Genomic DNA, 41,105 nt, shown 5'->3' with positions numbered 1-41,105 from the left:
CTGGGAACGTAGCGATAGACCGCCGATGAGACGACGCCGAGGTCGCGGGCGATGGCCCGCAGTGACAGTCCGCCGGCGCCGTGGGTGCGCAGGTGCTCCCGGCCGAGCCGTGCGATCTCCGACTCCATGGCCGCGCGGTTGTCTGCGCGCGTCTTCCCGGTTTTCACATGGCCATTGTGTCAGATTCGAGAGCAGCGCTCTTGAATTTCGCTCGAGCAGCGCGCATACTCGTTTTCGAGAGCAGTGCTCTCGAAATCTGCGATCCTCATCGCGTCCACCGAGGAGTAACCATGGAACCCACATCGCATCACGTCGCGCCCGGTCGGTCCGACCGACTGTTCAACGCCGTCGTCCGCTGGCTCGCCGACCGCGGGGTCAACCTTGCCGGTGCACAGACTCTGACCGTCGTGGGGCGCACATCCGGTACGCCACAACGCATACCGGTCAACCCGATCAGCCTCGACGGAGGTGAGTACCTCGTCGCGGTGCGCGGCAACACCCAGTGGGTCCGTAACGCGAAAGCCGCGGGAACGGCACACCTGCGACGCGGTCGTCACGACCGGAGCGTCACGCTGGCCGAGGTCGCAGTCGCAGAACGTGCTCCGATCATCCGTGCATATCTGGATCGGTGGGGTTGGGAGGTCGGGCGATTCCTCCCCGACGGCATGACCACCGACCTGTCCGACGACCAACTGCGCACGCACGCCGCATCGATCCCTGTGTTCGCCGTCTCATGAGCCGTCGACGACGGCACAGCATCCGGCAATGGGCTTGATGCCGTGCCGGCAACAGGCTTGGTGCCGTGCCGGCAATGGGCTTGGTGCTGTGCCGGCAATGGGCTTGGTGCTGTGCCAGCAATAGGCTAGGTGCTGTGCCAGCAGTGTCCAACCCGTCGCCAGGCGAGGAACGCAGCACCCGATGGGTGATGCACCTGGACATGGACGCGTTCTTCGCCTCGGTCGAGCAGTTGACGCGGCCGACGCTCGCGGGGCGCCCGGTGCTCGTCGGTGGTACCGGCGGACGCGGGGTCGTGGCGGGAGCCAGCTACGCAGCGCGGCGGTTCGGAGCGCATTCGGCGATGCCCATGCATCAGGCGCGTCGTCTCGTCGGTGCGGGAGCCGTTGTCCTGCCACCGCGCGGGTCGCTCTACCGGGTGGTGAGCGGCAGGATCTTCGCCATTGTCCGCGAGGCGGTGCCGGTCATCGAAATGCTCTCGTTCGACGAGGCGTTCGCCGAACCGGCCGACCTCGTCGGCGCGAGTGCTGCCGACGCCGAGGCCTTCGCCGAAGAGATCCGCGCACGGATCGCGCAGAGCGTCGGCCTGGCGGCATCCGTCGGTTTCGGCAGCGGCAAACAGATCGCGAAGATCGCCTCCGGGATGGCCAAACCCGATGGGGTGATGGTGATTCCGCCCAGCAGAGAACTCGACTTCCTCCACGCACTGCCGGTACGCAAGCTGTGGGGGATAGGACCGGTATCGGGAGAGCGACTGGCGCGGCTGGGTATCGACACGATCGGAGATCTCGCCGCGATGTCGGACATCGAGGTCGCCTCGGTACTCGGTTCGGCCATCGGTCCTGCCCTGCACCAGCTCGCACGGGGATACGACGACCGACCGGTCACCGAACGTGCCGCGGCCAAACAGATCAGTGCGGAGTCGACCTTCGCGCGCGACATCGTCGACCTATCGGGGCTGCGGCCCGCGATCGACAGGTCGGCCGCCGACGCGCACCGCAGACTGCTCACCGACGGGCGCGGGGCACGCACCGTCGTCCTCAAACTCAAACGATCCGACATGTCGATCCTGACGCGTTCATCGACGCTTCCCGCAGCGACCACCGACCTCGACACCCTCACATCGATCGCGCAGCGACTCGCCCTCGATCCGCAGAGCGTCGGCCCCATTCGCCTCGTCGGAGTGGGCTTCTCGGGCCTGTCGGCCGTCGAGCAGTACGCGTTGTTCGGCGACCCGGATATGGGCCCGCCTGCCGAGACGGACCCGGTTCAGCGGATCGATTCACTCCCCGGCAGCGACCCCTTGGAGGGGACGGACCCCCAGGGAGCGACGACGCTCGATCCGACGGCGGAGGAGCAGTCGGGCTCAGGTACCGACGGGCTCGACTCGGTGCAGTCCGGCACGGGTCAGACGTCGACGGGATGGACCACCGGTGCCGACGTCATCCACCGGGAGTTCGGCCACGGATGGGTGCAGGGGAGCGGACACGGCGTGGTCACCGTGCGATTCGAGACGCGTGCAACCGGCCCGGGCATCGCGCGCACTTTCGCCGCCGCCGACACCTCGTTACGGCGCGGCGATCCGTTGGACAGTCTCGCCTGGCCCGATCCGAGCGACCGAGCGCACTGATCGACTGGGGCCACTGATCGACCGAGCGCACTGATCGACTGGGCACACCGATCGACTGGGGCCACCAATCGCCCGGGCGACCAGCCGACTGGGCGCCGACAGACCGAGCGGACCGACCGAGCGTATCGACGGCCCTCAGGCGGCGGCCGGATCGGTGCGACGGAAGAATTCGGCGACGTCGTCGGCGTCGTGGCCTGTCGACAACAGCGCGATGAGCGCCATCCGCGCCTGCGGGGCGCGCAGCCACTGGGAGACGACCGCGCCCGCGCGTTCGAGGTCGACCGCTCCGCCCCCGCCCCCGTAGGTGGGGACGACCGGCCCGTGCGGGACGCGCGTGGTGACGACCACGACGACCCCCGCGCGTCGTGCAGCGACGACCTCGGCGGTGATGTCGGGGTGGGTGTTGCCCGAGCCGGTCGCGGCCAACACGATGCCCGCGGCACGTTGCGCGACGGCCGCGGCGATGATGCCCGCGGCGACGCCGGGATACAGGGCGAACGTATCGACCCGGGCGAGTCGTTCGGGCAGCGGCCCGGAGATCAGTGGACGGCCGAGCGCCTCGTGCACCGTGTCGAAGGCCTCCGTCGCGGTCGTCGATGCCTTGAACGCGCCACGGACCCCGACGATGCGCCCTCCGAGCGCGAGCACGACACCGCGGCCACGGTTCGACGGAGTAGCGGCATAGTCGATGGCCGCCGCGATGTTGGCAGGCCCGTCGGCCTCGGGGGTGTCCGCGGGGAACTGGGCGCCGGTGAACACGATGGGCCGCGGGTCGTCGACGGTCACGTCGACGAGGAACGCCGTCTCCTCCATGGTGTCCGTGCCGTGCGTCACGACCACACCGTCGACGTCCGGGTCGGTCAGGGCTGCCGCCACGGCGCGCACCACCTGCGTCTGTTGGCTGACCGTGATGGCCGAGCTGTCGACGGACATCAGATCGACCGCGTCCACCGCGGGTGCGGCGACGAGCGACGTGTCGGCCAGGAGATCCGACGCCGACAGGACGGGAACCGCACCATGTTCTGTTCGGCGCGCGGCGACCGTGCCGCCGGTGGTGATCAGCACGATTCGGGAGTCGGTCATGGCAGACAGCGTCCCCGGAACCGATGTCGGACGTCAACCGTTTGACCCGTCGGCACTGCTCGCGCGTCGCACGGATCGCCGGCGACCGACCGATTCCCGAGGGTGTGGGTCGTTGGGCGGAGTCGATGTGTTTGGCATAGTGGTGTGAGCTTTTGGCCACGGGGGTGCTGGGGCGGCCGGTGACACGGCTTCCGCGGACCGCGCAGGACAGCGCGACTCCCCGCCGGGCACGCTCATCGTCGACGTTGAATGTGAGGAAGATCCTTGAAGTTCCCGAAGTTCGTAGGTGCCGCCATCATGGCTGCGGCAGTTGCCACATCCGTTGCGGCGTGTGGCAGCGACGATTCCGACGACGCCCCCACCGTTGCGACGACGACCAGCGCGGCCGTGACGTCCGAGGCCGGCGCGTCGGGCGCAGACGCGGGCGTCACCAACCCGAATGTCCGCCCGAGTGTCGCAACGCTGAACGCCATGCTGAACAAGGCACTCGATCCGAACGTCCCCAACTCGGAGAAGACCGAACTCGTCCAGGGATCCGAGAAGGACCCGCAGCTCTTCGACAAGCTGGTCCGGGCCCGTCAGGAGAACAAGGACGTCACCTATCAGATCTTCCCGCCGGTCATCCCGGCCGGACCGAACAAGGCGACGGTGAAGGTCCAGGTGAAGTTGCCCGACAACCCGCCGACCAAGCTCGACGCCCAGATCGTCTACGACGACGGACGGTGGAAGCTCGCCAGCGACTCGGTGTGCCCGATCCTCTCCGGCAACAACATCAAGAGCGCCATGTGCACCCAGTGACCTGACGACCGCGGCCGCACCGGCCCGTGGTCCCCACGTCATCACGAACGCCCCGTCCGACCGGACGGGGCGTTCGTGCGTGTGGGGTTCCTACTTCCAGGTGAACGAGAACCCGATCTTCTGCACCAGTGGCGTGGCGGGGTCTGCGCCCACGAGTTCACGGGCACCGGTATAGGTGCCGGAACCGCTGACCGGCAGGCCGCGCGTGGCGTCCGTGACGAGAGTGCCCGAGCCGGTGTAGGAATAGCGGGCGATCGTGAGCGTGGTGTCGGAACCGGGGATCGCGTACACCGAGTTGACCGGCGACTCGTCGGTCGTGAAATCGATCGTCACGCGATTGCCGTCCCATGCCCTCAGCGTCGCCGTGATCGTCTGGGTGAGCGTCGCCGCTGCGGTGATGGTTCGTTCGGTTCGCCAGGTCGCGCCGACGCCGATCGGCTCCGTGGGCAGTGGGATCGAGTTCTGGAACGTCTGGATCAGGGACTGTTCGACGGCGCTGCGGGCCTCGGAGCCCGACTCCTCGGTCGGGATCAACCGCAGCGACACCGGGGCGGCACCTGGGCCGAGGGCGAGGCCTGCCTGCGCTCCTTTCGCCGCGCGTAACTGGTCGTTCAACGTCGGGTCGGGCGAGGTGGGTGCGTTGAGCCGCATCTCGAGGTCGGTGTTGTCGGTGCAGTGGAACGTGGCCGTGATCGGGATGTCGACGGTCTGCTCGGTCGTGGTCTCGGTCGAGGCCACCGACGACGTCGTGGACAGCGTCGAATGCTGCGGCTGTGTCCGGTCCGGGGCTCCGCCCACGACGCGATGGGGTTGTGCCCCCGACGAGGTGACGGTGACCGCGGCGGGCGGGATGGGGATCAGGTTGGCGTCCTGTCGGCCGGAGGTCGACGTGGTGGTGCACCCGGAGTCCGCGCCCGACGACGGGCCGTCGGGCTCCGGGTCGCCGCCACATGCCGAGATCACGAGGCCGCACACCAGTGCGGTGGCGGCCGATCCGAGTGAGATCCGGAGGCGACCGGGACGGTGGGCAACGGTGGATCGACGGCTCGGATCGGACACGCCAGTCAGCGTATTGCACGTGTCAGGGATGATGGTGAGGTGGATGACGGACCCGACCCGAAGCGCAACCCGACCGACTCGGAGGAGACCAACGACATCGGCCACCGCGGAAAGCTGCAGACCTCTTCCGCTGTGCTCGGTGTACTCGCCGCGATCGCCCTGTGTGTGATCGCACTCGACGTGGCAACGAAATCGCTGGTCGTCGCGTTGTTGGACCCGGAGCGTCCCGTGCACGTCATCGGAGATGCCGTCACATTGCGTCTCGTGCGCAACAGTGGTGCGGCTTTCTCGATGGCGTCCGGCTACACCTGGGTGTTGACGCTGATCGCGCTCGCGGTCGTCGTCGTGATCATCCGGTTCAGCGGCAGGCTCCGGTCGGGATGGTGGGTGCTGGGTCTGGGGTTGGTGCTCGGCGGAGCCATCGGCAATCTGATCGACAGGATCTTCCGCGATCCGGCACCCCTGCGTGGTCACGTCGTCGACTTCATCTCGGTCGGCTGGTGGCCGGTGTTCAACGTCGCCGATTCGGCGGTTGTCTGCGGCGCGGTGTTGCTCGTCGTCTTGTCGCTGCTCGGATTCGACTACGACGGCTCGCGCTCGGGTTTCGCAGCCCGACGATCCGACACGGCGCACGACGAGCGCGATCGTGGTGCCGCCGACAGCGCCCCGTCGAGCCCGGAGGAACGTGATGCGTGAGTCGCGATCCATGCCTGTTCCCGACGGGATCGCGGGCATGCGCCTCGACGCGGGCGTGTCCCGCATCCTCGGGCTGTCCCGAACCGTCGTGGCGAACCTGGCCGACGCCGGCGATGTGACCGTCGACGGCGTCGCAGTCGGCAAGTCACACAAGCTCGCGGCAGGCAGTTGGCTCGACGTACTGCTGCCAGAACCCGACGAACCGTTGCGCGTCGAACCGACGCCCGTGGAGGACCTCACGGTCATCTACCACGACTCCGACATCATCGTGGTGGACAAACCGGTCGGGGTGGCGGCCCATCCGTCCCTTGGCTGGAGCGGCCCGACAGTCGTCGGCGCGCTGGACGCAGCCGGATTCAGGATCTCGACGTCGGGTGCCGCAGAACGGCAGGGCATCGTGTCGCGCCTGGACGTGGGGACATCTGGCTTGATGGTGGTCGCTGCGTCCGAGCACGGCTACACGCTGCTCAAGCGCGCGTTCCGTGATCGCGAGGTCGACAAGGGCTACCACGCGCTCGTCCAGGGACATCTCGATCCACCGACGGGAACCATCGACGCGGCCATCGGGCGACACCGCGGTGCCGACTGGAAGTTCGCGGTGACCGCCAACGGCAAGCCGAGCATCACCCACTACGACACTCTCGAGATGTTCGCGGCGGCCTCACTGCTCGACATCCATCTCGAGACAGGCAGGACGCACCAGATCCGCGTGCATTTCTCGGCCCTGCACCATCCCTGTTGCGGGGACATGACCTATGGCGCCGACCCGGTGTTGGCCGCGCGACTCGGCCTGGAGCGGCAGTGGTTGCACGCACGTTCGCTCGGGTTCAGTCACCCCGCCGACGGTCGGTGGGTGGAGTTCACGAGTCCGTATCCGGCCGACCTCCAGCACGCGCTCGACGTTCTACGCGAGACGTGAGAAACGGCGACACGCCGCCGACACGTCGGGATCCGCGCCTCATCTGTCACACCCTGGCGCGGCGTCGGGCTCCGTGTCAGAGCAGAGTCCTACAGTGGTTGGGATCGATCAAGACGCAGTGAACGCACACAGCGATCACAAGCACACAAGCACACACGACGTCGACACGTGACGTTCGTTCGAGGTGAGAGGCATCCGTGGCCGGTTCGTTTGTCCACCTGCACAACCACACCGAGTACTCGATGCTCGACGGTGCCGCCAAGGTGTCACCTCTGTTCGCGGAGGCCAAGCGGCTGGGGATGACCGCGATCGGTATGACCGACCACGGCAACATGTTCGGTGCCAGCGAGTTCTACAACACTGCGATCAAGAACGAGATCAAGCCGATCATCGGCATCGAGGCGTACATCGCCCCGGAGTCGCGGTTCAACACCAAGCGCATCCAGTGGGGTACCCGCGACCAGAAGGACGACGACGTCTCGGGTTCGGGCGCCTACACGCACATGACGATGGTGGCAGAGAACGCCACCGGGCTGCGCAATCTGTTCAAGCTCTCCTCGCTCGCATCCATCGAGGGACAGCTGGGCAAGTGGGCCCGCATGGATGCCGAGGTCATCGCCGAACACGCGGAAGGAATCATCGCGACCACCGGCTGCCCGTCGGGTGAGGTGCAGACCCGCCTGCGCCTCGGGCACGAGCGTGAGGCGCTCGAAGCCGCAGCCAAGTGGCAGGAGATCTTCGGCAAGGAGAATTTCTACCTCGAGTTGATGGAGCACGGTCTCGAGATCGAGCGTCGAGTCCGTGACGGATTGCTCGACATCGGCCGTCGACTCGGTATCAAGCCGATCGTCACCAACGACTGCCACTACGTGACCAAAGACCACGCCTCGAGCCACGAGGCGCTGCTGTGTGTGCAGACCGGAAAGACGCTCTCCGACCCGACCCGCTTCAAGTTCGACGGCGACGGCTACTACCTGAAGTCGGCCGACGAGATGCGCGCCCAATGGGATTCGATCGTTCCCGGCGCCTGTGACAACACTCTGGAGATCGGCGAGCGGGTGCAGTCCTACGCCGATGTCTTCACCCATCGCGACCGGATGCCGATCTTTCCCGTCCCGGAGGGAGAATCGCAGCAGACGTGGCTCCGTAAGGAGGTCGCCAAGGGCTTGTCCGAGCGGCGTTTCCCCGGCACCGAGGTGCCCGAGGACTACCAGCGACGGGCCAACTACGAACTCGACGTCATCATCCAGATGGGTTTCCCCGCGTACTTCCTCGTGGTCGGCGACCTCATCAAGCACGCACACGAGGTGGGGATCCGCGTCGGACCCGGTCGTGGTTCGGCCGCAGGCTCGTTGGTGGCGTGGGCGCTCGGGATCACCAACATCGACCCGATCCCGCACGGACTCCTGTTCGAGCGATTCCTCAACCCCGAGCGTGTGTCGATGCCCGATATCGACATCGACTTCGACGACCGCCGTCGCGGTGAGATGGTGCGCTACGCCACGGAACGATGGGGGAGCGACAAGGTCGCCCAGGTGATCACCTTCGGCACCATCAAGACGAAGGCCGCCATCAAGGACTCCGCGCGAGTCCAGTTCGGGCAGCCGGGGTTCGCCATCGCCGACCGGATCACCAAGGCGCTGCCCCCGCCGATCATGGCGAAGGACATCCCCGTCTGGGGCATCACCAACCCCGAGCACGAACGGTTCGGTGAGGCCACCGAGGTCCGCACACTGATCGAGACCGACCCCGACGTCAAGAAGATCTACGACACCGCTCTCGGGCTCGAGGGACTGATCCGCAATGCGGGCGTGCACGCCTGCGCGGTGATCATGTCGTCGGAGCCGCTGACCGACGCCATCCCGGTGTGGAAGCGCGCACAGGACGGCGCGATCATCACCGGATGGGATTACCCGTCGTGTGAGGCCATCGGCCTGTTGAAGATGGACTTCCTCGGTCTGCGCAACCTGACCGTCATCGGCGACGCGCTCGAGAACATCACCCTCAACCGCGGCATCGACCTGGACCTCGACACGCTGCCTCTCGAAGACGAGAAGACCTACGAGCTGCTCGCCAAGGGCGACACCCTCGGCGTGTTCCAGCTCGACGGCGCGGCCATGCGTGAACTGCTGAAGATGATGCAGCCCACCGGTTTCGAGGACATCGTCGCGGTGCTCGCGCTCTACCGACCCGGGCCGATGGGTGTCAACGCGCACACCGACTACGCCAAGCGCAAGAACGGCCTGCAGGACATCAAGCCGATCCACCCCGAACTCGAGGAACCGCTCAAGGAGATCCTCGCCGAGACCTACGGTCTGATCGTCTATCAAGAGCAGATCATGCAGATCGCGCAGAAGGTCGCCGGGTACTCCCTCGGACAGGCAGATCTGTTGCGTCGCGCAATGGGTAAGAAGAAGAAGGAGATCCTCGACGAGGCCTACGACGGTTTCGCCGAGGGGATGCGCAACAACGGGTTCTCCCAGGGCGCGATCACCGCGTTGTGGGACACGGTGCTCCCGTTCGCCGGCTACGCGTTCAACAAGTCGCACGCGGCGGGCTACGGTCTCGTCTCCTTCTGGACCGCCTACCTCAAGGCCAACTATCCGGCCGAGTACATGGCAGGTCTGCTCACCTCCGTCGGCGACGACAAGGACAAGGCGGCCATCTACCTCGCCGACTGCCGCAAACTCGGCATCACCGTCCTCCCACCCGACGTCAACGAGTCGCAGCACAACTTCGCCGCGGTCGGTGCCGACATCCGCTTCGGTCTCGCCGCGATCCGCAACGTCGGTTCTGGCGTGGTGTCCTCGATCCTCGCCGCGCGCGAGGAGAAGGGGAAGTTCACGAGCTTCTCCGACTACCTGAACAAGATCGACGTCACGGCCTGCAACAAAAAGGTCACCGAATCTTTGGTCAAGGCAGGCGCTTTCGACTCGCTCGACCATCCGCGCAAGGGACTGTTCCTGATCCACGTCGAGGCGGTCGAGTCGGTCATCGGCACCAAGAAGGCCGAGGCGATCGGTCAGTTCGACCTCTTCGGCGACGCCGGCGGAGCCGACGACACGATGGCCGAGGTGTTCGCGGTCAAGGTGCCCGATCAGGAGTGGGATTCCAAACACAAACTCGCACTCGAACGAGAGATGTTGGGACTCTACGTCTCCGGGCACCCGCTCAGCGGCGTCGAGCACGCAATCGCGGCCCAGACCGACACCTCGATCACGCAGCTGCTCGAGGGCAACATCTCCGACGGTGCGCAGATCACCATCGGCGGCATCATCTCGTCGGTGACGCGGAGGGTGAACAAGAAGGGTGAGCCGTGGGCGGCGGTCACGCTCGAGGACATGGTCGGTGGTGTCGAGGTCTACTTCTTCCCCCGGGCATTTCAGACCTACGGGATGGACATCGTCGCCGACAACATCGTCCTGGTGAAGGCACGGGTCAACATGCGTGACGATTCGATGATGATCAGCGCCAACGATCTCGCCGTTCCCGACCTCAACGCTGCCGGCGCGACGAAGCCGGTGGCGCTGACCCTGGCGGCGCGGGCGTGCACCCCTGATCGTGTTCAGGCTCTCAAACAGGTACTGACCCGACATCCGGGTCCGGCAGACGTACACGTGACCCTGGTCAGCGACGAACGCTCGACGGTGCTCAAGTTGACCGAGGCGTTGCGTGTGACACCGAGTTCGGCACTCATGGGGGACTTGAAGGCGCTGCTCGGACCGAGCTGCCTGAGCTGACCCGCGCGGGTACGCTCCATCAATGCCCGGCCACTTCATCGTGCACGGCGATGACGCCCTCACCGAGCGCATCAGCGACGAGCTCCGCAGCGCGGGGGCGATCATCGTGCCGCTGCACGACCCGGCCGAGCTCGCCCACCTCGACGTCGAGAATGCCGCCGCCGTGGTGTGTCCGGGTTCCGATGATGCGGTCAACCTGGAGATCGCTCTGCTCACCAGGCGCCTCAGCGGAACGGTGCGCGTGGTGGCCAACCTTTCGAACGCGGTGCTCCGCGACGCGGTGGCTCTCGGCAACGGTCCGGGTGCCGTCCTCGACGTCGCCGAACTCGCGGCACCGTCCGTGGTCGAGGCGTGCCTTGGTAGGACGACGCATCCGATTGCTGTCGCGGACAACGAGTTCGTGGTCTCCGGCGCATATGCACCACGGGCCGCGACCCTGCGCGAGCTCTACGGCGATCTCGCCCCCGTGGCAGTGTTGCGTGGCGAGAACAGTTCCGCGCCGGGCGAGGTCGTCCCGTCACCCGGCCGCGACCTCGACGTCGACGAGGGCGATTGGGTGACGATGATCGGCACACCCGGCCAGCTCGCCGAGCAGCACATCATCGTCGATCGCGACGCGCCGAGCGGGCGCCGCAGGCACCATCGACCGTTACCGCGGCGAGTTCTCGGCGGGCTCCGGGCTTTTCGCGACGACGTCAACCCCAACCTGTTCCGGGCTCTCGGGGTGTCGCTCGCCCTGCTGCTCGGGGCGACCGTGCTGTTGCGCTTCACCTATCACCGACCGGGCATGAGCTTCGTCGATGCCCTGTACTTCTCCACCGAGACGATCGCGACGGTCGGATATGGCGATTTCAGTTTCGTCGGGCAGCCGACCTGGTTGCGGCTGTTCTCCATAGCGCTGATGTTCGCCGGCATCACGACGACCGCCATCCTCATGGCGTTCATCGCCGATCTCCTGCTGTCGCAACGACTCTCGGCCTCAGCGGGCCGTCGTAGGGTTCGCGAGTTCTCCGGGCACGTCGTCGTGGTGGGACTCGGTTCGTTCGGCATCCGCGTGGCGAACGACCTCACGGCATTGGGATACGACGTCGCCGTGATCGAGCACAACGACGACAACCGCTACCTCGATGCGGCCGCGGAACTCGACATCCCGGTCGTCTTCGGCGACGCGACGTTGCGTCGAACACTCTCCGACGCCGGTATCGAACGAGCACGTGCAGTCGCGGTGCTGACCCACGACGACATGGTCAACATCGAGACCGGCATCATCCTGCGCGAACTGCTCGGCCGCCGGTGGACGCGCGCGGAGGGTAGACCCGGCGTGCCTGTGGTGATGCGTGTCTACGACCACGCGCTCGGTTCTGCTGTCGCCCATCGGTTCGGCTTTCAGAACGTCCGCTCGACCGTCGAGCTCGCCGCACCCTGGTTCATCGGCGCGGCACTGGGACTACAGGTGATCTCCACGTTCTCGGTGGGCCAGCGATCGTTCATGGTCGGCGGGCTGTTCATCCGTGAGCGAAGCGCGCTCGACGGCCTGGCCATGGAGGAACTACCGACGAGAACCCGCATCATCGCGATCGTGCGGGGTGGAACTACCATCGTTCACCCCCGACGCGACGATCGGCTGGCGGCCGACGACACGGTCTATCTCGTGGGCCCCTACCACGAACTCTTCGACACCCTGCGCGACGGCCGCTGACCTCGAACACAGAAGAAATACCTGGTCGAAGCACCCACGAATCCAAAGTTTCGGCCCCCCGAACATTTTCTCACCGATGTGTCTATACTCGTGTCATAGGTCGAGCGAATGAGGTGTCCGATGACAGTCCTGATCGAGTCCGACGGCTCCCAGCGAGGTCGGGGACGCGCGGCTGCTGACGCACACACGATCGAGATCGCCGGGGTCAACTGGCCCGTCCACAAGGTGTACGCGGTGGTGGCCGCCACCGTCGCGGCGCTCGTCGTCCTCCTCGTGACCCGGTCACCGGAGATCACCGCATGGTCGTCGGCCGCGACGGGCGTTGCGGTGTGGTTCGCCGCCGCGAGTCTGACACGCGGTCAGCGGCCGGGGAACGCAGCAACCGACCCGGCGGAGTAGCCGCTCGGGATCTCGTAGATCCGTCCGTCGAAGCCCGCGCGGTAGAGGTGTCCGGCCGAGAAACCACGGGCCGATCGGCCATACGACACCACGCTCGACAGCGGTAGCCCGCTCGTGAGCACGCAGTAGCGTCCCGGCGAGGTGATCCGCACGATTTGTCCGCTCGCATTGAACGGCACCACCGGACGATCCGCGGCGTCGAGTGTCAAGCCGTCCGGTGCCGCGAGAGCATCGCCGCCGCCGAGCGTGAGCAGACTCTGCACGACGCGCGGGTTGCTGGTCGAGATGCGGCTGACGCCTGGATTGGTGAACGTGCGCGACACGTACAGGAAGCCGTCGTCGCGGTCGAGGACCGCACCGTTGGCACTGGGTATCGAAGCCCAGCCCGGCGTCACGGTACCGGTGGGTGTGATCTTGCCGACCAGGTTTCCGAAGTCGTTGGTGGCGTACACATTCCCACGAGCGGACACGTCCATCCCGTCGGCTGCCGAGAGTCCGCTCACCCAGGGACGCAGCGCGAGAGTGTTGACGTCGAGGCGCGCGATCGCGCCTGGACGGATGGCGTCACCGAGAAGAACTCTGGGATCGGAGCCGTAACCGACCAGCAGTGTGCCGTCCGGCGTCCAGGCCAGGGCGCCCGCACCGCCGGAGGGCACCTTCGCAATCGGCACAGCGCCCGCGCCGGGTCGATCGAGGAGGAACACACGTCCGCTGACCAGGTCGGTGGTGTAGAGCCGGCCGCTCGCATCGACCGTCAACCCCTCCAACGCGGCCCCGGGTACCGTTCCGACGAGGCGTGCCGGTGCGGCGCCGCCCGCGCAGGCAGGCGCGGCGTCGGCTGGGCCGGAACCCACGCTGGTGGTCGCGATCACCGACGCGGCGGCGATGGCGCAGGCGGAGAGTGCGGTGGTCCTTCGAACGAGGTGTCGGAACATGCCGACCTCCTACGGTGTCTGACGTCGCATGAGTGTCCGATGCCGCCTCGATGCTGGACGACGGTACTGCCGACACTGCTGCTCGACCTGTTGCTCGAACGGGGTGCGACGAAATGGGGTTGGCGTCACTGATGCTACGTGCGTCGGGTCGCCCGACGAGGGATTTCGGGAGGTGAGACCATGGACTGCGTGAGTACGCAACACCTCGGAGTCGACAATTCGCACGCCACGTCGCAGGAGCAGGAGCTCTCCGCCGACGCGATCCAGGCGGCGGTCGAGCGGATTTCGCCCGCGGTGACACGCACCCCGCTGGAAGCGGTTCCGCGGATCTCCGCGGAGTACGGAACCAGGGTCCACGTCAAGCGTGAAGACCTGCAGACGGTTCGGTCCTACAAGATCCGTGGTGCCTACAACACCATGTCGCTGCTCTCCGACGACGAGCTCGCGGCAGGCGTCGTCGCCGCGAGTGCCGGCAACCACGCCCAGGGCGTCGCGTATGCCTGCCGAACGATGGGGGTTCCGGGACGCATCTACGTCCCGACCACGACACCCAAGCAGAAACGTGACCGTATTCGTTGGCACGGCGGTGATTTCGTCGAGCTCCTCGCGGTCGGCGACACCTACGACGCCGCCGCGGCCGCTGCGCAGGACGATGTGATGCGCACCGGTGCCGCCTGGATTCACGCCTTCGACGATCCGCGTACCGCAGCGGGACAGGGCACCAGCGCTGTCGAGATCGTCGAGCAACTCGGCAGAGTGCCCGACGTCGTCGTCCTCCCGGTCGGCGGGGGCGGTTGTCTCGCGGGCATCGCGACCTATCTCCGGTCGAGATCCGACGACGTCGCCATCATCGGCGTCGAACCACACGGCGCGGCGTCGCTGTCGGCGGCACTGGTGGCGGGCGGACCGGTCACGCTCGAGCAGATCGACCCCTTCGTCGACGGTGCCGCGGTCAAGCGCATCGGCGCACTCGGCCACCGGGTGCTCGCGTCGATGGGGGCGACCGTTGCCGATCATCCCGAGGTGCGCCGGCAGGTCGCGAAGCAAGGTGGATCGTCGCACGCACCGGTGCTCTCCGTCGACGATCCGCTCGTCGTGACCCCGGGTACCACGCACATCACGCACGTCGACGAGGGCGCAATCTGTTCGACGATGCTCGATCTCTATCAGAACGAGGGGATCATCGCCGAGCCTGCGGGTGCGCTGGCGGTCACCGGCCTGTCGCGACTGGCGCTCCCCGCAGATGCCGACGTGGTCTGCCTGATCTCGGGCGGCAACAACGACGTGTCGCGGTACAACGAGATCATCGAGCGATCACTCGTCCACAAAGGACTCAAGCACTACTTCCTCGTCGACTTTCCGCAGGAGCCGGGCGCGCTGCGTCGTTTCCTCGACGAGGTCCTCGGCCCCGACGACGACATCACGCTGTTCGAATACGTCAAACGCAACAACCGCGAGACCGGTGCCGCCCTCGTCGGTATCGAGCTCGGCGCGCCGGAGGGGCTCGGTGAGCTCATGGAGCGGATGTCGCACACACGGCTCAACTGTGAACGGCTCGAGCCGGGGTCGTCGGCGTACAACTATCTGACCTGAGCCGGCGGGGCCCGTAGTGGTCGACCATCACTCGGGTCCCGGCAGTCGCCGCCCGATCACCACGTTGTGGCCCGGGCTGCGCACGCCCGACTCTGTTACTGCGACGTCGGTCCAGCTCAGCGCGGGATCGATCCGGATGGGCACGCCGACGGTGTCGGCTCCGATGATGACCAGCACGGTGTGGTCGCCGCGATGCATCGCAAACCACCCTGCCTCCTCGTCGTAGGTGACGTCGACTGAGTCGAACGACGGGTCGGCGAAGTCGTCGACCGACTTCCGCAGTGCGACGAGAGCGCGGTAGAACTCGAGCACCCGTGCGTGCGTGCCGCTGGCGGGTTCGCTCCAATCGAGCTTCGAGTCGGCGAATGTCTGTGGTGACTGCGGATCGGGGATCTCCGCGCTGTCCCATCCGTGTTCGGCGAACTCGGCCTTGCGCCCTTCGGCGGTGGCGCGGCCGAGTTCGGGTTCGGGATGCGAGGTGAAGAACTGGAACGGGGTACTCGCTGCCCACTCCTCGCCCATGAACAGCATCGGCGTGAAGGGGGACAGCAACACCAGGGCCGCCTTGATGGCCAGTGGTCCCGGGTCGAGGTACGCCGACGGGCGGTCGCCGATGGCGCGGTTGCCGATCTGGTCGTGGTTACAGGTGTAGGCGAGCAGGGCGGAGGCGGGGATCTCGTCGGTCGGTATCGGTCTACCGTGGTGGCGGCGACGGAATGACGAATACGTGCCGTCGTGAAAGAAGCCACCGCGCAGCACCTTTGCCAGGGCGGAATAGCTGCCGAAGTCGGCGTAATAACCCTGACGTTCGCCGGACACGAGCGTGTGGATGGCGTGATGGATGTCGTCGTCCCACTGCGCGGTCAGTCCGTACCCGCCACGATCGCGCGAGGTGATCAGCCGCGGGTCGTTGAGGTCGCTCTCGGCGATGAGTGAGAGCGGCCTGCCGAGTTCGGCTGCGAGTGCGTCGGTTTCGGTCGCGAGCTCTTCGAGGATGTGTACCGCGCGGTGGTCGTTGAGGGCGTGAACCGCGTCGAGGCGTAGTGCGTCGACGTGGAAGTCACGAAACCAGCGCAGCGCGTTCTCGACGATGTAGTCGCGGACGGTGTCCGAATCGGGGCCCGCGAGATTGAGTCCCGCTCCCCACGATGTCGCGCCGTCGCTGAGATAGGGGCCGAAATCCGGCAGGTAGTTTCCCGACGGCCCGAGATGGTTGTAGACGACGTCGAGAACGACCCCGAGCCCGCGGGAGTGGCATGCGTCGACGAACCGGGCGAGCGCGTCGGGGCCGCCGTAGGACTCCTGGACCGCGTACCAGTCGACGCCGTCGTATCCCCAGCCGACGTCTCCGTTGAAGGCATTGACCGGCATCAGTTCGACGAAGTCGACTCCGAGTTCGACGAGGTGGTCGAGTCTGGTGATCGCGGTGTCGAGAGTGCCCTCGGGGGTGAACGTACCGATGTGCAGTTCGTAGATGACCGCGCCCGATACCGAACGGCCCTGCCACTCGTCGTCCGTCCAGACCGAGCCGTCCACGGTGTGGAGCGCCGACAGACCGTGCACCCCGTCGGGCTGGCGAACCGAACGCGGGTCCGGCCGCACCGGCGCGTCGGCGGTGTCCGACAACGCGCCGGACTGCGTCTGCGTACCGGCATCGCCTGTGAGGATCCGGAAACCGTATCGGCGCGTCGCCGCGGAGGCGCCGCCGAGCCCGGTGGTCTCCGGTGCTTCCTCGATCGTTGTGGCGTCGACCATCCACCACCCTGGCGCGTCGTTGACCCGGATCATCGGGATTCCGCCCGTGTTATCAGTGGTGTCAGTGGTTTCCGTCTTCTCGGTGGCTTCCGAGTGTTCTGTGTCGGGGTCGTCTGGGGAGTCGGGGGAGTCGGTCACGAGAATGACCGAGCGCGCAGTGGGAGCCCACACTCGGACGTCGGCCATGAGACGGGGCGGTTCGAAACGTCTCGATGGTGCACCGGTGTGAACGTTTTCCTCCGGCTCCCGGGCGCCTGTCGTTATGGTGTTTGCGTTGCACGGGCCGCGCGATCCGGGGCTGGTCTGCATGGCCCAACCGTAGAACGGGACACGATGTGGCGCCGACTCGCCACCATGTGACCCATCGCACACGAGATGCATGCGGCGATGTATATTACCGCGCAGTTAGATAAGTGGCTGGAGCGAGACGGAAGTGTGTTGGCGTTGTGCCGACGATGACGTGACCGTCGGCAGGTTGGCGCCTGGAAGGGCGCGTACGACACGGGCAGGGGTGGTTGTCATCGGGAGCCGGTCATGAGTGAGACCGCGGCGCGGCCGAGTGAGACGCCAGAACAGAACGTGACGATCAGGTCCCGGCACAATGGGCTGGCCGTGTGGTTCCGCGAGCACGTGGTGGCGTCGTTCGACACGTTCGGCCGCCAACTCGGCCTGTTCGTCGAGGTATTCCGAACCCTGATCGTCGACATCGTCAAGCGACGGTTCCCGTTCGCCGAGTTCATTCGACAGTGCGCCTTCATGGCCAGCACGTCCGTGTTGCCCACGCTGCTCGTGGCCATCCCGATCGGCGTCATCGTCTCGATCCAGGTCAGTAACATCGCCGGTCAGATCGGCGCCACCTCGTTTTCCGGCGCGGCCACCGGCCTCGGCGTCATCCGGCAGGGCGCACCACTGGTGACCTCTCTGCTCCTCGCCGGTGCCGTCGGTTCGGCCATCGCCGCCGACCTGGGCTCGCGCACCATCCGCGACGAGATCGACGCCATGCGGGTGATGGGTGTCAATCCGATCGAACGATTGATCTCGCCCCGACTCCTCGCGACGATGGTCGTGAGTTTCCTGCTGTGCGGCTTCGTGTGCTTCGTCGGCTTCATCACCGGCTACGTGTTCAACGTGTACTTCCAGGGTGGGACCCCGGGCAGCTACACGGGAACGTTCGCTTCCTTCGCCTCTGTCTCCGACCTGTCGTTCGCTCTGATCAAATCGGTCATCTTCGGCGCCATCGGCGCCATCGTCGCCTGCGATCGAGGGCTGTCGACCAAAGGCGGTCCGGCGGGTGTGGCCAATTCGGTCAATGCGGCGGTGGTCAATTCGGTGCTTCTGTTGTTCACGGTGAACGTCATCCTCACGCAGATGTTCACTCTCCTCGTTCCGACGAAGGTGGTGTGAGGTGACCGCATCCCGGTATGTGCCACCTGTCCTGCGTCCCCTGGGCGCGGGCAAGGTCATCGTCACCGCGCCACGTGATGCGTTGGCGCAGATGGGACATCTGGTCACCTTCCTGGTCAGATCGATCGGCGCCGTGCCGCTGACATTCGTCCACTACCGCAAGGAGGTGTGGCGCCTGCTCTCCGACGTCGCCTGGGGTAACGGTGCGATCGTCGTCGGCGGCGGGACGGTCGGGGTCATGCTGATCCTCGGCATCATGGGCGGGGCGACGGTGGGCATCGAGGGCTACACCGCGTTGAATCTGCTGGGTATGGCGCCTGTGACCGGCGGACTCTCCGCGTTCGCGACCACTCGCGAGATCGGCCCGCTGCTGGCAGCGACTGCCTTCACCGCGCAATCGGGTTGCCGGTTCACCGCACAGCTGGGATCGATGCGGATCAGCGAGGAGATCGACGCGCTCGAATCGATCGCCATCCGGCCCATGCCCTATCTGGTCACCACCCGCATGCTCGCCGCCGTGATCGCGATCGTTCCGCTCTACGCGGTATCGCTTGCCGCGAATTACATTGCCTGTCAGGTCATGTTCCAGCTTCAGAGCGGCAAGGGCGCAGGCGACTACCTCTCGTATTTCGACTCGTTCATCCGTTCGCAGGATGTGCTGTTCTCCTTCGTCAAGGTGATCGTGTTCGTGCTGCTGACCACGTTCATCCAGTGCTACTACGGCTACTTCGCCTCGGGTGGACCCGAGGGCGTCGGGGTCGCGGCAGGCCACGCGATCCGCCTCGCGATCATCGTCATCGTGTTCGCGAACCTGATCATGACGCTCGTCTTCTGGGGCATGTCGTCCGGCGTTCGGATATCCGGATGAGGGGGGACCGATGAACGTCGCCACCGATGGGCGCAATCCCTCACTGCGCCAGTACGTTCTGCGCGGCCTGATCTTCGTCGTCGTCCTCGCCATCATGTTCGTCGTGCTGTTCATGCGCTATCAGGGTGCGTTCGATTCCGTGGTGCCGGTGCGCGCGCAGATGGAGGACATCGGCGATGGTCTCGTCGACAGTGCCGACGTGCGCTACAACGGTCTGATCGTGGGTGAGGTCAAGGCCATGGCGTTGTCGACGGAGACCGGAGCCGGCGGCAAACAACTCAAGGTGGTCGACATCGACCTCGATCCCGGTCAGGCGGAGGGTATTCCGGCGAACGTGACCGCTCGGACCGTTCCGTCGAATCTGTTCGGCGTGAACTCGGTCGAACTCGTCGCTCCCGGTCAGCCCGTAGCCGAACACATCTCCGACGGAGCCACCATTCCCGCCGACAGATCCCTCGCCACGATCAAACTGCAGGACGCGCAGAACGATCTCAGGACACTGCTGACCGCTGTTCCTCCCGAGCAACTGGCGACGGTGCTCGGCACCATCGCGGATGCGCTCCGGGGTGGCGGAGCCGTCTTCGGGATGTTCTCCGGCGAACTCAAGACCTATTTCGAGAGCATCAACGCACAGTTCCCCGACGGTGCTCCTTCCGGGTTCGACAACTTCAACGATTCGGTGACCGGTCTGGCGCAATCGGCCCCGGAGTTGTTGAACACGTTGGGGCGCAGCGTGATCCCGGCGATGACCATCGCATCGCACCAACGCGACATGACCGCCCTGCTGACCGCGGCGTCGAGCACCGTCGACCAGGCCCAGGCGCTGTTCGTGCGTAACGGAGACGTGGCCAAGCGTCTGGTTCCCGACCTCGACACCACTATCGGCGCGGTGACCCTCGAACCCGAGGCACTGCCGCAGGCCCTGACCGCTCTGAATGAACTGGCCGCCAGAGCCGTGACGGTGTTCACCGGGCTCAACGGGCATGTGCAGGTCAACATCGGACTCAGCTTCGGGGCGTTCAACCAGTACACGCGGGCCAACTGTCCGGTCTACAACGGCGGACCGTACGGGCAGGCGCGCGGACCGGGGTGTGTGGGTCCGGGAACCGGCACCGGCCCGACCAGTTCGGGTCCGTTGCTCGTCTCCCCGGCGTCGACTCATGTGAAGACTGATCCGACGCCGTCGGCCGCGGGGGCCGTGACCACCGATGCCGACAACGCGACACTGACAGCCGCGCTCGATCGTGCGCCCCGTGCCGCCGACACACTGATGCTCGGTCCGCTCGTGCAGTCGGTCTCGCTCGAACCCGCACAGGACAACCGCACGGGAGGAGGACGATGAGTGCTGTCGAGGGTTCGATCCGAAAGCCGTTGATAGGCTTCACAGTTTTCGCGGTCGTCGCGTTACTGCTGACCTACGTCATCTATTCGACATTGGAACGCTCCGTGTCCGGCCCCACACGCGACTTCTCGGCGTATTTCAACGACGCGTCGGGGCTCCTGGCAGGTGACGACGTCCGCATGGCAGGTGTCCGCGTCGGGCGCGTGCAGTCCATCGACCTCGACCATGGCCGCGCGAAGGTGACGTTCGAGGTGCAACAGGATCAGCCGGTGTTCACCACGACGCAGGCGGCGATCAGGTATCAGAATCTGGTCGGACAGCGGTATCTCGCCTTGTCGCGCAAGGACGATTCCAAGGAGTCGCCGCTGGCGCCGGGTTCGGCCCTGCAACAGCCGTCCCAGGATTCGTTCGACGTGACCAAGTTGCTTGCCTGCTTCCAGCCGGTATTCGACACCCTGCAGCCCGAACAGGTCAACGCGCTGTCGAACGGGCTGGTCCAGGCGTTCCAGGGCGACACCGTGTCGCTGAACACGACGGTGGCCCAGATCGGCAAGCTCGCCTCGGACATGGCCAACCGCGACGTGGTGATCGGTGCCATCATCGACAACCTCAGCGGCGTCATGCGTGACCTGTCCGTGCAGAAGCGTCAGCTCAGCGGTGTGGTCACCAGCGTCGCGTCACTCATCGAGAAGCTCAACGCGAATTCGGCCGCCCTCGGCAGGTCCGTCGACAACGTCGGGCGTACCGCGGCGGGATTCGCCGATGTTCTCGGCCGGTCGCGCACCGACCTCGCGGCCGCCGCGAACAACACCAGATACGCGACGAACGGCTTGATCGCTGCGGGAGCATCGCTCGATCGGACAGTGGTCGATCTGCCGAAGTTCCTCGCATTACTACCCAAGGCGATGCAGGAGGGGGCGTACCTGAACGTGTACGCGTGTGATCTCGACATCTCGATCGGCAATGTGCTCCTGCCGCCAGGGATTCTGAACAAGATCGGCGGCACCAAACACTCTCCGGTATGCCGATGAGCGGGCGCATGCGGCGAGGCTTCAACCGTCACCGACGCACGTGGTATGGCGTGATCGGTGCCGTGGTGATCGTTGGTCTCATTCTCGTGGTCACCGGGATCGGTCAGGCACACATCGGGAAGAAGTCCTACACAGCCGATTTCGCGCAGGCAGGTGGTATCCGGCCGGGCGACAAGGTCCGCGTCGCCGGCATCGATGTCGGTGAGGTGTCGGATACATCGCTGCAGCGTGATCACGTCAAGGTCACCATGAAGGTCGACAACGACGTCGACGTCACGTCCAACGGCTCCGCCGAGATCAAGATGTCGACGTTACTCGGACAGCGCTACGTCGATGTGTCACTGGGTGATTCGTCGCAGCCCGCGCCCGACGGCCGGATTGCGAAGACGGCCGTGCCCTACGACCTGCAGAAGACTCTCGAAGTGGGGACGCCCGTGATCGCGGGCGTCGACGACACCGCGCTCGCGCAGAGCATCACCTCACTCAACGCGCAGCTGTCCGACGCACCGGCTCTTGCCCGTCCGACCATCGATTCGCTGGTCGAGATGTCGAAGATCGTCACCAACCGTAAGGACCAGATCACGCAGTTGCTCGCCGACACGAACACCGTGACATCGGTGGTCAACGACACGCAGACACAGTTGGCGATCATCGTCGGGCAGGGTGGTCAACTCGCACAGAAGATCGCCGCGCGTGAGGCGTTGGTGACCAAACTCCTCGACGGCGTGGCGGCACTGGTCGATCAGTCGCGAGCCGTCGCCGCGGAGAACCGGGACAGCTTCGCGCCGATCATGGCCAACCTCGACACGATCAGCCAGGGTTTGCAGAAGAACCAGGAGAACCTGCGCAAGCTCCTGCAGATCCTGCCGGTCACCTCGCGGATGTTGAACAACATCATGGCCGACGGTCCGCATTCGACGGGCTACCTGCCGTGGGGGCTGTTCCCCGACAACTGGTTGTGCACCGCCCGGGTGGTGGACGGATGCTGAGCGTGCGGACCAGGCGACACAGGGTCACGGGCACGTGGTGGCGTCGGCCGACCATCGTCCTCGCGCTGACCATCATGGTCGTCGCACTGCTCTCGGGATGCTCGCTCGTTCCCGCGAGTTGGAAGGTGGCTTTCGGCTCCCAGATCGAGGTGACAGCCTTCTTCCCGAACGTCGCCGGTCTGTACAAGGACAACGACGTCGCCGTCCTCGGAATGCCCGTCGGACAGGTGACCTCCGTGCAGCAGCAGGGCAATCGCGTCAAGGTCACCTTCACGATCGACAAGAACGTCCCGGTTCCCGTCGATGCGACCCCTGCAATCGTGAACACCTCCATCGTCACCACCCGCCACATCGAACTCACGCCGGCGTATTCGGGTGGTCCGAAACTCACCGACGGCGCGATTATGAAGAACGAGGGCCGCAGTCCGGTGGCGGTGGGTGATCTCTTCGACGCCGTGGATCGACTCGTGACGTCGTTGAGTACCGACAAGGACGGGCAGGGCCCGATCGCCGACCTGGTGGACATCACCTCGGGCACGACTACGGGAAACGGGGAACGAATCCGAGAGGCCATCAACCAACTCGGTTCCGCGACCAACGTATTCGCGGGCAATGGCGATCAATTGACCCAGGTCATCAAGAACACACAGAAGATCACGGGTGCGCTGACCGCCAACTACCCGAAGATGACACAGTTCTCGTCATCGATCAGTCAGGTGGCGCAGATGCTGGGCCAGCAGGCCCCGGGCCTGACGGCCACGCTCGACGATCTCAACCAGACGTTGCTCAACACCTCGGAGTTCCTGAAGAACAACTCGACGACCATCAGTGACTCGACCGGAAGGCTGAGCGCCCTGGTGAACAATCTGAACGACTATTCACGACAGGTGGTCGAGACGATCGACGTGGCACCGCTACTGTTCCAGAACCTCGCCAACACCGTGTCGCCCGAGCAACGCGCATGGCGGATTCAGGTCCTGCTCGACAAGTCGCTGCTCGACGGTGAGGCGCTGAATGCCTTCTGTCAGCCGATCAACCTGCAGAAGAACGGTTGTCGCACCGGACAACTCAAGGACTTCGGGCCGGATCTCGGTGTGTTCTCGAGTCTGCTGGAGATGAGCAAATGAGGCAGTTCACGATCACGTTGGGCCCGCCGCGACTGCCGACGTCGCGTCCGCGCGTCGCCAGGTACCCAGGGCCGATCCGCCGACCACGCGTTGCCGGCGGCAGCAGGCGTACCGTCCCCGCGCTCCTCGCTCTGCTGGTCGCGGCGACGGTCGGCCTCTGTGGTTGTGGCGCGATGCCCGGACTGACCGTGGAACAACTGCCGTTGCCCGCACCCGGGGGCGTGGGTGACGGCAAAACGCTGACCGCCCGTTTCGACAACGCACTGAATCTTCCGAGCAGGGCCAAGGTCAAACTGAACGGAACAGATGTCGGCGAAGTCAGCGACATCACCGTGCACGACTACACCGCTGTGGTGACGATGAAAGTCGCCCGCGACGCGCAGATCCCGGTGGGGACCGGAGCAGAACTGCGCCAGGCGACACCACTCGGCGACGTCTTCGTGGCACTCATGCCGCCCGCCAACGTATCGGGCCCGTCGGTTGCCGACGGCGCGGTGTTGACGGGACCGACGTCGGCCGCGGCGACGGTCGAAGACATCCTCGTCTCGGCGGCGACGGTGGTCGACGGCGGCTCGCTCGGCTCGTTGCAACAGATCGTCACCGAACTCAGCGCGGCCGTGGCAGGGGGCCCGAGTAGCCCGGGCAATCTCCAGGGCGCGATCAAAGAGTTCACCACGGCGATCACACGGCTGAACACCAATTCCGCCGAGGTCGACCGCTCACTGCGAAACACGTCCCGGTTGACCGCCGACCTGTCGGCGGGACGCCCCCAGATCATGGCGGCGATCAACAAGCTCGGGCCGGCCATCGACACGGTGGACGATCAGATGAGTCTGATCCTGTCGACCCTCGACAAGACCACCAAGGTCACCGATGCCACCAACGATTTCGTCCGGAACGATTCCGACGGCCTCGTGTCGCTGATCGGGCATCTGAGAACGCTCACCGCCGAACTACGTGACGTACCACCGATTCTCGGACCCGTCTCCGACAACCTGCACGAGCTGACACCGAAGTTCGCCAAGACCATCCAGGGCAACTCTGTTGCGAGTTCGGCCAAGTTGTACTGGCTCACAACGGGATTCGGATTCGACTCGGCGAGCCGTCTGCCGGAACTGCAAGATCTCGAGTCCGGTGGGCAATCGCTGCAGCAGACGCTCACACGAATACTCGCCCAACTGAGCGGTACGAAGGGATGCTGCGGATGATGGGCTGGCTGCGCAAACACGCGAGTACGCTCGGCAACATCGGGCTCGTGGTCGTGATGTTGCTGGGGTTGGCCTACATCGGTTTCGGAGCCCTGAGCTGGCGGCCATGGCAGGGTACCTACCACCTGACCGTCAACTTCCCGATATCCGGTGGACTGCAAGACAGTTCGCGCGTGACGCTGCGAGGCGTGAAGATCGGCGAGGTCGATTCGCTACAGGTGCAACCGACGTCGGTGCAGGCGCACCTCTCGATCGACGACGACGTCAGGATCAACCGGAACGCACTGGTCTCGGCGCTCGGATTGTCGGCAGCTGGAGAACAATACGTCGATTTCACGCCGTCGACGAGCAGCGGGCCGTATTTCACCGACGGTGACACCATCGAGGTGAACCAGACCCACGTCACCGCGCCGTTCCCGGCGCTGCTCGAGTCCTCGCTGAACGTGATCAGCCAGATCGACCCGGTGAAGTTGCGTGCAACCGTGTCGAGTCTCGACGTCGCGCTCACCCCCGAGGCGGGTCAGGCCAATCAGCTCCGCACGTTCTTCGACGCCGCGGGCACGATCTTCGCGGACCTGCGTCGCGTCCTGCCCGAGACCACGAAACTCATCCAACAGACCGGGACGATTCTCGCCACCACAGCAAACACCCAACCCGATTTCGGGACCACGGTGTCGGGTGCGAGCGCGGTGATCAATTCCGCGGTCGCCGCGAACGCCGAGCTCAACACCCTGCTCGGCAAAGCGCCCGCACAGTTCACCAGCCTGAGCGGCTCGCTGAGCCAGATCCGGGATCCGCTGACCGGCGTGCTCCAACAGATCGCAGACATCGCGCGCCAGGGTGCGCTGCGGGCACCGGCACTGGCGACATTGTTGCCGTCGATCCGCGACGCCTCCTACACCAGTAAGGACATGTTCCACGACGGCGCCTGGTGGGTGATGGCGGCCATCTTCCCGAGGCCTTACTGCAACTACGCGGTGACCCCGATCAGGCCGACGAAGGTACTCGAAACGGTGATTCCCACCAATCTGTACTGTGTCACCGAAGACAAGAACCAGCAGATCCGCGGCTCGGCCAACGCGCCCCGACCCCCCGGGGATGACACCGCGGGGCCCGCCCTCGGAGCAGACCCCAACGCGCGAACGGTACCGCTGGGTTAGGGCGATCCGCACCGGCCCGATCCTCTGTCGAGCCAGTGCGTGACGTCGCACATCGCGCCTGCCGCCGATGGCAGGTGAGCACAATGAACTGGGAACACATGACAGCCGACAACAACACCGAAGCGTCCGCCACCGCCGCTGACGGCAGCCCGACTCCAGAAGGGGTAACTGCAGACGGCTCGAGTCCGGGCAGCACCGAGACGGTGGCGTCGAGGGATGCCTCGACGCGCAAGCCCCGGACGAAGAGCGCTCGCGCGGCCGCACGTTCGACCGGGGAGGTGGATCGGACCGGAAAAGCCGAAGGCGTCGACGATGGGCGTGACGACTCCACCTCCGATGGGGCGTCGGCGGCACAGGGGGAGGCCGACCGGGCCCCTGCCGCGAAGGCGCGCAGAGCATCTCGTGAGGTCTCGTTCACGATCAGCACCGGTGGAGTCCTCAAGGTGCTCGCGGGCCTGGTGGTCGTGGCACTGATCGTCGCCGTGGGGTTGCTCGGGTGGGGCTATCACCGCGATCAGCAGCGGTTGGCGGCGTTCGACGACGCCAAGGCGGCGTCGTCGGTGTTCACCGTCAAGCTCGTCAGCACGATGAACTCGGACGCGGTCGGCGACATGAAGACCCTGCTGGGCCCGCTGAGCACCGGCGAATTTCGCACGAACCTCGAGCGCGAACAGACCGACGGCACCAAGGCGCTGCGTGACCTCAACGTCAAGGCCACCCCGACCGTGAAATCCGTGTCCGTCGAGTCCTTCGACACCGACCGCGCCTCGACGGCCGTTTTGGTCGAGGTGTCAGGCACGAGCACGATCGCACCGAGCGGCGGCAAGGAACTGATGCTCGTCTGGCTGGACCTGATGAAGGAAGACGGTTCCTGGAAGGTGTCCAAACTCAGTGGCGCACAAGCAGGACTGGGTCAGCAGCAGGGTACGAACGGGCCCGCCGCCGACACGCAGGGCGGGGCTGCGAACCCGGCTCCGGCCCCTACTCCCGCTGCCCCGACACCCGCTGCCCCGACCCCTGCGCCCGGCGGGTGAGCCGCGAGCAGCCGATCACGCTCTCGTCGGCCGGGTGGTTGGGGTGTCGGCGGTCGAGCGCACGAGTATCGCGACCGGATTGGTGGCGCGCAGTTCACCGAGGTCGGTGACGTCGCGGTAGGTGGCACCCGTCAGCACGTCACGCCACGTCCCCGTCGGCAGGTCGAGGAAGGTGAGCGCCGCGTCCCCGATGAGGCTGTGGGTGAAGCGAGCGGTCACGACGATCACGTCGGCGACATCGCCGACGCCGCGCCCGAACGCGATGGCGTGGTCGGCTCCCGGCCCGTCGGCGTAGAGCGGAAGATAGCTGCTACCAGGCTCGAACGCGGCGGGCAGCGACGCACGCACGCCGAGCGCGGCCCGGACGAGTCTGGCCTTGGGGTGATCAAGCGAGCGGTCGAAGTCCACGGGGCGTCGGTTGTCGGGATCGACGAGCGAGTCGTCCCACCATTCGGTGCCCTGGTAGATGTCGGGAACACCGGGTCCGAGCAACGCGATCGCCTTGCGCGCCAACGCCTCCTGCTCCCACGCCGAGGCGATCCTCGACACGAAACGCGATATCGATTCGGCTGCGGCGCCGGTGGTGATCTCGTCGATCCAGGTATCGACCTGTGACTCGAACTCCGAGTTCACGGCGGTCCACGACGTGTGCAGCTCGGCCTCCCTCGTGGCCTTGCGCGCGTAGTCGTAGAGGCGTTGCCGGAGCTGATCGGTCACCACACCGGTGCCGGGTGGGTCGCCGACCGGCCAGACACCGACGATGTTCTGCAACAGGAAGTAGCCGGTCAGATCGTCCGGTGGGGGCCAGTTCGACCACAGTTCGTCGACGAGGAGCGACCACCGTTCCGGCACCTGTGCGATCAGCGCGACGCGGGCACGCACGTCTTCGCTGCGTTTCGTGTCGTGTGTGCTCGTCGCCGTCATCGCCCGCGGCCACTGTTCCGCGCGAATCTCGTTGTGTGTGTGAAAGTTCTGTAGGCTCAGCGTGGGGTCGGCCGGATCGCTGCCCACCTCGAGCGACGAGACGAGCCGCGCCGTCCGGTAGAAGAGACTGTCCTCGACGCTCTTCGCGGTCACGGCGCCGCCGGTCTGGGCGAGACGCGAGCTCGCGGCTCCCGGGTGTGCGGTCGCACTGATGATCGTGTCGACGGCCGCGGCCAGATCGGGCCGGCGAAGGGATATCTCGGCCGCGGTCTCGATCAAGAGCGGGCGCAGCGACGGGTAGTCGGCGCGGTAGACGGGCAGTCCGGCGATCAGTTCGGCCGTCGCCTCGGCCACCCCGGCGGCGTCTGCGCTCGGGTCCGAATGGGTGATCGCGCGGACGAGTCGGCGGTGTTCGGCCGCGAACTTCGCGTGCAACGTCGCCAGCTTCCGTTCACGCTCCTGTGCGTGCAGCCAATGGGAATCCCCGGGTTGCCCGGTGACCCGCAGGTGGATTTCGTCGAGTTCGACGACACCCGACGGTGCGGTGAAGACGGCGTCGATGATTCGCATCTGGTCATAGCCGGTGGTGCCATCGACCGGAAGTGTCGGTTCGAGCGGTTCGTCGGCGGCGAGGATCTTCTCGATGTAGAGCAGCGAGTCGGAACCGAGGTCGCTTCGCAGGTCGTCGAGGTAGGCCATCGGCTGCCACAGGCCGTCGGGATGGTCGACGCGTACCCCGTCGATGAGTTCCTCGTCGAGGAGCTCGTTGATCCACGTGTGCGTCGCGCGGTAGACCTGCTCGTCTTCCTGTCGCAGCCCCGCGAGCTCGTTGACGGTGAAGAAACGACGATAGCCGATGAGTCCGCTGTCCCACGGCACGAGTCGATAGTGTTGGCGCGCATGCACATCCTGTGCACTACCGCCGAGTGTTCCCGGGGCAGTGGGGAATTCGTGGTCGTAGTAGCGCAATATGCCGTGCGAGTCGACGGTCAGCGGCGACAGATCGCCGTCGGAGGCCACGACTGGAATGGCGATCTTCCCGGCACAGCCGTTCTCCGACGAGAAGTCGACGTCGAAGTACGAGGCGTGACGCGACCCGGGGCCGCGTCGCAAGAGGTCGGCGAACCACGGATTGCGCAGTACCTCCGCCACGCCCGTGTGATTGGGCACGATGTCGATGACGATGCCCAGTCCGCGTTCGGTCGCGGCGGCTCGCAGCGCACGGAGGCCGTCGATGCCGCCGAGTGTCGGAGCCACCTGAGGCGGCGGCACCCAGTCGTAGCCGTGTGTCGAGCCCGGCATGGCGGTCCCGATGGGTGACAGGTAGAGGTGGCTGACGCCCAGCGCCACGAGGTGATCGAGAATGCCGACAGTGTCGGCGAAGCCGAAATCCGGTGTCAGTTGTACCCGGTAGGTCGCGATCGGGTGACGGCGATCGCTTGTCGTCATGTCAGCTTACGGAGGACGAGGAGTGAGCGCGCACCGATCGTGACACTGCTGCCGCACGGCGCGGACTCGATGTCGGAGTCGCCCTGCGGGTGTCTGGTGTCGAGCACGCCCTCCCATTCGTTGCCGAGTCGCTCGGAGGCCAGCGTGAAGTCGATGTCCTCGTAGTGGGCGTTGAAACAGATCATGAAACTGTCGTCGGAGATCACCTCGCCACGTTCGTCCTTCTCGGCAATGCCGTTGCCGTTGAGGAAGACCGCGAGGCTCTTGCCGAATCCGCTGTCCCAGTCGGCTGTCGTCATCGCCTCACCGGACGGGGTCAGCCAGACGATGTCGAGCATGTCCTGCCCCCACCGGATCGGCTTTCCCGCGAAGAAGCGTCGACGCTGGAACACCGGATGTTTGGCACGCAGCGCTATGGCCTTGCGGGTGAACTCCAACAGATCGGAGTTCTTGTCCGCCAGGGACCAATCCATCCACGAGAGTGGCGAATCCTGGCAGTACACGTTGTTGTTGCCCTGCTGGGTGCGGCCGATCTCGTCGCCATGCGCGAGCATCGGCGTGCCCTGGGACAGGAACATCGTGGCGAGGATGTTGCGCTGTTGGCGCGCGCGCAGTTCGTTGACCTCGGGATCGTCGGTCGGACCCTCCACGCCGCAGTTCCACGACCTGTTGTGGCTCTCGCCGTCGCGGTTGTCCTCGCCGTTGGCCATGTTGTGTTTCTCGTTGTAGGACACCAGGTCCCGCAACGTGAAACCGTCGTGTGCGATGACGAAGTTGATGCTCGCCGACGGTCGACGGCCCGTGGATTCGTACAGATCGGACGAACCGGTCAGGCGTGAGGCGAACTCGCCGAGTGTCGCGGGCTCGCCGCGCCAGTAGTCGCGAACGGTGTCGCGGTACTTGCCGTTCCACTCGGTCCACAGCGGAGGAAAGTTGCCGACCTGATATCCGCCCTCACCGATGTCCCACGGCTCGGCGATGAGTTTGACCTGACTCACGACCGGATCCTGCTGCACCAGATCGAAGAACGCGGACAGCCGGTCGACGTCGTGGAGTTCGCGGGCCAGCGTCGAGGCGAGATCGAACCGGAATCCGTCGACGTGCATCTCGAGCACCCAGTACCGCAGTGAATCCATGATCAGCTGCAGCGTGTGTGGGTGGCGTCCGTTGAGGCTGTTGCCGGTTCCGGTGTAGTCCATGTACATCTCGGGCTGCCCGTCGACGAGACGGTAGTAGGCGCCGTTGTCGATACCGCGGAAGCAGATGGTCGGCCCGAGATGATTGCCCTCCGCGGTGTGGTTGTACACCACGTCGAGGATCACCTCGATGCCTGCGTTGTGGAACTCGCGGACCATCGCCTTGAATTCGGTCACTGCGCCGGCCGGTTGGTCTGGGTTCGACGCATACTCGAGATGAGGGGCGAAGAACCCGAACGTGTTGTAACCCCAATAGTTGCGTAACCCTTTGTCGCGCAACACGAAGTCCTGCATGAACTGGTGCACCGGCATGAGTTCGATCGCGGTGATGCCGAGCGCCTTGAGGTGTTCGATGATCACCGGGTGGGCGAGGCCCGCATAGGTGCCGCGCAGCGACTCCGGGATGTCGGGGTGGGTGGCGGTCATGCCCTTCACATGTGCCTCGTAGATCACCGTCTGGTGGTACGGCCGTCGCGGAGAGCGATCGTGTTGCCAGTCGAAGTACGGGTTGATGACCACGGAGAGCATCGTGTGGCCGAGTGAATCGAGTTGCGGCATGGACGGCGACGATTCGGTGTCGTCGTCGTCCGGCTTCTCGAGTGTCTCGGTGTCGGCGTCCTCGACGACGGCGTCGGCCGTCTCATCAGGCTCTGTCACCACCGCGGGTTCTGCGGCTTCCTCGGTGTCGACCGACGCGTCTCCAACGGCGCCCCCGGCCTCGGATTCGGTGTCGGCACCGTTCGATGCCGAGGCGTCGACGTCGGCCTGTGGGTCCGCCGCTGCCGAAGCGGGATCGTGGGCACGCGCGACGGTGGTCGAGGAGGTCTCGTAATCGTCCGACGACGGATCACCGGTGGCGCGCAACGACTGTTCGGCCGGGACGACCGGGGGAGCGTCGGCGGCGGGGGTGTCGGCACGGGACTCATCATGTGCGGCCTCATCGGAGTCCGCAGGCCCCTCCGATTCGGGTGCTGCCATCGCGTACGAGAACAGCGACGGATCTCCGTCGAAGTCGCCGTGGAACGCTTTGCCGTACGGGTCGAGCAGCAGCTTGGACGGATCGCAGCGCAGCCCGTTCACCGGCTCGTAAGGGCCGTGGATGCGGTAGCCGTAGAACTGCCCGGGCCCGACGTTCGGCAGATAACAATGCCAGCAATAACCGTCGACCTCGTCGAGGCGGATGCGGCGTTCGTGCCCGTCACGATCGATCAGGCACAGGTCCACTGCCTCGGCCACCTCGGAGAACAGTGAGAAGTTGGTTCCCACACCGTCATACGTCGCGCCGAGTGGGTATGGGGTGCCGGGCCAGACGGGAATCGGTTCCGGTTCGGGAATCACGAGAGCGTCGGCCTGCTCCTCGGTATCGGGGGGCAGCGACCCGGCTGTCGGACCGGACGATTGGCTCGGCGGCGCCGCCGTCGTCGAATCGGCGCTTCGTCCCACACTGTGCGCATCGACACCGGGGGCGGGCTCGTGAGGCGGTGTGGCCGCTGTGGCAGATGTGTCGCGCGACGCGGTGTCGTTGCTGGCGTCGTCGCTCGGCGGAACCGTCATGCCCACCTTTTCGCAGTCATGTGTTGACCCTAGCGGCGATGCGGGCTGTCTTCATCTCGGAGCCCTAGGGGTGTGACGCTCCCGTCCAGGGCAGTGCGGCGGCGAGCTGGCGTCCGACCTCGTCTGTCAGGCTGCGCACGTAGGTCGCGCTGAGATGATGCCAGTCCTTGTACACGATGATGTTGCCGACGATCGCTGGGCATTCCGTCGGTGTGCAGATGCCGTTCGAGACGTCGAGCGGGTGAAACAGTGGCTTGTCGGCGGCGAATGGCTGCGCGGGGTCGGTGGGTGAGAGGACGCGCGCTCGTTCGGAGCCGCACTCGGAGGCGGTTCCACCGTTGGACAGACACGTCGGGGTGTCGAGCGCGCCCGTCGGACCCATCGGCCACGGCGTGTCGCGCATTCCGAGCACGGGGATGCCCGCGTCCATGAACTGGGTGAAGATCGGCTTGTAGTCGTCGGGCATCCAGTCACCCGCCTGGAAGTCCCGCGGGCGGGTCGAGTTGGTGAACACGGCATCGGGCTTGTCCGCGATCACCTTGGCCATCACCCGTTGCACCCAGTCGTGGCATTGCGGATAGGGCACGCCGCGTTGCTTGGGTACGAGTTCGGTCGAGAGCGGACAGCCCATCTTGAGGTAGGTGGTGACCTTGAAGTGGTTGCGTTTGCCCAATTCGTCGAGCGCGGTGATCCAGAATTCGGCATGCGAGCCGCCCGCGAGGGCGATGGTGCGGGTGGCGTTGGGGTCGCCGTAGACGCCGACGTGGATCGCGGGATCCTCGAACGAACTCATGAATCCCTGCGTCGAGGTCTCGGGGAAGTCGCCCAGCACGGCGAGCGGTGTCGGCTGCGGGTCGAGTGCCGGTACCGGCCAGCCGTTGAGCAGTGCCCGCGCGCCGGGGTAGGAGTGTGGGTCGAGATTCGCGGTGTTGACGACGGTGTTGGCGACATGGCGATCCCAGAGGTTGACGCCGACGGCCACCCCGATCGATGCCACCACCAACACGGTGGTCACGACCGACGTGTAACTCAGCAGCCGAGAGCGACCTCGTCGATCGCCGCGCGCGAGTGTCGACCGGTCGCCGCCGCGCAGCGGGTCTTCGATGTAGCGCTTGGTCAGCCACGCCAGCCCGATGGACACCGCGAGGAGACCGATGCCCTCGATCACATTGGCGTGGTTCTTGTCGCGCCACGTCAGGTAGAAGATCAGCAGCGGCCAGTGCCACAGGTACAACGAGTAGGCGATAGTGCCGAGCCACACCGGGACCCGGCCGGCGAGAGCACGGCTGACCGCGGGCTGCGATTGATCGATGACCTCGTGGGCGCGGGGCCGCTCGAGTGCTGTGGCGCCCGCCCAGATGATGACGAGCGTCGATCCGACCGGCACCAGCGCCCACGGGCCCGGGTAGGAATCGACGCCGTCGATCCACCACCCACACGTCACGATGAGGGCAAGTGCGATCAGCGCCGCACCGTTGCGCAACCAGCGCGGCACGCGCCAGCGCGGCAACCAGATCGCCAGCAGGCCACCGGCCAACGGCTCCCACAGACGAGAAAGCGTGTCGTAGTAGTTCCACTGTTGGTTGACGCCCATCCGCATGTGCGCCCAGTAGAACGACACGGCGGCGATCGCCAGCAGTGAGATCCCGACAATGACGCGGATCGTCTGCGGCCGTGCGATCGGCCTGATGATCGACGAGAGAAGTTTGATGACCCCCGTCGCGATCACGGCCATGAAAAGGGTGCCGACGAAGAACTGTCCCTGGACCGACATCGACCAGATGTGCTGCAGCGGGCTGTTCGCAGAGCTTGCCGCGAGATAGTCCTGTGAATTCAGCGCCAGGTACCAGTTCTGGTAGTACAGCGCCGACGCGCGCAACTCTCTGCCGATGTTGAGCCAGCGGGTCTGCGGCAACACGATGACGGTGAGCACCGCAACCGCCACGAGAACGGTGAACAGGGCCGGCAGCAGCCGACGGAGCAGACGCTTCAGTCGTGGCCACGGATTGAGCGCCTCGATGAAGGTGACGTGTGACGCCTGACTGTTGATCGCGTGGCGCAACAACGAGCCGATGAAGAAGTAGCCCGAGAGTGCCAGGAAGACGTCGACGCCGCCCGAGACCCGTCCGAACCAGATGTGGAAGCAGGCGACCAGCATGATCGCGATCCCGCGTAGTCCGTCGAGGTCGGTGCGGTACGCGGGGAGGGGCGGGACGGGCTCGTTCCGAGCAGGGGTCGTCACCACTTGGGTTGGGGCTGCCACGTCGGTCGTGCTTGCTTCCGTGTCGGGGGGCTGGATGAGTGACGGCGTCGCCGACCGATCCACACTTCGAGGTGGACGGCGCACGCCGTACTCCGGGTAGGAGGCTACCCGCCCAGCCTGCGAAAAACCCATTCCGACCTGTCCGACACACGGTGCACTGCACCGGGCCCAGTCAGCTGCATCGGGCGTCGTCCACGTGCGCCCGCTGCCTGGCGCCGTCGAGCAACACACCGAGCGCGTCGTCGAACTCTGCTGCGAAGTCGCGTCCCGACGGTCCGATGACCCCCAGCCGCTCCATCTGGGCGCGGGTTTGCTCCTCGATGGTGAGTCCGATGATCAGCTGGCAGATCGCCGTCGCGACACCGCAGGCATCGCGTGCGGTGAGACCTCCGGAGATTGCGACGTCGGTCAGGTCGTCGGCGACCGTGCGCGTCCCCAGTCCGCTCGCCCAGGCCGACGAGACGACCTCGGCACTGTCGGGGACGGCGAGCAGTGCCGCCCGCATCCCGACTGCGATGGCGCCGAGTCGCCCATCCCACGACTGATCGGGATCCGTCGGGCCGATGTCGCCGAGAATGTCGTCGGCGAGCGCAGCGAGCAGCGACTGCTTGTTGGGGAAATGCCAGTACAGCGCGTTGGGGCGGACGCCGACCTCGCTCGCCAGTCTGCGCATCGAGAGGTCGGCCAGGCTGTGCTCGGTCAGGATGCCGCGCGCGGCGCGCAGGACGTCGGCGCGGTTGTTGCTCACGACGACAGGGTATCGGGGCTGCGGAACCGCTCCGTGGCATCGCCCCGCACCCTGTACAGTGTTCAGGAAATCCTGGACGGTGTCCAGGACGCTCCGGACCCGGCGAGGAGGATCGCACCACATGGACGCAGCCGAGATCAGCCGCATCGACGCCGCGCACATCTGGCATCCCTACGGTGCGATGCCGTCGTCGACGACGCCTCGAGTCGTCCGCGGTGCCGAGGGGGTGCGGCTGACACTGGGCGACGGCACCTCCGTCGTCGACGGTATGAGCTCATGGTGGGCAGCCATCCACGGCTATCGTCATCCGGTACTCGACGCGGCGGTACGCGAACAACTCGACTCCATGAGTCACGTCATGTTCGGCGGCCTGACCCATGAACCGGCTGCCCGACTCGCGCAACTTCTTGCCGACATCACACCCGAACCATTACAGAAGGTCTTCTTCTGCGATTCAGGGTCGGTCTCCGTCGAGGTCGCGGTCAAGATGGCACTCCAGTACTGGCGCAGCCGCGGTGAGCCCGGCCGTACCCGACTGTTGACCTGGCGCGGCGGGTACCACGGCGACACGTTCACCCCGATGAGCGTCTGCGACCCCGACGGGGGTATGCACGCGATGTGGCGAGGGGTTCTCGCCGACCAGGTGTTCGTGCCGAGACCACCGACCGACTTCGATCCCGCGTACGTCGACGCCGTCGAGGCCGCGGTCGTCGGGCAGCGCGACGCATTGGCGGCCGTCATCGTCGAACCGCTGGTCCAGGGTGCAGGCGGAATGCGGTTCCACGATCCCGCATATCTCGGCGAGCTCCGTCGCATCTGCGACGAACAGAACGTGCTGTTGATCTTCGACGAGATCGCCACCGGCTTCGGGCGTACCGGCGAACTCTTCGCGGCCGACCACGCGTCCGTCTCGCCGGACATCATGTGCGTCGGCAAGGCGTTGACCGGCGGATACATGACGCTGGCTGCGACACTGTGCACCACCGCGATCGCGGAGACGATCAGCGTGGGGGAGGCGGGCAGCCTCGCTCACGGCCCCACGTTCATGGCCAATCCGCTCGCATGCGCGGTCGCGGTCGCATCCACGGAACTACTGCTCCAAAGCCCGTGGCGACGTCGCGTCGCCGACATCTCCGATGCGCTGGCGCGAGGTCTCGCTCCGCTGATCGACGTCGCAGGCGTGCGTGACGTCCGCACGTGCGGTGCGATCGGCGTCGTCGAACTCGACGACGAGGTCGACGTCGCCGTGGCCACGGATGCCGCTGTCGCCGCAGGTGTCTGGGTGCGTCCGTTCCGCAACCTCGTCTACACCATGCCGCCGTTGGTGTGTACCGATGCCGACGTCGAGACCATCTGCGCGGGAATCGTCGCGGCCGTCGAAGCCCTGTGTCCGCAACTGGCAGGCGTGGGAGGCGGCCGATGACCCGGGAGACCGTCGCCGGGCCTCGCGCATTCTGCGCCGGGGACGTGGTGCGCGCGACACGTCACCCGATCGCAGACGACGCCTCGGCGCTGGACTGGCTGGGCGAGGCCGCCGCCGCGCGCGATGCGGCAGGGCTGCATCGCGTTCCGCACGTCCGCGACGTCGACGCCCCCCTTCTCAACCTCGCATCCAACGACTACCTCGGACTGTCCACGCATCCGGCGGTGATCGCGGGCGCCCACGCGGCTCTGGACTCCTTCGGTGCAGGTTCGACGGCCTCGCGCCTGGTCGCGGGGACGACGCGCCTGCACATCGATTTCGAGGAAGAGATCGCTGATTTCCTCGGTTTCGACGCTGCGCTCTGCTTTTCCTCCGGTTATCTCGCGAATGTCGGTGCCATCACCGCGCTTGCCGGGCGCGGTGACCTCATCGTGTCCGACACGGGCACCCACGCCTCGCTGATCGACGGCTGTCGACTGTCCCGGGCGCGGGTGGTCGTGGTCGATCGGGGCGACGTCGACGCCGTCGCGGCGGCGTTACGTAACCGCGCCGAATCGCGTGCGTTGGTTGTCACCGACTCCGTCTACTCCGTCGATGGCGAGCCTGCGCCGGTCGGGCAGCTCTATCGCACGGCCCGTGAGCACAATGCTGTGCTGCTCGTCGACGAAGCGCATGCGCTCGGGGTGCGCGGCCCCGGCGGACGCGGTGTCGTCGCCGAATCGAAGCTCTCGGGGGCGCGCGACCTGGTGGTGACCGCGGTGTGCTCCAAATCCCTTGGTGCGCAGGGTGGCGTCGTGCTCGGCTCGGGTGAGATCCGTGAGCACCTGGTCGACGTCGCGCGCACGTTCATCTTCGACACCGGACTCAATCCCGCGGCGGTCGGCGCGGCTCGCGCGGCTCTCGGCGTGTTGCGCGCACAGCCGGAACTGCCGGAGCGGCTGCGCCACAACGCCATACGGATGGCCCACAGCCTCGACGCGCCCGTCCCGGCTGCCGCGGTCATCTCGCGCATCGTCGGTGATCCGCAGCCCGCGGTGGAGGCCGCTGCGCGGTGTCGGGACCGGGGTGTACTCGTCGGCTGCTTCCGCCCGCCGTCGGTACCGGCAGGCACGTCGCGACTGCGTCTGACCGTTCGTGCCGATCTCGACGACGCCACTGTCGACCATGCGGCGCAGGTCGTCGGAGAAGCACTTGCGACGCGTTCCGTCGTGCACGGGGGAGGTGTCCGATGAACTCGTCGACGGGCGGCGATGTACTGCTGGTCACCGGAACGTCGACGGACGTCGGCAAGACGATCGTCACCGCGGCGCTCGCAGCGGCCTGCAGTGCGGGCGGGAAGAGCGTGGCGGTGTGCAAACCCGCACAGACGGGTGTCGACGCGGGAGAGCCGGGCGACCTCGCGGCCATCGCCGCCTTGGTCGGCGAGGTCGACGTCACCGAGTGCGCCCGGTATCCCGAGCCGCTCGCCCCGGAGACCGCGGCGACGCGAGCCGGGCTCGCGCAGCTCGAACTCGCGACCGTCGTCGACTCCGTGACCGAGCTCACCGGGACACACGACCTGACCCTCGTCGAGGGTGCGGGAGGTGTCATGGTGCGGCTGGGCACCGACCTGACCGCACTCGACGTCGCCGATGCCCTTGGCGCTGCTGCACTCGTGGTCACGCCTGCCGGTCTGGGTGCCCTCAACCATGCGGAGCTGACCGTCGAGGCGTTGCGCGCCAGGGGAATTCGTCCGGCAGGTCTCGTCATCGGTTCGTCGCCCGACGATCCCGACCTCGCCATGCGCTGCAATCGGGACGACCTGCCCCGTCTGACAGGCGTTCCGCTTGTCGGAGTCATCCCCCAAGGCGTGGGGAGCCTCGCTGCTCACCGGTTCCGCACCGCCGCACCCACCTGGTTCGACCCAGGCTTCCTCGCGAGTCTCGTCGCTCGTCCCACGGCCGAGACCCGCACGGCCGATCAGCCCATCGAAGGAGTTCACGCATGACACAGGCCCCCGTCGATCCGACGATCACACCCCCTGCCGACCAGGCATCCACTGCTGACCAGGCATCCACTGCTGACCAGGCACCCGCTGCCACCGCCGACATCCTCGCGATTGCGCGTACCCGGGTTCTCGAGCGCGGTGAGCCACTCGACCGCGACCAGGTCCTCGAGGTGTTGCGACTGTCCGACGATCGACTCACCGAGCTGCTGCAGCTCGCGCACGATGTCCGGATGCGATGGTGCGGACCGGAGGTCGAGGTCGAGGGGATCATCTCGCTCAAGACCGGTGGCTGCCCGGAGGACTGCCACTTCTGCTCGCAGTCGGGATTGTTCGCGTCGCCGGTACGCAGCGCGTGGATCGACATCCCCTCGTTGGTGGAGGCCGCGAAACAGACCGCGAAGACCGGCGCGACCGAGTTCTGCATCGTCGCGGCGGTACGTGGCCCAGACAAGCGGCTGCTGTCCCAGGTCGCCGCGGGAATCGAGGCCATTCGCAACGAGGTCGACATCCAGATCGCGTGCAGCCTCGGCATGCTCACCCAGCAGCAGGTGGACCAGTTGCGGGACATGGGCGTTCATCGCTACAACCACAACCTCGAAACCGCCCGTAGCCACTTTCCGAACGTCGTCACGACGCACACGTGGGAAGAGCGTTGGGACACGCTGCGCATGGTGCGCGACGCGGGTATGGAGGTGTGCTGTGGCGGAATTCTCGGTATGGGCGAGTCGCTGGAGCAACGGGCTGAGTTCGCTGCCGACCTCGCAGCCCTCGAACCCGACGAGGTCCCGCTCAACTTCCTCAACCCGCGCCCGGGGACTCCGTTCGGTGACCTCGACGTGCTGCCGGCGAGTGAGGCGCTCAAGGCCGTCGCTGCGTTCCGGCTCGCGTTGCCCAGGACGATTCTGCGTTTCGCGGGCGGGCGGGAGATCACACTCGGCGACCTCGGCGCCAAGCAGGGCATTCTCGGTGGCATCAACGCGGTCATCGTCGGCAACTACTTGACCACGCTCGGCAGGCCGGCCGAGGACGACCTCGATCTCCTGCACGATCTGTCGATGCCCATCAAGGCGCTCAACGACAGCATCTGATGGCCACACTCGAGAACGCCCGGATGAGTGGCGTGCATACTCGAACTCGATGAACCACACGGTGAGAGGATGCCGATGACCCCGACACCCACGGTCGACCCCCACGTGGCACACGCCATCGACATTCCCGGTCCGCTCGACGAACCGTGCCGGTACGGCGTGTACACGGGCATCGAGCTCGACCTCCAGTCGTCCGACGCGGTGCCCGCGGCGGCTCGACTCGGTCTCGAGCCCCCGCGGTTCTGTGGTCAGTGCGGTCGGCGAATGGTCGTACAGGTGCGTCCCGACGGCTGGGACGCCCGTTGCTCCCGCCACGGCGACGTCAATTCGTCACACGTGGGACGACGATGACGGCGAGCAGCGCATCGGTTGCTCCGGGATTCGCTAGGACGTCACGTCCGCGTCGCCATTCGGTCGCGCCGCTCGTCGCCGTCGGAGCCGTCGTGCTGTTACTCGGTGCCGTGTTCGGCGCGGTGTGGGCGGTCACGACCCCCGCTGTGACCGGGACCGTCACGCCGGACGGTGCGGCGGTGCCCGCCGAACAGCTCGGTGAGGAGTTCGCGGGCGTTGCGGTCTTCGCGTCCTGGATGCTGGCGTATGGGGCGATCGCGGCCTTGCTGGCCTGGTTCGCGTCCCGGTACTGGCGCGGACTGATCGGTTATGCGGTCACGTTCGTGACGACGGTGGTCGGCACCGCGATCGCGGGCGCGATCGGCACATGGGTCGCCGAACTGCACTTTCCGGACCCGCATGAGGTGTCGATGGGGCAGACGTTTCGTCTGGTTCCTGATCTCGTACTCGACGGTGCGACGCGCAACGGATTCTCGGCGCCGTGGATTCTGCTCATCTGCGCACCGTTGGCCCTGAGTCTTGTCTACCTGGTGTGTGCGCTCGCCACCAGCGACGCCGATCTCGGCGTCGGTGACGGAGTCGACGACCTGCCGCAGCAGCCACTCACGGCGGGGGTTTGAGGGTCGCGAACTCGTCGGTGACCCGCAACTCGTTGTCGGCGAAGGCGTACAGCGCAGGTGGACGGCCGCCCGTGCGCCCGGTCCGTCCGACGGTTCCGGTGGCGACGACGACGCCACGTCGACTCAGAATCCTCAGTAGGTTGGTCGTGTCGACAGGGTAACCCAATGCGGCGCAATAGATTTCGGAGAGTTCCGACATCGGGAACCGGGCCGGGGCGAGTGCGAACGCGATATTCGTGTACGAGAGTTTTCCCGCCAGTCGTCGACGCCCCGACGCGATGATGTCCGCGTGATCGTG

General features: G+C 66.2%; 33 protein-coding genes and 1 pseudogene. 24 read left to right on the top strand and 10 right to left on the bottom strand.

Going from position 1 to position 41,105, the window contains the following annotated elements:
• A pseudogene (locus tag GOOTI_RS26760) lies at positions 1 to 167 on the bottom strand (TetR/AcrR family transcriptional regulator); the annotation flags it as partial.
• A gap of 123 nt (positions 168 to 290) precedes the next feature.
• Between GOOTI_RS26760 and GOOTI_RS10245 the strand changes: the two are divergent.
• Both GOOTI_RS10245 and GOOTI_RS10240 read left to right on the top strand, forming a co-directional pair.
• Positions 291 to 737: a nitroreductase/quinone reductase family protein gene (locus GOOTI_RS10245; protein WP_007238516.1), complete on the top strand. Its 447-nt coding sequence runs from the start codon at positions 291 to 293 to the stop codon at positions 735 to 737.
• 188 nt (positions 738 to 925) lie between these two features.
• Complete coding sequence (locus tag GOOTI_RS10240) at positions 926 to 2,365, top strand: DNA polymerase IV (RefSeq protein ID WP_007238515.1); 1,440 nt, start codon at positions 926 to 928, stop codon at positions 2,363 to 2,365.
• A 135-nt stretch (positions 2,366 to 2,500) separates the two neighbouring features.
• Here GOOTI_RS10240 and GOOTI_RS10235 read toward each other — a convergent pair whose 3' ends face one another.
• Positions 2,501 to 3,448 (bottom strand): asparaginase, encoded by a 948-nt coding sequence (locus GOOTI_RS10235; RefSeq protein WP_007238514.1) that lies wholly within the window; start codon positions 3,446 to 3,448, stop codon positions 2,501 to 2,503.
• 264 nt (positions 3,449 to 3,712) lie between these two features.
• Here GOOTI_RS10235 and GOOTI_RS10230 point away from each other — a divergent pair, with 264 nt between their 5' ends.
• Positions 3,713 to 4,246, top strand: coding sequence for a WKL family lipoprotein (locus GOOTI_RS10230; protein ID WP_007238513.1), 534 nt, complete (start codon positions 3,713 to 3,715; stop codon positions 4,244 to 4,246).
• Positions 4,247 to 4,336: 90 nt separating this feature from the next.
• On the opposite strand, the gene GOOTI_RS10225 is transcribed toward GOOTI_RS10230, so the two are convergent.
• Positions 4,337 to 5,305: a hypothetical protein gene (locus tag GOOTI_RS10225; protein WP_007238512.1), complete on the bottom strand. Its 969-nt coding sequence runs from the start codon at positions 5,303 to 5,305 to the stop codon at positions 4,337 to 4,339.
• Positions 5,306 to 5,344: 39 nt separating this feature from the next.
• On the opposite strand from GOOTI_RS10225, the gene lspA reads away from it, so the two are divergent.
• The 5 genes from lspA (at position 5,345) to GOOTI_RS10200 (ending at position 12,758) form a co-directional block, all read left to right on the top strand.
• Positions 5,345 to 6,001: a signal peptidase II gene (gene lspA / locus GOOTI_RS10220; RefSeq protein ID WP_007238511.1), complete on the top strand. Its 657-nt coding sequence runs from the start codon at positions 5,345 to 5,347 to the stop codon at positions 5,999 to 6,001.
• Entirely contained in the window at positions 5,994 to 6,920 is a 927-nt protein-coding gene (locus GOOTI_RS10215) for an RluA family pseudouridine synthase (protein ID WP_007238510.1), read from the top strand. The genes lspA and GOOTI_RS10215 overlap by 8 nt, the downstream gene beginning before the upstream one ends.
• A 197-nt stretch (positions 6,921 to 7,117) precedes the next feature.
• A complete protein-coding gene (dnaE, locus tag GOOTI_RS10210; RefSeq protein ID WP_007238509.1) occupies positions 7,118 to 10,660 on the top strand; it encodes a DNA polymerase III subunit alpha in 3,543 nt (1,180 codons plus the stop codon).
• A gap of 22 nt (positions 10,661 to 10,682) precedes the next feature.
• Positions 10,683 to 12,359 (top strand): NAD-binding protein, encoded by a 1,677-nt coding sequence (locus tag GOOTI_RS10205; RefSeq protein WP_007238508.1) that lies wholly within the window; start codon positions 10,683 to 10,685, stop codon positions 12,357 to 12,359.
• A gap of 120 nt (positions 12,360 to 12,479) precedes the next feature.
• Entirely contained in the window at positions 12,480 to 12,758 is a 279-nt protein-coding gene (locus tag GOOTI_RS10200) for a hypothetical protein (RefSeq protein ID WP_007238507.1), read from the top strand.
• On the opposite strand, the gene GOOTI_RS10195 is transcribed toward GOOTI_RS10200, so the two are convergent.
• Positions 12,719 to 13,693 carry an SMP-30/gluconolactonase/LRE family protein gene (locus tag GOOTI_RS10195; protein WP_007238506.1) on the bottom strand — a complete coding sequence of 325 codons (975 nt, stop codon included), beginning with the start codon at positions 13,691 to 13,693 and terminating at the stop codon, positions 12,719 to 12,721. The genes GOOTI_RS10200 and GOOTI_RS10195 overlap by 40 nt on opposite strands.
• A gap of 180 nt (positions 13,694 to 13,873) precedes the next feature.
• On the opposite strand from GOOTI_RS10195, the gene ilvA reads away from it, so the two are divergent.
• Entirely contained in the window at positions 13,874 to 15,286 is a 1,413-nt protein-coding gene (gene ilvA / locus GOOTI_RS10190; protein ID WP_007238505.1) for a threonine ammonia-lyase IlvA, read from the top strand.
• 27 nt (positions 15,287 to 15,313) lie between these two features.
• Here the strand turns inward: ilvA and treZ are convergent, their stop codons facing one another.
• Positions 15,314 to 17,227 (bottom strand): malto-oligosyltrehalose trehalohydrolase, encoded by a 1,914-nt coding sequence (gene treZ / locus GOOTI_RS10185; RefSeq protein WP_007238504.1) that lies wholly within the window; start codon positions 17,225 to 17,227, stop codon positions 15,314 to 15,316.
• A 348-nt stretch (positions 17,228 to 17,575) separates the two neighbouring features.
• Between treZ and GOOTI_RS10180 the strand changes: the two genes are divergently transcribed.
• The 9 genes from GOOTI_RS10180 to GOOTI_RS10140 all read left to right on the top strand — a co-directional run bounded on the left by GOOTI_RS10180 (position 17,576) and on the right by GOOTI_RS10140 (position 27,204).
• Positions 17,576 to 18,445, top strand: coding sequence for an MlaE family ABC transporter permease (locus tag GOOTI_RS10180; RefSeq protein WP_007238503.1), 870 nt, complete (start codon positions 17,576 to 17,578; stop codon positions 18,443 to 18,445).
• A 1-nt stretch (position 18,446) separates the two neighbouring features.
• On the top strand, positions 18,447 to 19,313 hold the full coding sequence (locus GOOTI_RS10175; protein ID WP_007238502.1) for an MlaE family ABC transporter permease: 867 nt from the start codon (positions 18,447 to 18,449) through the stop codon (positions 19,311 to 19,313).
• A 10-nt stretch (positions 19,314 to 19,323) separates the two neighbouring features.
• Entirely contained in the window at positions 19,324 to 20,655 is a 1,332-nt protein-coding gene (locus tag GOOTI_RS10170; protein WP_007238501.1) for an MlaD family protein, read from the top strand.
• Entirely contained in the window at positions 20,652 to 21,686 is a 1,035-nt protein-coding gene (locus GOOTI_RS10165; RefSeq protein WP_007238500.1) for an MCE family protein, read from the top strand. Before GOOTI_RS10170 ends, GOOTI_RS10165 begins: the two co-directional genes overlap by 4 nt.
• 8 nt (positions 21,687 to 21,694) lie before the next feature.
• The gene (locus tag GOOTI_RS10160) at positions 21,695 to 22,675 is read left to right on the top strand and encodes an MCE family protein (RefSeq protein ID WP_007238499.1); all 981 of its coding nucleotides are present in this window, start codon (positions 21,695 to 21,697) and stop codon (positions 22,673 to 22,675) included.
• A complete protein-coding gene (locus GOOTI_RS10155; RefSeq protein WP_007238498.1) occupies positions 22,669 to 23,802 on the top strand; it encodes an MCE family protein in 1,134 nt (377 codons plus the stop codon). The genes GOOTI_RS10160 and GOOTI_RS10155 overlap by 7 nt, the downstream gene beginning before the upstream one ends.
• A complete protein-coding gene (locus GOOTI_RS10150) occupies positions 23,799 to 25,010 on the top strand; it encodes an MlaD family protein (protein ID WP_007238497.1) in 1,212 nt (403 codons plus the stop codon). The genes GOOTI_RS10155 and GOOTI_RS10150 overlap by 4 nt, the downstream gene beginning before the upstream one ends.
• Positions 24,998 to 26,170, top strand: a complete 1,173-nt coding sequence (locus tag GOOTI_RS10145; RefSeq protein WP_007238496.1) for an MCE family protein — start codon at positions 24,998 to 25,000, stop codon at positions 26,168 to 26,170. Before GOOTI_RS10150 ends, GOOTI_RS10145 begins: the two co-directional genes overlap by 13 nt.
• Positions 26,171 to 26,253: 83 nt before the next feature.
• The gene (locus tag GOOTI_RS10140) at positions 26,254 to 27,204 is read left to right on the top strand and encodes an Rv1363c family protein (RefSeq protein ID WP_007238495.1); all 951 of its coding nucleotides are present in this window, start codon (positions 26,254 to 26,256) and stop codon (positions 27,202 to 27,204) included.
• A 15-nt stretch (positions 27,205 to 27,219) separates the two neighbouring features.
• On the opposite strand, the gene treY is transcribed toward GOOTI_RS10140, so the two are convergent.
• The 4 genes from treY to GOOTI_RS10120 all read right to left on the bottom strand — a co-directional run bounded on the left by treY (position 27,220) and on the right by GOOTI_RS10120 (position 35,338).
• Entirely contained in the window at positions 27,220 to 29,577 is a 2,358-nt protein-coding gene (treY, locus tag GOOTI_RS10135) for a malto-oligosyltrehalose synthase (protein ID WP_007238494.1), read from the bottom strand.
• On the bottom strand, positions 29,574 to 32,327 hold the full coding sequence (gene glgX / locus GOOTI_RS10130; protein WP_007238493.1) for a glycogen debranching protein GlgX: 2,754 nt from the start codon (positions 32,325 to 32,327) through the stop codon (positions 29,574 to 29,576). The genes treY and glgX overlap by 4 nt, the downstream gene beginning before the upstream one ends.
• A gap of 64 nt (positions 32,328 to 32,391) precedes the next feature.
• Complete coding sequence (locus GOOTI_RS10125) at positions 32,392 to 34,590, bottom strand: acyltransferase family protein (protein WP_007238492.1); 2,199 nt, start codon at positions 34,588 to 34,590, stop codon at positions 32,392 to 32,394.
• Between the two features lie 172 nt (positions 34,591 to 34,762).
• Positions 34,763 to 35,338, bottom strand: coding sequence for a TetR family transcriptional regulator (locus GOOTI_RS10120; protein WP_007238491.1), 576 nt, complete (start codon positions 35,336 to 35,338; stop codon positions 34,763 to 34,765).
• 121 nt (positions 35,339 to 35,459) lie between these two features.
• On the opposite strand from GOOTI_RS10120, the gene GOOTI_RS10115 reads away from it, so the two are divergent.
• The 6 genes from GOOTI_RS10115 (at position 35,460) to GOOTI_RS10090 (ending at position 40,807) form a co-directional block, all read left to right on the top strand.
• Positions 35,460 to 36,761, top strand: coding sequence for an adenosylmethionine--8-amino-7-oxononanoate transaminase (locus tag GOOTI_RS10115; protein WP_007238490.1), 1,302 nt, complete (start codon positions 35,460 to 35,462; stop codon positions 36,759 to 36,761).
• A complete protein-coding gene (locus GOOTI_RS10110) occupies positions 36,758 to 37,993 on the top strand; it encodes an 8-amino-7-oxononanoate synthase (RefSeq protein WP_007238489.1) in 1,236 nt (411 codons plus the stop codon). The genes GOOTI_RS10115 and GOOTI_RS10110 overlap by 4 nt, the downstream gene beginning before the upstream one ends.
• Complete coding sequence (gene bioD, locus GOOTI_RS10105; protein WP_007238488.1) at positions 37,990 to 38,748, top strand: dethiobiotin synthase; 759 nt, start codon at positions 37,990 to 37,992, stop codon at positions 38,746 to 38,748. Before GOOTI_RS10110 ends, bioD begins: the two co-directional genes overlap by 4 nt.
• Entirely contained in the window at positions 38,745 to 39,836 is a 1,092-nt protein-coding gene (bioB, locus tag GOOTI_RS10100; RefSeq protein WP_007238487.1) for a biotin synthase BioB, read from the top strand. The genes bioD and bioB overlap by 4 nt, the downstream gene beginning before the upstream one ends.
• 75 nt (positions 39,837 to 39,911) lie before the next feature.
• Positions 39,912 to 40,187, top strand: a complete 276-nt coding sequence (bsaP, locus tag GOOTI_RS10095; RefSeq protein ID WP_007238486.1) for a biotin synthase auxiliary protein BsaP — start codon at positions 39,912 to 39,914, stop codon at positions 40,185 to 40,187.
• Positions 40,184 to 40,807: a DUF2567 domain-containing protein gene (locus GOOTI_RS10090; protein WP_007238485.1), complete on the top strand. Its 624-nt coding sequence runs from the start codon at positions 40,184 to 40,186 to the stop codon at positions 40,805 to 40,807. Before bsaP ends, GOOTI_RS10090 begins: the two co-directional genes overlap by 4 nt.
• Here GOOTI_RS10090 and GOOTI_RS10085 read toward each other — a convergent pair.
• A partial coding sequence (locus GOOTI_RS10085; protein WP_007238484.1) for an NrtR DNA-binding winged helix domain-containing protein occupies positions 40,791 to 41,105 on the bottom strand: 315 nt, incomplete at its 5' end. The two genes, GOOTI_RS10090 and GOOTI_RS10085, sit on opposite strands and share 17 nt — an antisense overlap.

Source organism: Gordonia otitidis NBRC 100426 (assembly GCF_000248075.1).
Taxonomy (GTDB): Bacteria; Actinomycetota; Actinomycetes; order Mycobacteriales; family Mycobacteriaceae; genus Gordonia; species Gordonia otitidis.
The sequence above is the reverse complement of the archived record's forward strand: the minus strand, read 5'-3'. Positions and strand labels throughout refer to the sequence as shown.

Bases quoted from the DNA above. Each gene is read 5' to 3' on its own strand.
- GOOTI_RS10155 (WP_007238498.1), top strand. From the start codon at position 22,669: ATGCTGAGCGTGCGGACCAGGCGACACAGGGTCACGGGCACGTGGTGG.
- GOOTI_RS10180 (WP_007238503.1), top strand. From the start codon at position 17,576: ATGAGTGAGACCGCGGCGCGGCCGAGTGAGACGCCAGAACAGAACGTG.
- GOOTI_RS10145 (WP_007238496.1), top strand. From the start codon at position 24,998: ATGCTGCGGATGATGGGCTGGCTGCGCAAACACGCGAGTACGCTCGGC.
- bsaP (WP_007238486.1), top strand. From the start codon at position 39,912: ATGACCCCGACACCCACGGTCGACCCCCACGTGGCACACGCCATCGAC.
- GOOTI_RS10245 (WP_007238516.1), top strand. From the start codon at position 291: ATGGAACCCACATCGCATCACGTCGCGCCCGGTCGGTCCGACCGACTG.
- GOOTI_RS10110 (WP_007238489.1), top strand. From the start codon at position 36,758: ATGACCCGGGAGACCGTCGCCGGGCCTCGCGCATTCTGCGCCGGGGAC.
- GOOTI_RS10150 (WP_007238497.1), top strand. From the start codon at position 23,799: ATGAGGCAGTTCACGATCACGTTGGGCCCGCCGCGACTGCCGACGTCG.
- GOOTI_RS10140 (WP_007238495.1), top strand. From the start codon at position 26,254: ATGAACTGGGAACACATGACAGCCGACAACAACACCGAAGCGTCCGCC.
- treZ (WP_007238504.1), bottom strand. From the start codon at position 17,227: ATGGCCGACGTCCGAGTGTGGGCTCCCACTGCGCGCTCGGTCATTCTC.
- GOOTI_RS10205 (WP_007238508.1), top strand. From the start codon at position 10,683: ATGCCCGGCCACTTCATCGTGCACGGCGATGACGCCCTCACCGAGCGC.
- GOOTI_RS10170 (WP_007238501.1), top strand. From the start codon at position 19,324: ATGAACGTCGCCACCGATGGGCGCAATCCCTCACTGCGCCAGTACGTT.
- ilvA (WP_007238505.1), top strand. From the start codon at position 13,874: ATGGACTGCGTGAGTACGCAACACCTCGGAGTCGACAATTCGCACGCC.
- glgX (WP_007238493.1), bottom strand. From the start codon at position 32,327: ATGACGGTTCCGCCGAGCGACGACGCCAGCAACGACACCGCGTCGCGC.
- GOOTI_RS10090 (WP_007238485.1), top strand. From the start codon at position 40,184: ATGACGGCGAGCAGCGCATCGGTTGCTCCGGGATTCGCTAGGACGTCA.
- GOOTI_RS10235 (WP_007238514.1), bottom strand. From the start codon at position 3,448: ATGACCGACTCCCGAATCGTGCTGATCACCACCGGCGGCACGGTCGCC.
- GOOTI_RS10115 (WP_007238490.1), top strand. From the start codon at position 35,460: ATGGACGCAGCCGAGATCAGCCGCATCGACGCCGCGCACATCTGGCAT.
- bioB (WP_007238487.1), top strand. From the start codon at position 38,745: ATGACACAGGCCCCCGTCGATCCGACGATCACACCCCCTGCCGACCAG.
- GOOTI_RS10200 (WP_007238507.1), top strand. From the start codon at position 12,480: ATGACAGTCCTGATCGAGTCCGACGGCTCCCAGCGAGGTCGGGGACGC.
- GOOTI_RS10240 (WP_007238515.1), top strand. From the start codon at position 926: ATGCACCTGGACATGGACGCGTTCTTCGCCTCGGTCGAGCAGTTGACG.
- GOOTI_RS10215 (WP_007238510.1), top strand. From the start codon at position 5,994: ATGCGTGAGTCGCGATCCATGCCTGTTCCCGACGGGATCGCGGGCATG.
- bioD (WP_007238488.1), top strand. From the start codon at position 37,990: ATGAACTCGTCGACGGGCGGCGATGTACTGCTGGTCACCGGAACGTCG.
- treY (WP_007238494.1), bottom strand. From the start codon at position 29,577: ATGACGACAAGCGATCGCCGTCACCCGATCGCGACCTACCGGGTACAA.
- GOOTI_RS10160 (WP_007238499.1), top strand. From the start codon at position 21,695: ATGCGGCGAGGCTTCAACCGTCACCGACGCACGTGGTATGGCGTGATC.
- GOOTI_RS10165 (WP_007238500.1), top strand. From the start codon at position 20,652: ATGAGTGCTGTCGAGGGTTCGATCCGAAAGCCGTTGATAGGCTTCACA.
- GOOTI_RS10195 (WP_007238506.1), bottom strand. From the start codon at position 13,693: ATGTTCCGACACCTCGTTCGAAGGACCACCGCACTCTCCGCCTGCGCC.